Annotated in this window: 40 protein-coding genes, 1 rRNA gene and 1 other RNA gene (1 of these 42 cut by a window edge); 5 read left to right on the forward strand and 37 right to left on the reverse strand. The window is 60.5% G+C overall.

Annotation, left to right across the window (positions count from 1 at the left end; translation table 11 throughout):
* The 11 genes from ACTQ1Z_RS05485 to ACTQ1Z_RS05535 all read right to left on the reverse strand — a co-directional run.
* On the reverse strand, positions 1 to 140 hold the 5' end (the start) of the coding sequence (locus ACTQ1Z_RS05485; protein ID WP_441859421.1) for an NAD(P)H-hydrate dehydratase. Its footprint begins 1,495 nt before the window's first position; the window shows 140 of its 1,635 coding nt (coding positions 1–140); its start codon is at positions 138 to 140; its stop codon lies off the left edge, out of view.
* Positions 141 to 146: 6 nt separating this feature from the next.
* A complete protein-coding gene (gene acpS / locus ACTQ1Z_RS05490) occupies positions 147 to 638 on the reverse strand; it encodes a holo-ACP synthase (RefSeq protein ID WP_320679925.1) in 492 nt (163 codons plus the stop codon).
* Positions 639 to 863: 225 nt separating this feature from the next.
* Positions 864 to 2,711, reverse strand: coding sequence for a glutamine--fructose-6-phosphate transaminase (isomerizing) (gene glmS / locus ACTQ1Z_RS05495; RefSeq protein WP_441859425.1), 1,848 nt, complete (start codon positions 2,709 to 2,711; stop codon positions 864 to 866).
* A 364-nt stretch (positions 2,712 to 3,075) separates the two neighbouring features.
* On the reverse strand, positions 3,076 to 3,471 hold the full coding sequence (rpsI, locus tag ACTQ1Z_RS05500) for a 30S ribosomal protein S9 (protein ID WP_441859428.1): 396 nt from the start codon (positions 3,469 to 3,471) through the stop codon (positions 3,076 to 3,078).
* 3 nt (positions 3,472 to 3,474) lie between these two features.
* Positions 3,475 to 3,912, reverse strand: a complete 438-nt coding sequence (gene rplM / locus ACTQ1Z_RS05505) for a 50S ribosomal protein L13 (RefSeq protein ID WP_441859429.1) — start codon at positions 3,910 to 3,912, stop codon at positions 3,475 to 3,477.
* 214 nt (positions 3,913 to 4,126) lie between these two features.
* Positions 4,127 to 5,053 carry a patatin-like phospholipase family protein gene (locus ACTQ1Z_RS05510; protein WP_441859431.1) on the reverse strand — a complete coding sequence of 309 codons (927 nt, stop codon included), beginning with the start codon at positions 5,051 to 5,053 and terminating at the stop codon, positions 4,127 to 4,129.
* 65 nt (positions 5,054 to 5,118) lie between these two features.
* A complete protein-coding gene (locus ACTQ1Z_RS05515; protein WP_441859433.1) occupies positions 5,119 to 6,810 on the reverse strand; it encodes a recombinase family protein in 1,692 nt (563 codons plus the stop codon).
* Positions 6,811 to 6,909: 99 nt separating this feature from the next.
* Entirely contained in the window at positions 6,910 to 7,998 is a 1,089-nt protein-coding gene (locus ACTQ1Z_RS05520) for a restriction endonuclease subunit S (protein ID WP_441859435.1), read from the reverse strand.
* On the reverse strand, positions 7,985 to 9,787 hold the full coding sequence (locus tag ACTQ1Z_RS05525) for an HsdM family class I SAM-dependent methyltransferase (RefSeq protein WP_441859437.1): 1,803 nt from the start codon (positions 9,785 to 9,787) through the stop codon (positions 7,985 to 7,987). Before ACTQ1Z_RS05525 ends, ACTQ1Z_RS05520 begins: the two co-directional genes overlap by 14 nt.
* A gap of 16 nt (positions 9,788 to 9,803) precedes the next feature.
* Positions 9,804 to 10,052, reverse strand: coding sequence for a ribbon-helix-helix protein, CopG family (locus tag ACTQ1Z_RS05530; RefSeq protein WP_441859439.1), 249 nt, complete (start codon positions 10,050 to 10,052; stop codon positions 9,804 to 9,806).
* A gap of 41 nt (positions 10,053 to 10,093) precedes the next feature.
* Positions 10,094 to 10,681 (reverse strand): ParA family protein, encoded by a 588-nt coding sequence (locus tag ACTQ1Z_RS05535; RefSeq protein ID WP_441859441.1) that lies wholly within the window; start codon positions 10,679 to 10,681, stop codon positions 10,094 to 10,096.
* A gap of 364 nt (positions 10,682 to 11,045) precedes the next feature.
* Here ACTQ1Z_RS05535 and ACTQ1Z_RS05540 point away from each other — a divergent pair, with 364 nt between their 5' ends.
* Both ACTQ1Z_RS05540 and ACTQ1Z_RS05545 read left to right on the forward strand, forming a co-directional pair.
* A complete protein-coding gene (locus ACTQ1Z_RS05540) occupies positions 11,046 to 11,399 on the forward strand; it encodes a hypothetical protein (protein ID WP_441859443.1) in 354 nt (117 codons plus the stop codon).
* On the forward strand, positions 11,392 to 11,670 hold the full coding sequence (locus ACTQ1Z_RS05545; protein ID WP_441859445.1) for a hypothetical protein: 279 nt from the start codon (positions 11,392 to 11,394) through the stop codon (positions 11,668 to 11,670). Before ACTQ1Z_RS05540 ends, ACTQ1Z_RS05545 begins: the two co-directional genes overlap by 8 nt.
* A gap of 39 nt (positions 11,671 to 11,709) precedes the next feature.
* Here ACTQ1Z_RS05545 and ACTQ1Z_RS05550 read toward each other — a convergent pair whose 3' ends face one another.
* The 13 genes from ACTQ1Z_RS05550 to ACTQ1Z_RS05610 all read right to left on the reverse strand — a co-directional run bounded on the left by ACTQ1Z_RS05550 (position 11,710) and on the right by ACTQ1Z_RS05610 (position 25,109).
* Positions 11,710 to 13,236 carry a hypothetical protein gene (locus tag ACTQ1Z_RS05550; protein WP_441859447.1) on the reverse strand — a complete coding sequence of 509 codons (1,527 nt, stop codon included), beginning with the start codon at positions 13,234 to 13,236 and terminating at the stop codon, positions 11,710 to 11,712.
* A complete protein-coding gene (gene mobC, locus ACTQ1Z_RS05555) occupies positions 13,236 to 13,694 on the reverse strand; it encodes a plasmid mobilization relaxosome protein MobC (protein ID WP_271761324.1) in 459 nt (152 codons plus the stop codon). Before mobC ends, ACTQ1Z_RS05550 begins: the two co-directional genes overlap by 1 nt.
* Before the next feature lie 301 nt (positions 13,695 to 13,995).
* Positions 13,996 to 14,316 carry a hypothetical protein gene (locus ACTQ1Z_RS05560; protein ID WP_441033574.1) on the reverse strand — a complete coding sequence of 107 codons (321 nt, stop codon included), beginning with the start codon at positions 14,314 to 14,316 and terminating at the stop codon, positions 13,996 to 13,998.
* Between the two features lie 13 nt (positions 14,317 to 14,329).
* Positions 14,330 to 16,147, reverse strand: coding sequence for a phage/plasmid primase, P4 family (locus tag ACTQ1Z_RS05565; RefSeq protein WP_441859450.1), 1,818 nt, complete (start codon positions 16,145 to 16,147; stop codon positions 14,330 to 14,332).
* A 138-nt stretch (positions 16,148 to 16,285) separates the two neighbouring features.
* Complete coding sequence (locus ACTQ1Z_RS05570; RefSeq protein WP_039689461.1) at positions 16,286 to 16,507, reverse strand: helix-turn-helix transcriptional regulator; 222 nt, start codon at positions 16,505 to 16,507, stop codon at positions 16,286 to 16,288.
* Between the two features lie 1,280 nt (positions 16,508 to 17,787).
* Positions 17,788 to 18,152, reverse strand: a transfer-messenger RNA (tmRNA) gene (gene ssrA / locus ACTQ1Z_RS05575).
* A gap of 182 nt (positions 18,153 to 18,334) precedes the next feature.
* A complete protein-coding gene (locus ACTQ1Z_RS05580; protein WP_320679929.1) occupies positions 18,335 to 18,565 on the reverse strand; it encodes an acyl carrier protein in 231 nt (76 codons plus the stop codon).
* A 144-nt stretch (positions 18,566 to 18,709) separates the two neighbouring features.
* The gene (gene smpB, locus ACTQ1Z_RS05585; protein ID WP_320679956.1) at positions 18,710 to 19,180 is read right to left on the reverse strand and encodes an SsrA-binding protein SmpB; all 471 of its coding nucleotides are present in this window, start codon (positions 19,178 to 19,180) and stop codon (positions 18,710 to 18,712) included.
* A complete protein-coding gene (locus tag ACTQ1Z_RS05590) occupies positions 19,173 to 20,039 on the reverse strand; it encodes a tetratricopeptide repeat protein (RefSeq protein ID WP_441859453.1) in 867 nt (288 codons plus the stop codon). Before ACTQ1Z_RS05590 ends, smpB begins: the two co-directional genes overlap by 8 nt.
* On the reverse strand, positions 20,036 to 22,135 hold the full coding sequence (locus ACTQ1Z_RS05595) for a ribonuclease R family protein (protein ID WP_441859455.1): 2,100 nt from the start codon (positions 22,133 to 22,135) through the stop codon (positions 20,036 to 20,038). The genes ACTQ1Z_RS05590 and ACTQ1Z_RS05595 overlap by 4 nt, the downstream gene beginning before the upstream one ends.
* 8 nt (positions 22,136 to 22,143) lie before the next feature.
* Entirely contained in the window at positions 22,144 to 23,091 is a 948-nt protein-coding gene (ftsX, locus tag ACTQ1Z_RS05600) for a permease-like cell division protein FtsX (RefSeq protein WP_320679932.1), read from the reverse strand.
* Positions 23,078 to 24,202, reverse strand: coding sequence for a cell division ATP-binding protein FtsE (gene ftsE / locus ACTQ1Z_RS05605; RefSeq protein WP_320679933.1), 1,125 nt, complete (start codon positions 24,200 to 24,202; stop codon positions 23,078 to 23,080). Before ftsE ends, ftsX begins: the two co-directional genes overlap by 14 nt.
* A 226-nt stretch (positions 24,203 to 24,428) precedes the next feature.
* Complete coding sequence (locus ACTQ1Z_RS05610; protein WP_293836865.1) at positions 24,429 to 25,109, reverse strand: transaldolase family protein; 681 nt, start codon at positions 25,107 to 25,109, stop codon at positions 24,429 to 24,431.
* Between the two features lie 353 nt (positions 25,110 to 25,462).
* On the opposite strand from ACTQ1Z_RS05610, the gene ACTQ1Z_RS05615 reads away from it, so the two are divergent.
* Positions 25,463 to 26,476, forward strand: a complete 1,014-nt coding sequence (locus ACTQ1Z_RS05615; RefSeq protein ID WP_441859458.1) for a LacI family DNA-binding transcriptional regulator — start codon at positions 25,463 to 25,465, stop codon at positions 26,474 to 26,476.
* Positions 26,477 to 26,727: 251 nt separating this feature from the next.
* On the opposite strand, the gene ACTQ1Z_RS05620 is transcribed toward ACTQ1Z_RS05615, so the two are convergent.
* The 9 genes from ACTQ1Z_RS05620 to ACTQ1Z_RS05660 form a co-directional block, all read right to left on the reverse strand.
* Entirely contained in the window at positions 26,728 to 27,684 is a 957-nt protein-coding gene (locus ACTQ1Z_RS05620) for a transketolase family protein (protein ID WP_320679935.1), read from the reverse strand.
* Entirely contained in the window at positions 27,684 to 28,547 is an 864-nt protein-coding gene (locus tag ACTQ1Z_RS05625) for a transketolase (protein WP_320679936.1), read from the reverse strand. The genes ACTQ1Z_RS05620 and ACTQ1Z_RS05625 overlap by 1 nt, the downstream gene beginning before the upstream one ends.
* A 283-nt stretch (positions 28,548 to 28,830) precedes the next feature.
* Entirely contained in the window at positions 28,831 to 29,286 is a 456-nt protein-coding gene (locus ACTQ1Z_RS05630; protein ID WP_320679937.1) for a PTS sugar transporter subunit IIA, read from the reverse strand.
* A 47-nt stretch (positions 29,287 to 29,333) separates the two neighbouring features.
* Positions 29,334 to 29,978, reverse strand: coding sequence for a ketohydroxyglutarate aldolase (locus ACTQ1Z_RS05635; protein ID WP_293815325.1), 645 nt, complete (start codon positions 29,976 to 29,978; stop codon positions 29,334 to 29,336).
* 142 nt (positions 29,979 to 30,120) lie between these two features.
* Positions 30,121 to 31,017 (reverse strand): dihydrodipicolinate synthase family protein, encoded by an 897-nt coding sequence (locus tag ACTQ1Z_RS05640; RefSeq protein ID WP_441859461.1) that lies wholly within the window; start codon positions 31,015 to 31,017, stop codon positions 30,121 to 30,123.
* Between the two features lie 101 nt (positions 31,018 to 31,118).
* Positions 31,119 to 31,646 carry a hypothetical protein gene (locus ACTQ1Z_RS05645; protein WP_441859463.1) on the reverse strand — a complete coding sequence of 176 codons (528 nt, stop codon included), beginning with the start codon at positions 31,644 to 31,646 and terminating at the stop codon, positions 31,119 to 31,121.
* 81 nt (positions 31,647 to 31,727) lie between these two features.
* Entirely contained in the window at positions 31,728 to 33,041 is a 1,314-nt protein-coding gene (locus ACTQ1Z_RS05650; protein ID WP_441859465.1) for a PTS ascorbate transporter subunit IIC, read from the reverse strand.
* 152 nt (positions 33,042 to 33,193) lie between these two features.
* Positions 33,194 to 33,484, reverse strand: coding sequence for a PTS sugar transporter subunit IIB (locus tag ACTQ1Z_RS05655; RefSeq protein WP_330029175.1), 291 nt, complete (start codon positions 33,482 to 33,484; stop codon positions 33,194 to 33,196).
* A gap of 3 nt (positions 33,485 to 33,487) precedes the next feature.
* Positions 33,488 to 33,940 (reverse strand): PTS sugar transporter subunit IIA, encoded by a 453-nt coding sequence (locus tag ACTQ1Z_RS05660; protein ID WP_317285869.1) that lies wholly within the window; start codon positions 33,938 to 33,940, stop codon positions 33,488 to 33,490.
* A gap of 404 nt (positions 33,941 to 34,344) precedes the next feature.
* Here ACTQ1Z_RS05660 and ACTQ1Z_RS05665 point away from each other — a divergent pair, with 404 nt between their 5' ends.
* The gene (locus ACTQ1Z_RS05665) at positions 34,345 to 35,148 is read left to right on the forward strand and encodes a DeoR/GlpR family DNA-binding transcription regulator (RefSeq protein ID WP_293815337.1); all 804 of its coding nucleotides are present in this window, start codon (positions 34,345 to 34,347) and stop codon (positions 35,146 to 35,148) included.
* 177 nt (positions 35,149 to 35,325) lie between these two features.
* Complete coding sequence (locus ACTQ1Z_RS05670) at positions 35,326 to 35,991, forward strand: HAD family hydrolase (RefSeq protein ID WP_441859468.1); 666 nt, start codon at positions 35,326 to 35,328, stop codon at positions 35,989 to 35,991.
* 196 nt (positions 35,992 to 36,187) lie between these two features.
* On the opposite strand, the gene prfB is transcribed toward ACTQ1Z_RS05670, so the two are convergent.
* The 4 genes from prfB to rrf form a co-directional block, all read right to left on the reverse strand.
* Positions 36,188 to 37,321 (reverse strand): peptide chain release factor 2, encoded by a 1,134-nt coding sequence (prfB, locus tag ACTQ1Z_RS05675; protein ID WP_320679951.1) that lies wholly within the window; start codon positions 37,319 to 37,321, stop codon positions 36,188 to 36,190.
* Positions 37,321 to 40,146, reverse strand: a complete 2,826-nt coding sequence (secA, locus tag ACTQ1Z_RS05680) for a preprotein translocase subunit SecA (protein ID WP_441859470.1) — start codon at positions 40,144 to 40,146, stop codon at positions 37,321 to 37,323. Before secA ends, prfB begins: the two co-directional genes overlap by 1 nt.
* A 240-nt stretch (positions 40,147 to 40,386) precedes the next feature.
* The gene (locus ACTQ1Z_RS05685) at positions 40,387 to 43,308 is read right to left on the reverse strand and encodes an AfsR/SARP family transcriptional regulator (protein ID WP_441859472.1); all 2,922 of its coding nucleotides are present in this window, start codon (positions 43,306 to 43,308) and stop codon (positions 40,387 to 40,389) included.
* 515 nt (positions 43,309 to 43,823) lie between these two features.
* Positions 43,824 to 43,938: ribosomal RNA gene (rrf, locus tag ACTQ1Z_RS05690) — 5S ribosomal RNA — on the reverse strand.
* Positions 43,939 to 44,040: the final 102 nt, after the last annotated feature.

A 44,040-nucleotide genomic window follows, 5' to 3' on the forward strand; every position in this document is an offset into this window, starting at 1 on the left:
CGCGAGACGTCACCCAGGTGCATGACCTCCTGAGCCGCCGCGCCACCGGCGCGATGCATGAGCTCGGAGACGCTCACCCCCGCATTGGAGAGGCGCCTCTCGACCGCACGGATATCCTCGATATTAAGAACCGGCTGCATACCCGATCACCTTCCGTTATCGACACGCTCGAGCTCATCGATAATCGAGCGTGCCTCCTTGAACGACTCCGCCAGCTCGCGGCGGGGATCGCGTGCATCATCAACCTTGGGGGCCGTCTCCGCCGTCGTGGCGACGGCATTCGCAACTGCCATCTCACGAGTAAACGACAGCGAAATGGCAACGGACAGAACGCCGCGCTCTTGGGCGATCTCAGCCGCACGGCCTTTGAGGACCGCCTGAGGTCTGCCCGCGGCATCCCTCGAGACGCTCACGTCATCAAAGCGCACACCCTTGCCAAAGCCGCAGCCCAGTGCCTTGAGAACCGCCTCGCGGGCGGCAAAGCGGCACGCGTAGTGCGCCGCCGGACGCGTGCTGTGCTCGCAATACTCGCGCTCCTCGTCCGTGAACACGCGGAGGGCGAAACGCGGGGTACGCGACAAGATCTTCTCCATGCGCGAGATCTCGACGATATCGACGCCAACTCCTGCCAGTGCCATGAGCCTCCCAGCCTCTCGGTATCTCTTCTAGTCTAGCGCGAGAAGACCGCTTCGAGGAGGAGGCTCGCAAGGAGCGGACTAGGCTGACAACAAAAAGGGAGGGGCAGCGTGTGCCCCTCCCTCGACATAGCTAACGCGCGCAGCCGGTGTCCACGCCGCCAGACGCCAGGCCGCCGCCAGACGCCAGTCGCCACGCTGTCGGGCGCCAGTTGCCAGGTCGCCGCCCTACTCCACGGTGACGGACTTGGCGAGGTTCCTCGGCTGATCGACGTCGCAGCCACGCAGAATCGCGACTTCGCGAGCCAGGAGCTGCAGCGGCACCGTGGCCGTGATAGCACTGAAGGCGTCGCGCACCTTGGGGACCCAGATGACGTGATCGGCGATCTTGCCAATCTCCTCGTCTCCCTCGGTCGCGATCGCGATAATCATGGCGCCGCGGGCCTCGCACTCCTTGAGGTTGGAGACGGTCTTGTCATACGTCGGGCTCTTGGTGGTCACGGCAATGACCGGGAAGCCGGGATCGATCAGGGCGATGGGGCCATGCTTCATCTCGCCAGCAGCATAGGCCTCAGCGTGCAGGTAGCTGACCTCCTTGAGCTTGAGCGCGCCCTCGTAGGAAATGGCGGCACCCATGCCGCGGCCAACGAACAGCGCGGACTGCGCGTCCTTGCATGCGAGAGCCGCCTCGTGAATGGCATCGCCCTGGGTGTCAAGGATGTGCTGAATCTGCTCGGCGGTATCGCCCAGCTCGCGGAAGAGCATGCGGCACTGCTTGGTGGTGAGGCGGTACTTCACTTGGCCCAGAAGCATCGCCAGAAGCGTGAGGCTCACGACCTGGCCGATGAAGCTCTTGGTAGAGGCGACGGCAATCTCCTTGTTCGCCTTGGTGTAGATCACGCCGTCGCTCTCGCGCGCCACCGGGCTGCCAACGACGTTCGTGATGCCGAAGACCTTGGCCCCTTTGATGCGCGCGTCGCGGATGGCGGCGAGGGTGTCAGCCGTCTCGCCGGACTGAGACACGGCAACGACCAACGTGGAAGGCGTGATGATGGGATCGCGATAGCGGAACTCGCTCGCGGCCTCGACCTCGGTGGGAATACGCGCCCAGGACTCGATGAGGTTCTTGGCGATAAGGCCGGCGTGGTAGGAGGTGCCGCAGGCGATGACATAGACACGGTCGACGTCATTCAGCTCCTCGAGAGAAAGGCCGAGCTCATCGATGTCGATGCCGCCGGCGGCGCTCAGACGCCCGACAAGCGTGTCGCGAACGACGCGCGGCTGCTCGTGGATCTCCTTGAGCATGAAGTCCGGATAGCCCGCCTTCTCTGCCATATCGATGTCCCAGTCGATGTGAGTGACCTCAGGCTCAATCGCGGCGCCCGTCTCGTCGGTAAAGGAGATTCCCTCCGGAGTGAGCTTCGCGAACTGGCCATCCTCGAGAACGACGACGTCGCGAGTTGCATCGATGAGGGCAATCACGTCAGAAGCCACGTAAGAACCGGTCTCGCCACGGCCGATAACGATGGGCGAATCCTTGCGGGCGACGGCAACCACGCCAGGCTCGTCGGCGCAGACGGCGGCAAGGCCATAGGCACCCACGACATGCGTGCAGGCCTCTCGGACGGCGGCCATGAGATCGCCGGTCTTCGTGTATCCCTCCTCGATGAGGTGGGCGAATACCTCGGTGTCCGTCTCGGACTTGAAGACATGTCCACGGGAGATGAGCTCTTCGCGGAGCTCCGCAAAGTTCTCGATGATGCCGTTGTGGACGATCGCGATGCGGCCGTCGCAGCTCGTGTGGGGGTGGGCATTGGCGACAGAGGGCTTGCCGTGGGTCGCCCAACGCGTGTGGCCGATGCCGCAAGTCGACTCCTCGTCCATGTGGTCAAGCTCGGACTCAAGACCAGCGACCTTACCCACGCGACGAATCACATCAAGGCGGACCTCGGCGCCGTCGCCCACCTCAAGCGCCACGCCCGCAGAATCATAGCCGCGGTACTCGAGACGCTTCAGGCCATTAATGAGAATGTTCTTTACGGCTTCAGAGCCGGTATAGCCTACGATTCCGCACATATCGCTCTCCCTCCGTTGTGCCGCGCTCCGATTTGGCGCGATAAGGCGCACCATCGAAGACCTCGCAACGTGGTGACAAACCTACGGGGAAATAGCCTAACGGCTGATTTTCCGTCCGGAGGTTTCGTTCGCGAAAAAGTAGCACTGGAATTTAGGGGAGCTGGATAATCGCAGGTAAAATTTAATCGCTTGATATATCAACCACGGAATTTATACAGTGGCATGTCGGGAATTCGACACCAGCAAGCGATGCTTGCGCTGCAGGCGAACGCCGTGCGGAACGCCGGTCCACCTCTCGTTATAAAAGAAAAGGTCCGCCAGCCGAAAGGCTGACGGACCTGACAAGCAAATATGCCTCTGGGGCTTAGCGCTTGGAGAACTGCGGGCGCTTGCGGGCCTTCTTGAGACCCGGCTTCTTGCGCTCGACGGCACGAGCGTCGCGGGTGAGGAAGCCAGCCTTCTTCAGGCCAGCGCGGTAGTCGCCGGCCTCGAGGAGAGCGCGGGCGATGCCCAGACGAAGGGCGCCGGACTGACCGGAGATGCCGCCGCCGTCGCACAGGGCGATGACGTCGAAGTGCTCAGCGGTGTCCGTCACCTTGAAAGGAGCGCAGGCGTCGTCGACGAGCTGCTGACGGCCAAAGTAGTTAAGGGCGTCGCGGCCGTTGACGGTGACCTTGCCGGTGCCGGGAACGAGACGGACGCGGGCGACAGCCTCCTTGCGGCGGCCAGTGCCAGTGTAGACAGCAGTGTTGTCAGCCATCGGTTAGGCCCTCCAATCAATCTGAACGGGGTTCTGAGCGGCGTGCGGGTGCTCCGGGCCAGCGTAGACCTTAAGCTTGGTGAACTGCTTGCGACCAAGCGAGGACTTGGGGAGCATGCCCTTGATCGCGTGCTCGATGACGCGCTCGGGGTGCTTCTCCATGGCCTCCGTGAAGCTCTCGAACTTCATGCCGCCCAGCCAACCGCTGTAGCGCCAATAGCGCTTGCTGTCGGCCTTAACGCCGGTAAGCTGGACCTTATCAGCGTTGATGATGACGACGAAATCACCCGTGTCGGTGTGCGGGGTGTACTGCGGCTTGTTCTTGCCGCGAAGGATCATGACAGCCTTCGTGGCGAGACGGCCGAGCGTGGCACCCTCAGCATCGATGAGGACCCAATTGCGGGTGACCTCTCCGGGCTTGGCGTACTGAGTCGACTTCATTTGACTCCTCCGTGTGCTTACGTGTTGCTTTGTACTTATGCGAGGTTACGGGGCTCTGCAAAAGTAGCTTTCAAATTGTAGCGCGCGGTCGGAGAAGTTCAAGGAAAACGCACGAGTTTTCGCAAATATGTGTGGGAATTGCGACCAGGTTCATCCGCAATGTAAATCAGGGCTCAAAATCCCGTCGCATCAGCCCTCAAGACGCGTCTGACACCTACACGCCGAAGGCTCGGACCACGTCGAGTGCCTCACTTGCCTGGCGTCGGCCATCAAGGTAGAGGCGCAGCAGGCCCTCGCCGTCCGAACCCGAAGTGCTCCCGACGGTCACCGGCTCGCCCGGGGCGATAACGGCGATCTTCTCCTCGCGCTCGAGACGCCAGATGCGCTCGCGCTGCTCGTTATAGCGTCCCGCTCGCGTGCGAAGCGCCTCGAGGTAGTAGGGGAAGTCGGCATAGCGGCGATCGGCAAGTGCCTGGAGCTCGTAGCCGCCCTTCTTCTTGTAGGTGCGGTCCTGCGTAAGCACGACGACTGCCGCGCGTGCGCCGTCCTCAAGGGCCCGCTCCACGGGGACGGAATCCGTCGTGCCGCCGTCAAGATAGCGCCCACCCTCGGTCTCGACGATACGCGAGATGACGGGTAGCGACGCGGAAGCGCGAATCTTCTCGATGTCCTCCGGCAGGCTCTTGACCTCAAGGTACTTCGGCGTGCCAAAGACGACGTCCGACACGACGACCATGTAGCGGCTTCGACGCACGGCGAACGTCTCGTAATCGAACGGATCGATCTCGTCCTGGATCTTGTGATAGAGGAAGTCCGCCCCCGCGATGTCGCCCGTCGTGGCGAGCGACTTGAACCCCATGAAGCGGGAATCATCACGGAAGGCCAGCGTCTCGCGCATGTAGCGTCCCTGTTGGCGAGAGAGGTAGCTCGCGGCATTAATGGCGCCCGCGGAGACGCCCCACACGGTGTCAAAGCCATAGATGCCCTGCTCCATCAGCACGTCAAGCACTCCGGCGGTGAAGATGCCTCGCATGCCGCCTCCCTCAAGCACGAGGTCGACGCCCGTGGAGGGAGCTCCCATCGCGTTCACGCCCACTCCGGACGCGCTCTTATCTCCCCTGTTGAACAAGCTAAACGCCATGATGCCTCCTCTGATGGCGCCGCGAGCGCCCGAGTATCCGTTGGTTTTGGTTATACCCGTTCGCCTTACATAATCTCGGCCATGCATCGACAAGCTCCGCAAAACACCACCGCCGAGAAGGGCGCGTCGCGGCATGAAAAAGCCCCGCCCGCAAATCGCGGACGGGGCGCAACAGACATGGTGGAGCCGAGGGGGAAGCAGTCGAACTCGACGGCTTCCCCTTTAACAAAAGGGGATTCGTCGGTCCAATACTCATCCAGCGAGAACCAGTCCCGCCACGTGATTTCCTGCTTGTCATCCTCGGAGAACCACATGCTCACGACGAGCTTGTCATCGTAAAGATAGACTTTATCCACGAAATACTCGAAGACCTGGTCTCGAATCTCCGGGTCGTTCACGTCGGCGTGCAGGAACTTGTCGAAGTACGCCTGGATGCTGTGCCTGTCCTCGCACAGCGACACGCGGACGTTTTCCGTCCCTATGGCATCGTTCAGGGCGCTCTTCTGCTCTTCGAGCTGCGTGAGGCGTTGTGTCACCGTATCGCTGACCACGCCCTTCTCGATGACCTTCACGAGGTTCGCGAGGCTTTTCTCCACTTCCCTGCGCTTCGCCTCCAGCGCTTCGAGATACGCGGTGTCGTCGTGGCTCTTCTCGTAATACTCCGCCGCATCCAGAGCGAGCGCCGTCACGTTCTCCTCGTCGTCGACGATGTTGTGCAGGGCGAACAGCACCATGTCCTCCAAGTCCCGCTTGCGGGCCTTGTGCAGGTGGCACTCCTTCCTGCGCTGGGCGGAGCAATAGTAGTAGTAATACGTCCGTCCCGTCGCGCTCGTACCGGACACGCCCTGCATGGTGCTCCCGCACTCGCCGCAATAGAGCTTGCCCGTGAGCCAATAGCGCGGGGCCTCGGCGTCGTCCATGCCGTGCGCCCGCTGGGAACCCTTGCGCTTGTTCTCGGCGAACCGCCTTTGCGCGCGGTCGAAAGTCGCCTCGTCGACAAGGACGGGCATTCCGCCGGCGACCGTGATGTCGCCGTGGTGGTACTCGCCGATGTAGGCGCGGTTCTTGAGCATCTTGTTCAGCATGTTCACGCTGAACTTCGCGTTCCTCGGCGTGCGCAGGCCCTGCGCGTTCATCTCCTCGGCAATGGTCTTCAGCGGCTTGCCCGATGCGTATTCCTTGAACGCCCACTGCACGAACGGCGCCGTGTTCGGGTCCGGGATGTACTTCTTCGTGGACCTGTCCACGTCGTAGCCGAACAGCTTGTGGCCGTTGTACAGGGCGTGCTGCGCGTTGTAGTCCATGCCGCGCTGGATGTTCTGCGACAGCTGGCGGCTGTAATACTCCGCCATGGCCTCCATCAGCCCCTCGATGAGGACGCCTTCGGGTCCCTCCGTCGGGATGTGTTCGGCCAACAGGTGAATCTCGCATCCCGCGTCGCGGATTTTCTTCTTCGCCATCGCCAGAACGTACTTGTCGCGCCCCAGACGGTCGGTCTTCCACATGATGAGGGTATGGGGACGGATTTTTGCGACTTCCGACAGCATCTGCTGAAACCCCGGTCGTGCGTCCGTGGTGCCGGATATTGCCGCGTCCTCATACTCCTGCACGATTTTGAAGCCGTGCGCATCCGCCCATTCGTGGGCAAGCTCGCGCTGCTGGTCGATGCTCGCGTCGTTCTGCGAGTGGGACGAGAAGCGATAGTACGCTATCGCGAGGTTGTTGTCGTTCGGCGCGAATTTCTTCTTACGTGCCATAGGTTTACCACCCCCTGTAATTTCTGCTTATAGGTTTTCATGGTTCACTCCTTTGGAAATAAGCCCGCCGCCCAGATGGAACGGCGGGCTATCCGACATTTAGCTGATTGACTGCATGGCGAGCAAATCAGACTTAGTGCGTTCCATCACCGTCCGCATGTACTCGTCCATATACGCCCAATCAGGCTCGTCATCACTGGTGCACGGCAATGTCACAGTCAACAGCTTCGCTTTGTCCCATACACACTTATCGTCATAGCTAAACTTGTCCTTGATTGCCTTTTCGAGCACAGTTGCAAGAAACATCAACGTGAATGCAGAATCAATCTCAGCTTTCGGCTTCACCAGATAGGCATCCCATAACACACCTGTTCTCTGCGGTTGCGCATACACATCGCCTGTTGCGATAGCACCGTTCTGCACAATATCAATCGTCATCTCAGCGGTTTCAAAATCGGCCTCGCGCCCGTAATACATGATGCCGTTGTTGCCATGTTTGGCGTTCACAAGGGGAAGATTGAACTCCTCTGTACGTTCCTCAGAAACATCGAACGTCTTGTTGAAGTCCTCTTTCTTGACATCAAGCTGGAGCTTTTCGAACAAGTCCCCGATGATGAACTCCTGCCATCTGGATACACTCAACGCATGCTTTTCTCCATCGGCCTGTCTCAGACTCTCAAGGCTTGCCTCAGACTCTCTCATGACCGCCGACATGTACTCGTCCATGTACGCCCAATCAGGTTCACCGGACGAGTCGACGGGAAGCGGCACCTTCATGGCGGAAGCTATTTCACGCGTAAATTTGTAGCCATAGTCAAAGCCGCGAAGAACCGCCGCCTTCTTAAACGCGACCACAAAGAATAGCAGTCGATTCTCCTCCCACTTTGCCGCATATTCGCCTGTTGGATACATCCCCTGTACATGCGGATACCCAACAAAATCGTAAGGCTGATAAAAAATCGCATCTGCTGTTGTGGTGTCGCTGAATGTGACTATTCCGCCTTTCTCGGTGGCGTTTTGCGTGGAATAACCGCCGATGCCATTGTTATAGCTTGAATTAACTACAACCGGATAATCCCCATCATCCATTAATTGGGCGTTTATCATTTTGTATGCCTTTGTTGGATGAATGTCGAACAGGTCACCGACAATAAACGGCTTCCACGCACAAGTATCAATCCTTGCCATCAATGTCACCGCCTTTCCGCATAGTCAAAGTCACGGACTCGTCATCGGCGCTTACACGGCCCGAATACATCGTCGTATCCAACAGTTTCTCGCCGAACTCCTTTGCGTCGATTCCTTGCTGGAACATCAGATAGTCCATCGCCGTCTTACGAAAATCCTCCTCGAATATCTCGAACGGCTTCTGCGGCACCTGATAGGACAGGTGCTCGGCGGGGTTCACCCACTGGCACGTATCGTCGCCGGACTGCTTCTCAACCACATCGACCCAATGCGCCTCGATAGCCGCCCACTTGCCGTAGACGTCATGGCGTCCCTTGTTCTTGACCGTCGCCAGGCCGTCGGACTCCATGTAGCAAGCGAAAAACTCCTTGCCATCCTGTGCTACGCCAGCCTCGAACACAAAGATGCTCGTAGTCACGCCCACGCCGAAGAACAGGTCCTCCGGCAGCTTGATGACCTTGCGCAGGCGGTGGTTCTTCAGAATGCGCTTCATCTGCGCCTTCGATGCCTTCTCCAGCTTCTTGTCCGGCAGGATGAACGCGCACTGGGTATGCGCGGGAACGCTGTCCAGCACGTTCTCGACGATGGTCATGCAGCCATACTTGTTCTCGTATGGCGGGTTCATCAGCACCTTCGTAATCGGCTTGGACCGCATCCACTCACCTGCCTCCTCGGTACGTGCATCCATCTGCTCGAGGTTTGTCTTACCGTCCTTATGGATAAGCATGTTCGCGCACGCCAAAGCGTAAATCTCGCGGTCGAACTCGATGCCATAGAGCTGCTTGGACTTAATTTCACCGGCCTTCTTCGTCCCCATGCCGCCGGCCTCGCGAATCATGTTCGCCATAGCCTTGACCAGAAAACCGCCGGAACCGCACGTGGCGTCCAAGATGCAGTCGTCCATGTTCACTTCGAGAATCTTGTACATGAAGTCCGTGATGTGCTCGGGCGTGAATATCTGTCCTGACTCGGACTTCTTCTTGTAACGGTTGAACTCGTTGAAGAAGATGCCCATCACGTCTTCGCCGCGCCATTCGTTCGAGTTGACGCACTCGGAAATCTCGACGACCCAGCCGATAAAATCGTTGATTGCCTTCTGGTTATCGGTCGTATTCATCTTGATGTCGGAATACTCTTCCAACAAGATGTCAATCTTCGCATTCTGCTTGCGGCTGTCCTCCAGCGACTTGGAGAGCGTCGAGTGAATCGCGGTGTGGAACGTTGCATATCCCAGATTCTTCAGGCGCTTCAATCCGGCACCGTAACGCTCGGCAACCAACGCGCATGCCGTGAAAATCATGCGGTGATACAGGTTCTTGATACCGAACTCGAAGTGCAGGCAGTTGTTGATACGCGCCGTCAGCTGGTAAATGCGCTCCTTGTCGATGCTATCGACGGTATAGAGCGACAGGTAATAACCGGCATGCTGCAACTTGTCGGGCGTCTTGACTTCCTCCTCGCCCTTAAACACGCGCACGTCCTCGCCGTTGTACAGAACACCAACAACCTTCTCGTACTGCGTTTGCACAATGCGGACGTTCTTCAGCACCTCATCCACCTGTGCTTTGCCAAGGGCAATGCGTGTCGCCTTCGTCTCCAACACCAACGCCACGTCTGCCTTGTTCTTAGGCAGATACCAGCCGTCCGGCTTATCGGCCACGCCCACGAACCCCAGCTGATTGAACGTCGTGAGCTGCCCGACACCCGCACGCGCCGCATCGCTATCTACAAGCCCGAGAATGTCACGCGCCAAATCGCGTACCGCATCCTCCGTCAAATTCTTTGCCATCTATTCGTTTCCCTCCTTACCAGTCATGGTTCGCGATGTACTCGTCGGCAGCCAGACGGAAAAACGCGGACAGGCTCAACCCGTGAGCCTTCGCAATCGCCGTCAGGCGCTCCTTATCGCTTTTCGTCATGGAGACCAACGACGTGGCACGCCCCTCTGATGCATCGGCAGTAACGCTCGCCTTGGCCTCTTTCTTATCGTGTTCCTTCGCGGCGTCTGCTTCGAACTTGTCAAGCAATGCCGCCATATCTTGCTTCTTCGCCATATCCTACCTCCTCGCATAGATACTCATTATCTAAAAAGTATCTATTTAGTATCTATCTTTTTCAACTGCTTCTTCTCGAACGGCAGGCCCGCCAGAATGCTGACCTTGCGGCACATCGTGCGGACCGCCTCGGCGGCGGCACCATGCCTGTCCACGTTCACGACGGATTTCCGCATGCCCTGCGCCTGCACGATTGCCTCGGACTGCGGAACCTTGACAACGTTTTTCGCCCATGGCTTCTTCTCAAGCCACGCCATGAACGACGCGCACATGCGAAAACGGTTCGTCCCGTTCACCACGATGACCAGTGGGGCATTCGTGTTCTTCGTCACAATAGAGACCGTCCGCGTAAACGGCTCGATGTCGTTCGGCGTCGGTCGAACGGGGATGACGATGACGTCCGCACCGGAAACGAGGTCGCTCAGATTGTCCGTCAGCACGCCCGGCGTATCGACGACAGCAACCTCGGCGTCCTCGACCTTCTTCGAAGACGACGCGTCCTTATACTGACCGTCCAGAGAATAGAGCGACGCGGGCACGCCCTGTCGCACATAGCTCTCGTAAAGCTCGTTGGCTATCACCGACTTACCGGTGCCGCCTTTCTCGCAAACGACTGCGATTGTCTTCATATCAGCACCTCCATCCTATCAGAAATATATACTCGATATCTAAATTATAGCTACTGAATAAATAAATGTCAATATGTAGTAGCTATCGGAGCACGCCCTTTTGCAGACCAGAGCAGGGGCTTTGTCCGGGCTTTTGCTGGTCTCCAAACGGGCTTCACGCCCTCGCTTCGCTCCGTCCGTTCCGCCGCGTTTTCCGAATCCGTCTCATAAATGAGCGGACGCCGAAAAACCCCGATTCCAGCCCCTTGCACGTACGCCCATCAACAGCCCTTCTGAAGGTCTCTTTGTAGCCCGCGAGCGGACTGCACCCATGCAGGACGCCTGCGGCGTCGGGTGCCAATCCGAAGAGAAAGGAGGTCCGTATATGGACAGAGACCGATTTGAATCCAACAGCCCGCAGGAGGAGGCCATGTGGAGGGCGCAGGTACTCAGGCGCACCGCCCGCATCTGCTCGGCGAAGGCCAAGGAGCTAGAGCGCATGGCGAAGGTGGACGGGAACGCCCCCATGCGCGACAGCGGCACCCTGAAGGACGTGCTCAAGCGCATCGACAACGTGATGGAGTGGCGGTTCGTGAACGCTCTGGGCGAGGTCGTCCTCGACGGGGACATCCTCGCGGAGAGCATCGACTGCGAGACCCTGCGCACCATGCGCTACTGCGTGGCGGAATGCCTCAAGCGAATCGAGGAGCGGGAAGCGGAGGAGGAGGGCGATGAGTGACTACGGCATCAAGACCTACGCCGACCTCGCCGAGACGTGTGGCGGGATGGTGCTCGCGAACGAGATTGCCAGCCGCCCGCTCGAACCCGTGAGCGGGGACTGGGCACCGTGGGACGAGATTTTCCAGTGGTACATCGTGCAGGACCCGTCGTTTATCATGGAGCACACCGACGAGCCGGTGTTCCACGACGAGGAGCTTGACCTGTACGTGTGGGGAATCACGCACTTCGGGACCAGCTGGGACTACGTGCCGGCACCTGAAATCCATTGAGAAAGGGAGCAGCCTGACGCTGCTCCCTTATCTTTTCGGCTACTCGCCGAACTGCGTGTCCTTGTCCGCCGAACTCGGCGCGCTTGGGCTGGCACTTCGCGCCCTGGCATAGCGCGCCTGCATGGTCTTGGCGTGTGCCTTGGCCTCGCGCTCGTCCTCGTTGGACAGCGCCTTCTCCGCCGCCTTGAGGCGCTTCTCGGCATCCCACATGCTCTTGCGGGACTCGTACACGCGCCTCTCCGCCTCCTCGCGCTGCCTGCGGCGCTCCTCCGCGAGCGCCTCCTGAATCATCATGCGCAGCATCATGGCGGTCATGTCGGCCATCATGCGGGACACGGGGTCCTTGGCGTCGCGCCCCGCCTTGGCGAACACGTGCATGCCGGCCAGAAGCCCCGGGCACGGGTGTTGCAGGGTGTCGCGTGCCTCCTTGGAGGCATAAAACTCGCGCCTTGCGGCGTCCACGTCCTCGCGCAGCTTCGCCAGCTGCTCGTCCGGGTGGTTGCGCGCCTCCACGAGCCTCTCGTAGCGCTCGTCCATGAAGGGCTTGCCCGCCTCGCGTGAGCGGTGGATGTGCGCCTTCTGAAGGTCGGACGCCATCTCCGACACGTACGCCCGGTCGAGGCCGTACACGTCGAGAGCGGAATCCGCAGAGGGCTGTTCTGCCGGTTCGGCCGTCTCGGGCACGTCGGGAAGGACCTCCGGTGCCGGGGCGTCCTGCTCCTGTGCCTCAAGCTCGCGCTGCTTCTGCTCGAAGTACGCCTCGATGCCCTCGCGGGTCAGGTCGCCGGCGAGATTGGAGGCACGGCGCTTGCGGGTGCGGCGCTTCGGTCCCCACTCGTCCACAGCCTTGTAGGACCATCCCGTCGTGACCTCGCCGGTCTTCCCGTCGGTCTTCGTGGTCTCCTTCAGCGTCACGCCGCTCAACTCAAGATTGTGCCTGAACTCGTCCAGCGTGCCGGAGCGGTCGCGGGCATTCGCCACCCTGTCGCCGAGACGCTGGTCGAAAGAACCGGGCTGGAACGTCTCGCGCTTCTGCTCCCAGAGGGACATCTCCTTGTCCGCCCCGAGCACCGAGAAACCATTCTCACGGCTCAGCTCATCATTGACCGCCTTCACACGCGGAGCGTAGAGGCTCGTGTCCCCCTTGTTGATGACCTGACCGGTACGGGCGTCGTGGTTCGCAATGGTCGCGTGCGCATGCACGCAGCCTCCCTCGCCGTCCACGTGCATGGTGACCCAGCACATGGAGTCGGGGGCAAGCTCGTGGCACAGCGTGTACGCGTACTCCATGCCACGCTGGATGTCGTCGGCCTTGCTTGGGTCAAGCTCGTCGGTCGCCCATGAGATGCGCAGCTCGTAGCCCTCGTTGACCGCGTTCGGGTGGCGATGCCTCTGCCCCTCGCAGTAGACAATGAAGTCCCCTCTTGAGGCGGCGTCACCCATCTGCGCGGCGATGCGGTCCGTGCCGTTTTCCAGATGAGCGCGTCTGCGCTTTCCCTCGCCGAACTCGGTGTACGACATGCGCCCGCGCACGTTCGGAAGCGACTGCACATGCGTCGTTGACATCAGACATCACCTCCCGTCTCCACGTACGCCTGCAAATCCGCACGCAGTCCATCGACTTGCGCCCGGAGCTTGTCCACCGAATCGCGGAACTCGCGGAACGCTTCCGCCTCGTCCTTCGTCCTCATTTCCTCACGCGTCGCGTCGAGCATTCCCATGCCGCTCAAGCGCCGGTTGCGCGCTCGGGCAATCTGATTCATGTTGACGCCGATGCGGTTCAGCTCGACACGGACACGGTCCAGGGCCGGGACGTCCAGAACCACCTCGCGGCTGGGCGGCGCGTACCGACTCGCGTACAGCTCACCGCGAAGAAAATTGGAACGCGAGCACGTCCCGCGCTGCTCGTCCAGCAGGGAAAGCTCCGCGTCGTTCATACGCACCTGAACCACCTTGTCACGGCGGTCTTTCACGTACTTCTGGCGCGTCGCCTTCCCGCTTCTTTTTTCATACGTTTCCGCCATGCGGAACACCTCCTTTGCTGCTATCCGAAACGCCCGCCTGCGGCGGACAATCCGAAATGCCGTTTTCGGCTAATCTCACAACGTCTCTGCGCAAAGGGGAAAAGAGCAAGCATTGACTCCGTACGTACAAATTGCGATTCTCGCAATTTGCCCTACTCCGTCAGCTTGCGAGGGGGCGGCTGCGCCGTCCCCTTCGAACCCCCGACTTTTGTCCACCGAGCCTCGCCCGTCCATGTCGGACACGGGAACGACTTCCCCTGTCCGACATGGAGCCCGAATCCCTCGGTGGAACCCGGCACGGCTACCCTCGGTAGGCCGCGCCGGAAAAGCCGCCATGCGCTTCCGACGACTCTCCAGCTTCTGCGGTCTGGGCATACGCGGAATCCGCAGCGCCAGCGGCGCGCGCAACCGGCGTTCCGTGTCCGGTGCCCGGCTTCAGTCCCTTGACGAAGTCAAGGACCTCTTCCGCCGAACCCATGTCCTTCACTTCGGGGAAAACCGCCACGAGCGCGTCGGCGTAAGCCTTCGTCCTCGCGGCCTGCGCCTCGCGGCGCAGCTTCTTCGCCTGAGCCTCTAACGCACGTGCCTTCTCGGCCACGTCATCAAACCTCTTCGTTGCCATAATCTATTCCTCCTTAATCGTCGTCTTCTGTATCCGTCGCAAGGCCAAGCTGCTCCCTCACCGCCGCGTAACCGGCACCGAGGTCTGCGGGAGTCGTGCCATGGGCGGTGCAGTAATCGAGGACGACCGTGCGGAAAATCCCGCGACGCCTGCCCAAGAAGGGGACCCATCCGCCCGCGCCGCCAAAACCAGCAGCGTGCTTGCAGTAAGCCCTCAAGCCGGGACACCACTTCTCGCAACTCGTCTTGAGGACAGACCCGCTCGCATCCTTACTCTGCGTCCATTCGCCGTCGGAGCACGCAAGCTCGACGATTCGGGCCGTGAACGCCTTGCGGCTCATCTGCATCCGCATGCCCTTGTGCTCCGCGTCCAGCCATTCGTCGTAGCGCATGGACAGGTAATCATTCGGCACGAAGTCGGCCTGAATCGAATCCTTGACGTCCTCCCAGAACTCAGCCACCGTGTCATTGCCGAGAACCCACTCGTGCTTCAACTGCGCGGCCTCCTTAGGCTCGGGCAGCTCGTAATACCGGTCCCACTTCACCAGCGCCTGATAGGCCAGGTATTCGCGGAACTCGGGGGACACGACCCACTCGGAGCGGATGGTCTTGTCGTCGGCCTTGCCGACGAACTGCCCCGCGAACGGGACGTAGATGTTGCGGTCCAGCCAAGCGTCCCCCTTGTCGCGGGTCTTCGGGATGTCGTTGGCGGCGCAGACAATCAGCGCGTGGGGCGTGTAGTCGAACATGCCCTTGTTCTTGCGCTCCACGCCTATCGCGTCATGCGAAATGATTGACTTCAGGCGCGAGTTGTCCTTCAGGTACGCACCAGAGTCGGAGTCCTCGCACGTGATGAGGGAGACCCCCACGATGTTCGACACGCCGAACCGCCCGCCATCCCCGCCGCCGGCAAGCAGCGCGAGGCTTGAGGTCATGCACCCGTCGTAGCCGACGAGCGACTTGAGGCAGTCGAGGAAGGTGCTCTTCCCGTTGTGACCCGTGGTGTTGTGGAAGGTCACCATGACGCGCCAGTTGTGGTAGCTGCGCAGGGACGCCCCCGCCACCTTGACGAGCAAATCGCGCCCGCCTTCGTAGGGGGCGTAGGAGTCCAGCAGCTGCCAGAAGTCAATCTTCGAGCCATCCGGCATCGTGTGCTCGGGGACGGGCGGCTCCTTGTCGGGGAGGCGCGTGGCGCTCTTCCTGAGAGCAACGACCCCGGGGGAAAACTCGCGCAGGACGCGCTCCTCGTAATCCCAGATTCCGTTGGCCATGAAGACCAGAGACGGGTTGTCGCACTCGCACACGCGATTCTCCCGACGCGATGCCATGTCGTGCAGCTTCTGGACGAAGTTCTTCTTCCAGTTGCCGTTCACGGCGCCCACGACCTCCTGACACCACAGGTCAATCTGCCCGTCGCCAATCTCGCGGTAAATCCCCTCGTCGGGGTCGTACATAGCGAACACGCCCTCCGAGGTCGGCTTGTCCACGGTCTCCTTGACGCAGACCATGCGGATGACCTCCCGCGCGAACACCAGCTCGGCGGCCTGCACGGGGTCGATGCTCTTGAGCCTCGGCCAGCGAAAGCCCCTGCCGTAAATCTTGCCCGCCTCCGGATTAGATGGCGGCTCGGACAGGTTGACCCACGCCACAAGGGCGTTCGTCACCTTGACCACGACGTCCGAGAGAGCGGACAGGCCATCGCCCGCGCAGTCGCGCAGCACATAGCTCACCACATCACTGAGCGCCTTGTGATAGTTCTCCCCGCCGTACAGGTAGTCAGGGTTGTACGCCTCGCCCTGATTCCCCTCGTCATACGCACGCCCCCTCTTCATCTCATCCTTTGTCTGCGGGTCAGATACTTGAAAAATGGGCGGTAATGAGCTAAAATATTTATAGTTAGACGGAGCGGTTCCCTTTGCTGTGGCGGCGGGGGAGCTGCTCTTTTCTTTATCAGCCATAAACTCACCTCCTTAATTCGTCAGCTCGACGTGCTTCACGTTCGCGTTCTTCCACGCCTCGACGTCATCAATCTTGTAGCGGACCGCGTTTCCGACCTTGTAGTAACTCGGACCCTTGCCCTGATAGCGCCAGGTGCAGAGCGTCCCCGCGCTCAAACCGAGGAACGCCGCCACCTCGCGCGTCGTCATGTAAGAGGGCTTTACCTCTTTCACCTGCTTCTTTCCTTTAGCCATAACCAGCCACCTCCATGTTCAAAGTCCTTTTCGCGAAACAAAAAAGCTCCCGTGGAAACCAAAGAAGGACAGAGGCGCAAAGCCTTGCCTATCTCGGTTTCCACGGGAGCTTCGTGTTCGTTGTTTCGCCCGTGACGCACGGCCTATTCGACCGAGCGCTCGGCTCCTATTCCCGATAGCAACCCCGCATCAAGGACGGGACGGGTGCTGAGCCATTCATCTATATGCATTTCATTGTACACCATTGAGACAATTGAAGCAATATCAATTTTCCAGTAGCCGCAGCTCAGAGCCTATTTCCGCTCATAAACGAATGGAAAGGCTCGAAAAAGCAACCCTCCGCACCGCCCGGAAAGCAACGACTGCAACAAGAGGTACACGTGAGGGCTGACCACATGTGTGACCACATCAAAATGGCATCTGGTCAGCTCTTGAAATGAAAATCCCCTCTTTTATCAAGGGATTTTTTTCGTTCTGACCACATGACCAGATGACCAGATAAAATCCGACAAACTTTATTTATTTACGCGTATTACGTAGTCCTTTTCAATTTTTAAAAATAAGTCCTAAATTATGTGGTCATCTGGTCAGGAATTGCAAAAAGCCTGATGGCGCCTAGTGATTTGGCTGACCAGATGGTGACCACATCATTTTTTCTTCTGGTCATCTGGTCAGCATGTGGTCAGGCAAAACGCTCATAAACGAGGGGACGGGTGATTCTTCTGTCCTAAGCAGGTGCGCATTTCGGACGCTTCGCGTCCTCAATGCAGGCTAGTTACGCCTCGGGCTGCGCCCTCGGCTCGCCTCATCGCATATTGGGTACGCAGAAAAGCATGGAAACCATCCAATACGGTTTCGCATACCTCATGCGTACTTCCTCGGAGGCAACGGAGGCGCGAAGCGCCGTAGTTGCCGACCAGACGGGGGTGCGCACGGACGACGGAACGCGCAAACAGGCATAACCTCCCAAGCCCATGCCGCACCCCTTCTGTACGTCCACCCGCATCCGACTGCCGCCCGCAGGGCGGCCACCCTTGCATCGAGCGGATGCGAGATGCACAAGGGCGCTCAAATACCCTCAGACCGCTTCAGAGCCGTTTTAAGGCACGAAAAAAGCCCGAGGGGTACACGAGTACCCCAACGGGCTTACAACGTTTCAGAACGCAAATTACGGCGTTTCACGTCAATGCGAACGGAAAGGGGACGCCATCAGGCGTCCCCCAACCTATACACAAGCGCAAACTCGTTCTTGTAAAAGAAGAGTTCGACGCTTCCTCTTTTGGTGGAGGCGCGGAGGATCGAACTCCGGTCCAGAACAGTCCCCTGGCAGGTGTCTCCAAGCTCAGTCACCGATTAAGTCTCAGATGCGTCACACTCCGTGACCCGCGCTCTGCATCCCAGTTGGTTCAATCTTATCGAGCGGCATACCAACGACGTCCGCACGAGCATCTCCCTAAAATGACGTCTCCGCGGGAGCAGGAGAAACCCCCACTTCGACGGCCGCTAATTAATTAAGCAGCGAGGGCGTAAGAGCCCTGGAAAGAGTTGTCGTCAATTCAATTTGACGGTACCCCTGTTTAACGTGGCGAGGAGACCACGGCTTGCTGCCCACCTCAGGACCACCCTGTCGAAACCAGTCGCCCCCACGGGTGTGGACGGGGACTCGGCGCGGGCCTTGCCCGGCCGCTGGCCACCATGCGAGTTGACAAAGAACAAGTGGCGCCGGAGCGCCGAGGCAAGCGTGCCACGAACGCAGCGCCTAAGTGCCGTACGAGGCGCACCGCCACGCGCGACCTAAGAAGTCGCGTGGAGTGATTCTACCCAGAACTAGGCGAGCGCGTCCACCATCTCGACGAGGTCGCCGAAGGTCTCAGGAATCTCCTCGCCGTCGAACTCGATGCCAAACTCGTCCTCGCAGGACATGATCGCCTCGGCAATAGCCAGGCTGTCAAGTCCAAGGTCGGCAAGCTTAGTATCGGGCGTGACCTCGACATCCTCGAGGCCGTCCTGCTCCTTAACGATCTTGACGATGCGGTCAAACGTGGACTCTTCGGCCATGGTGGCCCCCTTCTCGCCTGGGCCCGCAGGCCCCTGGTTGACGCGCCTAACTATACCCATGAGCGCCGCCCGTGCACGTGGCAATCGCCAAATGGCGGGGACGCCGGCGAGCCGCCGCGCGCGGCGACGGCCACGCCCTAGGCGCTAGCGGTTGCGCTCCTTAAGTGTGCGCGCGATCTCACGGTCGACGTCGCGCTTCGCCATGTCCGCGCGCTTGTCGTAGAGCTTCTTGCCTCGAGCGAGGCCGATCACGAGCTTAACGCGATTGTGCTCATCAAAGTACATCTCGATCGGCACGAGCGCCATGCCCTTGGTACGAAGCTTGCCGTCAAGGTAGTCAATCTGCTTGCGGTGGAGCAGGAGCTTTCGCTTGCGGTCCGAATCGACGTTGAAGATCGAACCGTGGCTGAACGGGTGTATGTGCACGCCATGCAACCAGCACTCGCCGTTGCGGATGAGGCAGAACGAGTCCGTGATCTGGCACGCGCGCTCGCGCAGGCTCCTCACCTCGGTGCCCTTGAGCACGAGACCCGCCTCGAAGGTCTCCTCGATCGCGTACTCATGACGCGCCGACTTGTTGCGAGCGATGCTCTTACGCTCGCGCTTCTTAGGCATCGGCATTGTAGTCACTCCCATAACCGGCCACGTCAGTGTCACGAATCATCTCGAGGAGCGATTTCACCGCGGGAGACCCCACAAGGTCACGCGCGCGAACGGTAAGGTTCGTCGCAAGGCTGCGATCTCGCTGCGAGGCGGCCTCCGTCGCACACGAGAGCAGGCAGACCACCACGTCGATGTTCGCACCAGTAGGCAGACCCTGCTCGGCAAGAACACCCTCGGCCTGGTCATCCGTGAGGAGATCCGGGTCAGACTGGGTGCCCTTCACACGCGAGAGAAGGCCGTCGAGCACGTCATCGCGCCAGTCGAGCCTGCGGGCGCAGCGCAGGCACGCGGCCGCGGCGGCGTCGGCACCGGTATCCTGGAAGTGACGGGCGAAGTTGCAGAAGGCACGCACAAGGTGGCGCACGTCGCTCGCACGCTCGAAGACCGAGTAGGTCAGGCCCAGGTACTCGTCAAGGTCACCATTGGTGCGATAGAGCTCGGCGAGGTCAAGGCGATAGGCGCAGTCGACGGGATTCCAGCGCACTGCCTGGCGGAGGGCCTCCGTCGCGCCGGCGTAGTCGCCCTCGCTCACAAGAACGAAGGCGAGATCGGCATAGAGCCGGTCGAACGGCTCACCCACGTCGTGCAGCTCGCGCGGATCCCCCTCGATGCGGCGATAGCAGAGGCGCTCGAACGGCGTGGGGAAGCTGAACCACTGCTCGTCCTCGTTCGCGACGCAATTGCGGTCCGCGTACTCCTCCGCATCGTCAGCAAGACGTTCTAGCAGCTCGATCGCAAGTTCGCCCTCGCCGGCCGCAATCAGGCCCTCGGCGGCCTCGAGCTCTTCCGTCAGGTTAGTGCGTTCGCTCATTTCGTTTCCTTTCGCGCCGCGCCCAAAGCCCGGCAGGGAGAGCCCGCGCCGGCGTTGCCGCCTTTCGCAAGCACAAAGTCTATCTGGCCCTTCTCGGGCGTGCACCCGGAGACCGTAACGGCGACGCGCTGGCCCAAGCGCCAACTCCTGCCAGACGCCTCTCCGGTGAGGCACATCCTACCCTCATCGTAGGCGAACCATTCCTCGCCAAGAGCGCGAACGGGCAGAAGGCCTTCCGCAAACGTCTCGTCAAGACGGACGAAGAGCCCATAGCTGGCGACGCCCGTCACGACGCCCGAGTAGCTCTCGCCCACGTGAGAGGCCATAAGCTCGGCCATCTTGACCTTCTGGCTCTCTCGCGCGGCGGCGTCCGCAACCCTCTCGCGGTCAGAACAAGTGCGGCAGAGCTGGGGCATGAGGGTAGCGGCGGACTTGCGTGCACGCTTATCGAGGCCCGCGTCTCCACCGTGCCCCATAAGCGCCTTAAGCGCGCGATGCACCGTCACGTCAGGATAGCGCCTAATAGGAGAGGTGAAGTGGCAGTACGCCTTAGCCCCCAGCGCGTAGTGGCCATCATTTCTAGGAAGGTAGATGGCACGCTTCTGCGCGCGCAGGAGGAGCGCGTTCGCAGGCGCCTCGGCCGGCGTTCCCTCCGCTCGGTCAATCAGCGCCTGAATGACGAACGGGTCTCCCGAGACAAGCTTCTCGGCTTCGCCCGCGCGAAGCAACTCGAGCTCACGCAAGACGGGCACCGTCGCCATGAGCGGGTCCTGGGACGGCTGCTCATGCACGCGGAAGGCGCAAGGCAGCTCTTCCTCGCGACCCGCCAACATACCGGCCACGACCTCGTTGGCCACGAGCATGGCCTCCTCGACAAGCGAGGTGGCGCGCGTCCGCGCGCGCACGGAGACTCCCGTCGGGCGACCTTCGTCGTCGAGCTCCACCTTCGCCTCGACGCTATCGAAGTCGATCGAGCCACGCTTGCGGCGAACTTCGCGACGCTTCGCCGCGACCTCGTCAAGAGCGCGGAGCACCTCTGCCGCGGCATTCGCCGGGACGCCCTCCTCGCACGCGAGGGCACTCGCATCCGCGTGCCCCTCGAGCACGTCATCGACCTCGCCGTAGCTAAGGCGCGCCTTCGAGTGAATCGCCGAGCAACACGCGCGGGACGCACGGATCCTGCCCACGGCGTCAAGGTCGGCAAAGACGCTCATAGCAAGGCGGTCTCGGCCAGGCATGAGCGAGCAAACGTCGTCGCAGAGGCGCTCGGGGAGCATGGGAAGCACGCGATCAACGAGATAGGTCGAGCAGGTACGGGCGCGAGCCTCCAGGTCGATGGAATCGCCCCAACGCACGTAGTGCGAGACGTCGGCGATGTGGACGCCCAGACGGTAGCCGCCGCCGGCAAGCCTCTCGCAAGAAACGGCGTCATCGAAGTCGCGTGCCGTAGCCGGGTCAATCGTGACGCAAAGCAAGTCACGCAAGTCCTCGCGCCAAGGCTGTGCGGCGAGCACCTCGGCCGCGTCCTCATGAATCCCCTCTGCCTGCTTCAACGCGGATTCGCCAAAGTGCACCGCGAGGCCGTTGCTCGCGATGATACGTTCGATGGGAAGGTCAAGGCCGTCAGGCCTACCAATACGGCGCTCGAGCGTAACCACGCCAGCCTCATAACGAGCGGGATACGTGAGGATGCGCGCCTCGACCACATCGCCCTCGGCAACGCCCAGGGCCTCGGCGCTCTTATCGTCTGGCAAAACGAAGAAGTCGCGACGAATACGCTCGTCGAGCGGCACCACGGCACCCAGCGGACCCGCGACCTCGAAGGTTCCCACGAAGCGCTCGCAAGCGCGGCGGAGCACCCCCTGGACCACGGCCTGAGGGTCACCCGGGCCGCGATGCACGAGCACGACGGTAGCCTCATCGCCGTCCATTCCTTCGCGAAGGCCGCCGCGAGCCACGAGGAAGGTGCCCTCGGCAGTCTCGACCGTGGCTGATCCGGGACGCGCGACGTGGAGCGTTCCCGCTAACGCCGCATGCCGGCCCCGCGTGGGACCGGCATGCTTCGTAAACGACTTTTTATGACGCTTGTGGGCCATCTAACTCCCTAGACCTTGAGGTAACGCCTCATGGCGATCATCGAGCCAAAGAGACCGATTATGAGGCCCATAGCGACGAGCAGGCCATACGTGGAGAGCGTCGCGTGAGTCGACACCGTGAAGCTGAGGAACGAGATGCGCTCGGCAAGCATCGGCAGGCCGAAGCGGCGGATGACCTCGAGCGCAGCGATGGAGAGCACGGAGCCGAAAATGGCCTGGAGCACGCCCTCCATGAGGAACGGCCCGCGGATGAAGCCGTTCGACGCTCCCACGAGACGCTGGATTGCGATCTCGCGGCGGCGCGCGGAGATGGAGAGGCGAATCGTGTTGTTGATGAACACGAAGGCCACGAAGGTGAGCAGCACGACGAGCACGAGCGTGATGATGCGAATCCAGTTCGTGACGGTAAAGAGGCGCTCGACGGTGCCCTGGCCGTACTGGACTTGGTCAGCGGGATCAGAGGTGGTGCCGTCGTCAGACTTGGTGACGTCTGCGACCTTGGCGAAGTCGCTATCGGAGCCAAGGCGCTTTGCCACGCCCTCGACGTCCTGCGGGTCCTTGAGCTTGATGACGAGCGAAGCCGGAATGGGATTGCGGTCATCGAGCGCGGCCACGGCATCGGCGGCGTTACGCTTCGTCATGGTCTCACGATACTCGGCGAGGGCGTCGTCCTTGCTCTTATAGGTAACGGAGTCGACCTCATCCCAGCCCTCGATCTTGGTCTGGAGGGTGTCGACATCAGCGTCGGCCGCATCGTCAGAAAGGAAGGCCTGGATGGTGACCTGGTCCTCGACGGTGCCAACCATGCCATCGAGCAACACGGAGCCCATCGCGAACAGGCCGATGATGAACAGCGACAGGAAGATCGTCACGACGGCGCCAAAGGTGGTGGAGCCGTTGCGCACGAAGTGATGCCCCGCCTCGCGGAGCGAATAACCAAAGTTAGACGGCGCCATAGTAGCCGTAGCCTCCCCTCTCCTGGTCACGAACGACGTGGCCGGCCTCAAGCGCGATGACGCGCTTGCGCATGGTGTCAACCATCTGGCGGTCATGCGTCGCCATCAGGATCGTGGTGCCCGTGCGGTTGATTCGCTCGAGCAGCTTCATGATGCCCAGCGAGATCGCCGGGTCGAGGTTGCCCGTGGGCTCGTCGCAGACGAGCAGCGGCGGGCGGTTGACCATCGCGCGGGCGACGGAGACGCGCTGCTGCTCGCCGCCGGAGAGCTGGTCGGGGTAGACATCTATCTTCTCGCCCAGGCCGACGAGGCGAAGTACCTCGGGAACCTGCGCCTTGATGACGGAGCGAGGCTTGCCGATGCACTCGAGGGCGAAGGCGACGTTGTCAAAGATCGTCTTGTCAGGCAGGAGCTTGAAGTCCTGGAAGACGCAGCCGATCTGGCGGCGGAGGTACGGAACCTTCCAGTTACGCATGGAGGTGAGGTCCTGGCCGGCGACCATAACACGGCCGTGGGTGGGCTTGAGCTCGCGAGTGATGAGCTTGAGCAGCGTCGACTTACCGGAGCCGGAGTGGCCCACGAGGAAGACAAACTCGCCCGCATAGACGTCGATGTCGACATTCTCGAGCGCGGGCTTGTTGGGCTGTGCCGGATAGACCATGGAAACGCCCTGGAACGAGATGACCGGAACGCCTCCGGCATTCACCTGCGAGGTGTCCTCCTCCTTGGTGATGGGGGCGAAGGTCGTGGTGAAACCGGCCTCTGAGCTCGGGTCAAACGAGGTGCCAGCATCGGAATCGAACGAGGCGCCAGCGGTGAAGTCAGCACTGGGCATAACGTCGAGACCGTCAGCGCTAGCAAACGGGTCCGCGATCTGAGAGGCGATGGAACTCATCTTCTGGGGCGCCGGCATAACCGGCGGCTGATAGGCGGTTCCCTGGGTGGCAGGCTCGGCGGGAGCCTGATAGGCAGGCTCAACAGGGGCCTGCGGAGGGGTGGCCTGCGTCACATCAGATGCGACGTCGGGCTGCGAAACGTACGGCGTGGCGACGTCAGGCTGCTGACCGTCCATGCCGTCCTGTCCCTCGCTGCTGCGGAAGTGGTTGGCCACTTATTGCTCCTTTTTTCGCGCGATAGGAAGGCAGATACGCGCTCCATAATAGCAAAGCCGAGGTTCGCCCCACAGAGGCCACACACGATGTTTCCCCTCGGCACACGCTTTATGCAGCTTAAAGGCCCCGTCGCTCGAACTAAAGGACCCATCACTCGAACGCGCGGCACAAAAAAGCGCCCCCGAGTCACACTCGGGGGCGCAGGCAAATCGCTTTGGCCCGCCTTTAGGCGTTCTTGACCTTCTCCCAGTCAGCGTTGAAGGACGCGAGGCCCTTGTCGGTGAGCGGGTGGTGCACGCACTTCTTGAGCGCGGCGAAGGGCACGGTGGCGATGTCAGCGCCGATGAGGGCGGCTTGGGTCACGTGGTTGGGGGTACGGACGGAGGCGGTGATGATCTCCGGGCCGTCCTCCTGCTCCCAGTAGCCGTAGTCGTAGTTCTTGACGCAGGTAACGACGGTGTCGAGCTGCTCGATGCCGTCATCTCCGATGTCATCGAAGCGGCCGACGAACGGCGAGATGTAGCGAGCGCCGGCGCTGGCAGCGAGCAGGGCCTGCGGGGCGGAGAAGATCAGCGTCATGTTGACGCGGATGCCCTCGGTGGCAAGCACGTGGGTCGCAGGCAGGGACGCCTCGCAGATCGGGAGCTTGACGACGATGTTCGGGGCGATGGCGGCGAGGCGACGGCCCTCGGCGATCATCTCCTCGGTGGTCTCGGCCGTGGACTCGGCAGAGACGGGGATGTCCTTGCAAATCTCGCAGATCTTGGCCATGTGATTCTCGAAGTCCGCGAGCTTGCCGCCCGTCTTGGCGTAGAGAGTCGGGTTGGTGGTGACACCGGCAAGGATGCCCCAGCTCTCAGCCTCGCGAATCTCGTCGAGGTCGGCGGTATCGATGAAGAACTTCATGCGGATCCTCCCAATTCATCTCGCTGTTACGTCTCTTTGGTGATAGTGGGACCTGGGTCCGTCGCATCGCGAGCAGACCAGCTTGGCTCCGCCCTCCCCCTTGGCGAGCGAAACCAGCCCTCGATTCTATAGCCCCAGGGCTCCTAACCACATGTTAAATGTATGCGTATTGGGAGTCATTTGCTAGAGCGCATCGGCAAACGGCCAGGTAGAACGCTAATTATCTATTTTCGTTACGCGATTAACCAAACGCGTATACTCTTGATTTGTTCAGCGCAATGATTGTCAAGAAGTATTTGACGTTTTCCGCCAGCGTAGGCGAAGACTTCTTGACCGTTACGGAGGAGGCAGACATGGCCGCAGGAAGGGTCACGATCGTCGACGTTGCGAAACTCGCGGGAACTTCGACGGCGTCAGTCTCCTATTACCTCAACGGCAAGCTCGAGAAGCTTGGTGCCCCCACCCAGCAACGCATCGCGGCGGCAATCCGCGAAACGGGTTACGTGCCCAACGCTCAGGCCCAGGCACTCTCTGGCAAGCCAACCCACGTTATTGGCCTCGTGCTGCTCGATAACACGAACCTGTGGGCCGGCCAGATCCAGAGCGGGGTCGAGAGCGTCGCACGTGATGTGGGCTTCCAGACCGTCGTCTGCGGCACCAACTTCAGTCGCAAGAACGAGCAGTCATGCGTCGAGAAGCTGCTCTCGCTCGGCGTTGACGGCTTCATCATTCAGCCCACGTCGAACTTCAAGGCCATCCACGACCGCGTCCGCAGGGCGGGACGGCCCGTGGTCTTCTTCGACTGCGATACGTTTGACCTCTCCACCAGCTGGGTTAAGGCAAATCTTTACGATGGCGTCTACACTGCGATCCAGACCTGCATCGAGTCGGGCTACGACCGCTTTGTGAGCGTCGCCGCGCCCTCTACGCAGATGTCGCTCCGCACGCGCATAGAGCGTTCGAGCGCATTCTCAGACATCCTTTCCGCGCACAACATCGACTACACCGAGATACCCATCGACCATGACGGACCCTCGGTAACGGAGCTTTGCGAGAAGTTCAAGTACACGCTCTCCCCCGCGCATCGCACGCTCGTCTTCGTCCAGAACCAGTGGGCCCTCTCCCGCGTTTTCCAAGCCCTCGAGAACAGCCGCAACCTCATGCCAGACAGGATTGGTCTTCTGGGTCTCAACTGCACGGAGTGGACCGCCCTCACGACGCCCACGATCTCGACGATCATCGAGCCGGTGCGCCAGGAAGGCCGCCTCGCCTGCCAAATGCTGCTAGAACTCCTGGACAACGAGGACGCACGCCCCAGGCAGGAGATCCTCTCCTGCCGCACGAGGTGGATGGCCTCCACGCTCTAGCTTCACCGCGAGGATTGCCGCCGCGCGACCAGCAGCGACCGCACGTATCGCCACCGCGCGACCCGCCTCCGACTGCGAGGATTGCCACCGCGCGACCCGCCTCCGACTGCGAGGATTGCCATCGCGTGGCCCACCCCCCGACCGCAGGGGTTGCTGCCGCGCGGCCCTCCTCCGACATCGCCCGCAACAGAAAAGGGGCGCCAGGCATATGCCCGGCGCCCCTCGGCTTACCTAGTGGCTTTCGTCAGAGACTAGAGAAGGCTCTTGACGGTGGCCTCGAGATCAGCGGCGGTGAGCTTGAACTCCTTCTGGAGCCAATCAGCGGTGCCCACCTGGCCGAACTGCTCGACGATGCCGTGGCGCTTGAAGGGCACGGCAACGGCGTTCTCGGCGAGGACGGACGCGACGGCGTCGCCCAGGCCACCGATGACACCGTGGTTCTCGAAGGTCACGATGGCCTTCTTGCCCTTGGCCTCGGAGAGGATGAGCTCCTCATCGAGCGGCTTGATGCAGAACATGTCGATGACCTCGGTGGAGATGCCCTGCTTCTCGAGCTCCTCGGCGGCGTCGAGGGCGTCGGAGACGAGGCGGCCGGCGGAGATGATCAGCACGTCGGAGCCCTCGCAAAGGACGTTGCCCTTGCCAACCTCGAACGTGGAGCCCTCGGCGTAGACGTTGCGGATGGCCTTGCGGTCGCCGCGGAAGTAGTTGATGCCAGGCATGCCGGCGCAGGCCTCGACGACCCAAGCCATCTGCACGGCGTCAGCGACGTCGAAGACGCGAGCGCCTGGAATGGTGCGCATGATGGCGACATCCTCGAAGGAGGTGTGGGTGCCACCGTTGGCCGCGACGGAGAAGCCGGGGTCAGAGCCGTACATGTTAATGGTGTTGTGCGCGTAGGCGCCAGAGAGGAAGACCTGGTCGAACGCACGACGCGCGATGAACGGCGCGAAGGTGTGGACGAACGGGATGTAGCCCTCGGAAGACATGCCGGCGGCAACGCCCATCATGTTGGCCTCGGAGATGCCGCACTCGATGAAGTTGTCCGGGTTGGACTCCTTGATCTTGAGGGAGTTGCTGGCGCCGCCAAGGTCGGCCTCGAGCATCATGATCTTGTCGTTCTCAGCAATGAGCTTCTGGAGGGTGCCCATAACCACATTGCGAAGGTCAGCGCCGGTGGCGCTGCGGTCCTCAGCGAGCTTGAACATTAGGCGATCTCCTCCTCAAGCTTCTCAACCTGGGCGTTCAGGGCATCAACGGCATCCTGGGCGGTCTTCTTGAGCTCAGGCGTGTTGAACTTGGGAGCGTGGTTGCTCTCCATCTCCTCGAAGGCCTTGACGCCAGCGCCCTTGACGGTGTCGAGGACGATGCAGAGGGCCTCGCCCTTGTGCTGCTTGGCCTCGGTGATGGCGGCGTCGACGGCCACGACGTCCTGGCCGTTGACCTTCTGGGTGTAGAAGCCGAAGGACTGCATCTTGGCGACGTAGTCGAACGGGTTCATGATGTCCTTGGTCCAACCATCAAGCTGACGCTTGTTGTCGTCGATGAAGACGATGAGGTTGTCCATCTTGTAGTTGGCGATGTACTGGAAGGCCTCCCAGCACTGACCCTCGTTGAGCTCGCCGTCGCCCACGATGAGGTAGGTGTAGGAGTCAGAGCCCTTCTTGGCGAGAGCGGTGGCGATACCGGCGGCGGTGGAGCAGCCCTGGCCGAGGGAGCCCGTGGTCATGTCGACGCCCGGGGTCTTGGTGCGGTCGGGGTGGCTCGGCAGGTTGGTGCCGCCATCGTTAAGGGTGAACAGCATGTCGCGGTCGAAGAAGCCGCGCTCGGCGAGAACCGAGTACCAGGCCGGGCCGGCGTGGCCCTTGGACAGCACGAGGCGATCGCGGTCCTCCCACTTGGGGTTCTTGGGATCGTGCTTGAGCTGCTTGCCGTAGAGAACGGCCATGACCTCGACGATGGAGAGCGAGCCGCCCAGGTGGCCGTAGCCACGGTGCAGCAGCATCTCGACGACGTCGCGGCGAACCTTAGCCGCCAGCAGTTCGAGCTCCTTCTGCTCCTTCTCTTCCATGAGACTCCTTTGGTCTAATGGTTACCGACAGAATTAAACGTTGCTTTTCCAGAGGAACGTCGTGCTCAGTGTATCCCATGCGGCACCCCTCGCCATCGCTCTTTTGGAAGAAATTTCGATAAAGCTGCAGGTGAAAGGCTTAACAAAGCCATCAATTACATAGAATTGCCGCGAAAACGACGAGGGGCGCGGCCGCATGTGCAGGCCGTGCCCCTCGATGTCTCGCCATCTCGCCCGGCGGCCCCTGTCCGAGGCGCCGTCGCCATGTCGACGAAGGCCTGCCTTACCGCCACAGGCCTTCGCCAATCACGCTCGCAAGCTGCCCGGCGTCCGCAGCGGCGTCAAGAAGCTCGCGAATGCGCTCGTCCATGATCATGGCAACGGTGCGCGAGAGGAGGTCGAGGTGGGTCTCCCCCACCTCGTCCTCGGGAATCAGCAGCGCGATGACCGTGCCTGCGTCGGAATGGTCGTACGAGGGCCATGACAACGGCTCGGCAAGCGTCACGACAATGACTCCCGGGCGCTTCACGACGGAAGACTTGACGTGCGGAATCGCGAACCCGCTCACGAAGCCCGTTGCGCCCAGAGCCTCGCGCTCGAGAAAGGCCTCATACACGGCGCGGGCGTCATCGGCAAACCCGAGCTCGACCGCCTTCTCGCTCAGTCGTGCTAGAAGCTCCTCCCTTGAAGCGGCCTTTGCCCCATACAGAACCTGCGACGCGTCCATGCCAACCGTCATCTAACCATCCATCCCAGCGTTCGCCCGCCAAATACCCGAGATTCAGGCTACTCGGCGGCAGCGCGCGTCTCATCAATGATCTTGCGGACGGCAGCGGCGTTAGCGGCGATCTCCTCCTCGGAACCCTTGGTAAGCAGGCCACCCATGCCGGCGCAATCAATGCCCTTCTCGATCCACTCGTGGAGGTTATCGAGGTTAATTCCACCAGAGGCCATGAGCGGCATCCAGGGCGTCGGGGTCTTGAACAGGCCGACGAGACTCGGACCATAGACGTTGGAGATCGGGAAGCACTTGACGAAGGCGGCGCCGGTGGCCAGCGCGTGGTTGGCCTCGGTCATCGTGGTGCAGCCGGGCGCGTAGGGGATCTGATAGAGGTTGCAGATCTCGGAAACACCCTCGGAGTAGCAGTTCGCGACGATGAACTGGGCGCCGGCCATGATGGCCATGCGAGCCGTCGCGGGATCCATGACGGTGCCCGCACCGACGATCATCTCGCCGCCGAACTCCTCCTTGATGGCAGCGATGACCTCGCCGGCATTCGGCAGCGTGTAGCTGACCTCCATGGCCTTGACACCACCAGCGAGCAGACCGCGGGCGATCTCAAGGCCGCGCTCGATGGTGGGAACGCGCACGACGGCAAACGCGCACGTGTCGTAAAGGGCCTGAGTAATGGCTGCCTTCTGCATCTTCATGATTGACTCCCCTATCCTTGCCCGCGCGCCTCCCCTTCGATGACGCACGGATGACTGATGCTGTCGCGCGGTGCCTGCCCATGGATGGGCCGCGGCGCGTGGGACGGATGCGCCTGCCAGCGGGCCAGGCGCGCCCGGGACCCTACTCGTGGCTGATGCCGTAGTGATCGAGCATCGCGACGATCTTCTCGTCGACGCCGTCAGCAACCTCGTTTACCGGGAAGCGGGCAGGGCCGACGGGATAGCCGGCGAGCTCGAGCGAACGCTTGAGCGTCTGAGGCGTGGAACCGAGGTGCAGAATGTCACGAATCGGCTCGACCTCAGCCTGGAGGCGCTGGGCCTCGGCGTCGTCGCCAGCCTCGAGGGCCTTCCACAAGTTGACGACGACCTCGGTGATGAGGTTACCGGTGCCAGCAATCGCGCCCGTGGCGCCGAGAGCATGGGCGGCGGAGATCTTGCCGTCAGATCCCACAATCACGTCGACGTCGTGGCTGGAGGAAGCCTCGATGTAGCTCTTGAGGTTCTCCATGTCGCCAGAGCTGTCCTTCACACCACGGACGTTATCGATCTGAGCGACCTCGGCAACGACGGAGGCGGGGATGTTCTTGCCCGTGGACTTCGGGATGTTGTAGAGCATCACGGGAATGGAGACGCTCGCGGCGACCGTCTCGAAGTAGCCCTTGAGCTGGTCGTCGCTGATGCCCATGAAGTACGGGTTGATGACGGAGAGAGCGTCGGCGCCGATGGCCTCGGCGCGCTTGGACATCTCGACGGCATCGTGCGTGGAGCAGGCGCCAGTGCCCACGTAGACGGGAACGCGGCCAGCAACCTTCTCGATAACAAACTTGGAGAACTCAATGCGCTCGTCCGGAGTGCAGACGTGGAACTCACCATTGGAGCCAAAGGTGAAGATGCCGCTCGCGCCACCGGCGATGAGCTTCTCGACGAGCTGCTCGCCCGCCTCGTAGTTGATCGACTGATTCTCGTCACGGTTGAACGGGGTGACCATCGGCACGATGACGCCGCTAAACGTTGCCATGCTTTCTCCTTCTCACTTGGCCTGGCGCTCGCGAGAGCACTTTGCCAACTGGCCTGCGCTTGGTCTGGCATCCGGCAGAGACCGACCATGCGAATTAACTACTACTTGTGCTTCTTTACGTGATGGCGAGCCATGCACTCCTCGATTTGGCCCTCCAGGTCATCGAGCGTGTCCTTCATGAAGGGCCTCGTGATGCCCACGTACTCGTATCCCGCAGGATGGGTGACCCATTCGCCCCACAGGAGCAGCCTGAGCGAGGAACCCTGACGCACGATCGAATAACCCTTGATCTGCTTGTAGGGAACGACAACGGCCTTCGTTACGTCGGCCTTCTCGTAGATCGTGAGCTCGCTCGCGCCGAAATCGCAGACGCCGATGTGCGCGGCGTACTTGCCAAGCAAACGGCCCATGCGCTTCGAGATGAACCAAACGGCGGTGATGGCGACAACCACAACCAGCAACAGCGCGATGTTTCCCGTGACGTCTGCGAGCGCGTAGGCGCAGACCGCCGCGAACAGGGTGGCGAAGACGAGAGCAAGCAGGCCCAGCCCACACACGAGCAGGCGGGTGCGGTCTTCCTCGATTCTCAGCTCAACGTCATGTTCCTGCTGATTGTCTTTGTCGGCCATGAGATAGCTCCTAGGTCAAAGGGTGCGGCCCCGGGAGAGGCGACGCTTTGTGCCACCCCGGGGCCGCTAGAACGGCAGATCTTAGGCGAAGAAGTGACCAATCTCGTAGATGATCGAACCGACGATGTTGTAGTCAACGTTCGGGAAGGAAGCGCCAGCAATTCCAAGCTGGGCGAAGGCCGGGTAGAGCACGAGCGGGCCAGCGCACAGGAAGATGCCGACCAGGAAGGAGCCGAGGAAGGCGCCCTTCCAGCCACCGTAGGCGTAACCGCAGACGCCGCAGGTGCCGCCAGAGAAGAAGCAGATGCCAGCAGCCGGGATCATGATGGTCTCGCTGTGGAAGGCGACCATGAGGGCCATGGCGACGAGACCGCCGAGGAAGGAGCCGATGAAGCCGATGATGACGGCGTTCGGGGCAAACGGGAAGATGGCGGGGCAGTCAACGGCCGGGCGAGCGTCGGGGATGAGCTTCTCGGAGATGCCGACGAAGGCCTCGGTGATGGCGGCGATGAACTGACGGACGCCGTAGATCAGGACGGACATGCCAGCGGCGAACTGCAGGCCGGCGAGGAACGGCCAGATGAACCAGAGGTCGTTGCCGAAGTAGGACGTGAAGGCCTTGCCGGAGGCGAGCTCGTCACCGAAGTGGCCAGTCACGAGGCAGGCGATGGTCACGATGTAGAACAGAACAATCATGAACAGGGCGACGGAGAACACGAAGTCCTTGAAGAGCTTGAAGAACTCGGGGAGCTTCTTCTCCTCGGCCTGGGGAGCATCAAGCTCGCCGTCGGCGCTCTTCTTGGCGAAGAGCTTGCCCACGTAACCGGCGAAGGCATAGCCGATGCAGTTGAAGTGGCCGATAGCGATGGAGTCATCGCCAACGAGCTTGTTGACGAAGGGCTGGCAGAGCGTCGGAAGAGCGGCGCCGCAGAAGCCGAGGATGACGCCGCCGAGAATGACGGTGACCATGAACGGAGCGCCCAGCGAGATGAAGACGAGGGCGAGGACGCAGGCGAAGTACAGGAAGTGCTGGCCGGTCAGGAAGACGGCCTTGAACTTCGTGAACTTAGCGAAGACCAGGTTCATGATGAAGCCCAGAACCATGACCATGGCAACCTCGGTGCCGTAGGTCTGGAGAGCGAGCGAGGTCGCAACCTCGACCTGGGTCACAACGCCGGAGACCTGGAAGGCACGGCTGAACATGTCAGAAAAGACGGTGACCTGGGAGCTCATGGCGCTGGAACCGATGTTGAAGACCATAAAGCCAATCATGGTCTTAACGGTACCGGAGAAGACGTCCACCGCGGACTTCTTCTGCAGCAGGAGACCGACGAGGGCGATGACACCCATAATCACCGACGTGTCCCTGAGCTGCGCGAGAATGGCATCAAGCATGTTGATTTCCTCTCAGCTGATTTGGACAAAACTACCTAACGGACGGGCTCTGACCCATCCGGCTAAGCCGAAACGATTTGTGCGGGGACCCGGCGGCCGCAAGCTCTAAGCGCTTCGCTCAAGGCTCGCGCCGCCGGAATGACCTCAGACGCCTACTTGGCGTCGTGCTCCTGAACCCAAGCGGTGAGCTTCTCGGTGATCTCACCCTTGTTCACGATGTTCGTGATGCCCACGGCAGACGGGACGCGAGAGTCATGGGAGAGCTCCTCGGTGAGGTCGCTCATCGTGATGACGAGGTCACCGCTGAAGCCGTTGATGGAATCGAGGTTGCCGTGCTCGGTCTCGATGGGGAGGTTGTGCTCCTTGATGACCTGATCGCACTTGATCTTGAGCATCATCGAAGAGCCCATGCCAGCGCGGCAGCAGACGAGTGCACGATACATTTGTTACTTCCCTTCCTTAGCATGGACGAGGTCCATGACATCCTGTGGCGTGTTGGCGGAGTCAAGCTGATCGAAGAAATCCGGGTCAGCAAGAAGCTCAACGAGGGACTGCAGGGCGCTCAGGTGCGCGTCGCTGTCCTTGGCCGCGAGCGGGAAGAGGTACTTCACCGGATCGTTGGCCTCGGAGCCAAACTCGACGGGCGTCTTCAGCGTGACAATGCCGATGGCGCTCTCGAGGGCACCGCACTCTGGGCGTGCATGCGGAAGGGCGACGTGCTCGGTCAGCACGAAATAGGGACCCAGCTCCTCCTTGCCCTTAATGATGTCGGCAACGTAGCCCTCGGTCACCTTGCCGCCATCGACCATGGGCTGGGTGGCCTTGTAGATGGCATCTTTCCAGTCGGCAGCATCGACGTTGAGCTGCACCAGGCTCGGATCAAGAAGATCGCTTAGCATCCACTCGCCCTCCTTTATTGACGCGCATTTACGTCTTATGAACGTTACGTTGACGATTTTTCCACACCCATCGGTATCCGGGCGACTATTTTTTACGAACGGTATTCGTGTCGCCAAGCGACTGCGTTTTAACCGCGACCGGTAGTATTTTGGCAGTTAAACAACGCTTTTATCTCGAATTACATAGTTCGTCGTTTTGATATTTCGACAAATTGTTTATAACTTCCATTCGTATACTTAGTTCGTCTCGCACATAAAAGAATATTCGTTCTGCCGTTCGCCGATTTATGAATCTGCTTGTTGTGTTTTATGGTTGTTCTCTCGTAAACTCACCCCTGTGCCGATCAAATAAATCGGAATGTTCAACGAGCCTCTATAACGTTCATAAAAGGAGAGCTGAATCCATGCGAAGGAGCAATGCGTTCGTAGCGGCAAGACGAGACGCCATCATGGCCCTCCTCGAGCGAGACGGACAGGCAAGCGTGGCGGAGCTGGCAGAGCACTTCGAGGTGTCGCAGCTCACGATCAGGCGCGATCTTGACTGGCTCGAGAGCCGCCACGTTCTCTCGCGCCAGCATGGAAGCGCTTCCCTCCTCAATCCGCTTGGGCGCCCATCAGGATCTCAGCGCGTCAGGGCCAATCGAGCCATTGCCCGCGAGGCGGCGAAGTACGTTTGCGACGGCGACTGCATATTCATCAATGGCAGCTCGACGGCTCTCTCAATCATCGATTTCATTGAGGCACGCGATGTCACCGTCGTCACCAACAACGGCAAGGCCCTCCTTATGGGCGAGCACCCCGCTCTCTCCATCCTTCTCACCGGAGGGGAGATTAGGCCGCCTCGCGCCTCGATGACAGGAGAAATTGCCATGGATAACGTGCGGCGCATCCGTGCGAAGAAGTGCTTCCTCGGCTGTACCGCCATCTCTGTTGCCGATGGCATAACCTCAGCAACCGCCCCGGAGCCCGTCGTCAACGCGCTCATGCTCTCCCAATCAGATGAGCATTTCCTCGTGGCAGATTCTTCGAAGATCGGTCGAACCTCGAGCTTCCCATTTGGCACGGTCGATGACATCGACACCCTCATCACCGACACCGGCGCAACTCCCGAGGAGGTCTCTGCGTTTCTGGCCCATGGCGTAAGCAGGGTCATCCGTGCCGAGCCCGGTCTCGAGGTTGATGCGGACGAAATGCCGGGGCTGCTTTAAGCCTCGCGACGCTTCCCACGCGCGTACCGGACGCATCTCCACGCTAGGTGCATCTGCGCGCCGGGCGCACCGCATGCGTGCCAATCCGCCTCCGCGCCAACCAGCCTGCGCCCCAACGATTAACCCGCGCGAGCAAACCCACTTCGGGCATTTCGAATGACAAACTGAAGGAGTCCTATGGTTCAGGAGAACGATCCTCACTGCCGTCCCGTCATCATCTTCGATTTCGACGGCACACTCGCGGACACGGAGGGCTACATCGTCACCGCCGCAACACAGGCGCTTTCCGAAGCAGGATTCACACCCGAGCAGATGGGCGACGTGAGCCGTGTTGTCGGCCCTCCCTACCCCGGTGCCTTCGCAGCCATCTATGGCGTTAGCGAGGAGGAGGACCTCGCCATCACCAAGCGATACTTCGAGCTCTATGACTGGAAGAATCCCGCAAGCCACAAGCTCTACCCCGGAATGCGGGCTCTTTTGGAGGACCTCACGAAGCACGAGAAGAAGCTGGCCATTGCAAGCTCTAAGACCCGGATGAGACTTAGCTTCTGCGTTGAAGATCTTGGCCTAGATAGCCTCTTCTCTTGCGTCTTTGCCAAGGAGGATGTCGACGGAGGAGGAAAGGCCGAGCTCATCCGCATGGCCATGGAGAAGTTTGGCGCAAGCGCCGATCAATGCGTCATGATCGGCGACCGCTTCTACGACATCCAGGGCGCCCGCGCCGCGGGCACGGCAAGCGTTGGTGTCACCTTTGGCACACACAAGCGCGCCGAGCTCGAAGAGGCCGGTGCAGACGCCGTGGTGGACTCTATCGACGAACTACGCGAAGTCCTGCTGGCATAAGCTCTGGGCGGCTCCGCACTGCGGGGCTTTGCTCGCCAAACATACATACGTGCCAACGCGATACAAGAACGCGCCCTGAACATACATGCCAACGCGATACAAGAACGCGCCCTGAACCCATTTGGTTCCAGGGCGCGCTTGCTAGTCTTATGGTCTAGGACGCGTTTGCTGGTCTTTTAGTTCCGGGGCGCGCTCACTAATCTTCGTCAGTAATGCTCGCAGGCTCTTTGCCACCCACGACCCAGCGATGATACGCAACGACAAACGGGTCGAGATCGCCGTCAGACAGCACGGCATCGACATTACCCGTCTCGCAACCCGTCCGAAGGTCCTTGACCATCTGGTAGGGATAAAGCACATAGCTGCGAATCTGGTTGCCGAAGCCAATCTCCGTCTTAGGTCCGCGAAGTTCGTCGAGCGCCTCGGCACGCTTCTGAAGCTCGAGCTCATAGAGCTTCGAGCGGAGAATCTGCATGCACGTAGCCTTGTTCTGAATCTGGCTGCGCTCGTTCTGGCACGTCACGACGATACCCGTAGGCAGATGCGTGACGCGGACAGCGGAATCCGTCGTGTTGACGCCCTGACCACCGGGACCACTCGCGTGGTAGACGTCTACGCGAACCTCACCGGGATCAATCTCGACCTCGATGTCATCTGGCAGAACCGGAAGGACCTCAACGCCTGCGAAAGTGGTTTGCCGGCGCTTCTTGGCATCCGTCGGAGAGATGCGGACAAGGCGGTGCACGCCCTGCTCGGCACGCAACATGCCATAGGCGTTCTTGCCGGACACGGTGATCGTGGCGCGGTCAATGCCGATCTGCTCCGCCGCGGGAGCATCGTTGATGGTGACCTTCCAGCCACGTCGCTCACAGTAGCGCAGATACATGTGCAGCAGCATGCTACACCAATCCTGAGCCTCGAGACCGCCTTGGCCAGGCGTTATGTTGACGATGGCATCGCCACCGTCGAACTCGCCCGTAAACCAACTCGCGAGCTCGAGCTCAGAGAGGTCATGCTCGAGGGAGTCGAGGTTGGCCTCGCACTCCGCGAGCAAGTCCTCGTCCTCCATCTCCTGTCCGAGCTCCCAGGCGGCACGAGCATCCTCGAGCTTCGCATGCGCGGCGTCAATGCCTGCGACATCTTCCTTCGCGCGGGCAAGCTTCGCCATCGTCTCGCGGGCAGCGTTCGCGTCATCCCAAAAACCGGGCTCAGCGCTCTGACGCTCAAGCTCGGCCACCGTTCCGCGAGCCTCCTCCACGTGGAGATAGCCCTCGACCTCGGCTAGCCTGCTTTCCAGAGCATCGATTCTCTCGTTTGCGACCTCAGACACTAGCGGTTTCTCCCGTGGCAGTTCTTGAACTTCTTGCCGCTGCCGCAAGGACAGGGGTCATTGCGACCAATGCCCACATAGGGATCAGGGTCGTCCGCCTTGCGGTAGGTGTGCGGCTTGGCATCGGAGGCCTTCGGCGAGGGAGCCGCGACGTCACGACGCTCTGCGCGAACAGCGGGAGCCGTCCGCTTCGCTCGAGAGATAGTGGAAGTACGGGCACCGGAATCGCCATCAACCTCAGCGGGGCCAGAGTAGCGCGCGCCCTCGAGGGCAGACGGAGCCATCTGCGAGTTCTGGGCGGGCACGGTGTTGCGACGAATGTGCAGCATCGTACGGAGGAAGTCCTCATACATCGTGTCGACGAGCTGACTGAAGGCGGCGTATGCCTCCTGCTTGTACTCGACGAGAGGATCGCGCTGGCCAAAGCCACGAAGGCCGATGCCCGTCTTGAGATAGTCCATCTCCTGAAGATACGTCATCCAACGCGTGTCGATAACGCGCAGCATAACCTGAGCCGCAAGGCGCTGGGTAATCTCCTCGCCAAGGTCTTCGGTGCGCTTGGCATAGAGGCTCTCGACGTACTCGTCCATAATCTTCACGACGTCAGAGGTGTCAGCCTCGCGAGAAAGCTCGGGCAGGCCGTCCTCTCCAGTGAGCTCCTTGACCCAGGAGCGAAGACCATCGAGATCCCAATCCTCGATAGCAGTGCCCTCGGGACAGAACTCGCGAACCTCGCGTTCGACGGTCGCGCTCGTGACCTCGCTGATGTGCTCAGTCAGATCCTTGCCGTCAAGAATCTTGTTACGCTCCTCGTAGATGACCTGACGCTGCTGGTTCATGACATCATCGTAGTCGAGGACGCTCTTACGCATGGCGTAGTTGATTTCCTCGACCTTGCGCTGGGCACCTTCGATGGCCTTGGAGACCATCTTGGCCTTGAGGGGCATGTCGGGCGGCATATCATACTTCGCCATCATCGCGGCGATGCGATCCATACGATCGGCGCCGAAGAGGCGCATGAGGTCATCCTCGAGGGAGAGATAGAACTGCGTCTCGCCGGGATCGCCCTGGCGTCCGGAACGGCCACGCAGCTGGTTATCAATGCGGCGGCTCTCATGACGCTCGGTGCCGATAACCGCAAGGCCACCGGCAGCAAGGACGCGCTCGCGCTCTTCGGCACAAGACTTCTTGGCCCTCTTATTGGCATCCGCAAGCTGCTCGGGCGTGGCAGAATCCTCGGTGAGGCCCTCCTCGGCAAGAAGCTGGCTGGCGAGCTCAACGGGATTACCGCCAAGCAGGATGTCCGTGCCTCGACCCGCCATGTTGGTGGCGATGGTAACGGCGCCCTCGCGACCAGCTTGGGCAACGATCTGGGCCTCGCGCTCGTGGAACTTAGCGTTAAGGACCTCGTGCTTGATGCCGCGCTGCGTAAGCATCTTAGAGAGGCGCTCGGAGCTCTCGATGGAGACCGTGCCGACCAAGACGGGCTGGCCCTTGGCGTGGCGCTCTTCCACATCGGTTGCGACGGCCTGGAACTTATAGTCAACGTTGCGGTAGATACGGTCATCGTGATCGACGCGGATCACCGGCTTGTTGGGCGGAATCTCGGTAACGGGAAGCTTGTAGATCTCGCGGAACTCCGCGTCCTCGGTCATCGCGGTGCCCGTCATGCCAGAGAGCTTGTCGTAGAGGCGGAAATAATTCTGGAGGGTGATGGTCGCCAGCGTCTGGTTCTCTTCGCGAACAAGCACGCCTTCCTTTGCCTCAACAGCCTGGTGCAGGCCCTCGGACCAGCGCCTGCCCTCCATGATGCGACCCGTAAACTCATCAACGATCTTGACCTCGCCGTCGAGAACGGCATAGTCCTTGTCGCGATGGAACATGTACTGGGCCTTTAGCGCCTGCTGGAGGTGATTGGCAAGCTGGCCAGAGAGGTCGGAGTAGATGTCTGCGCCAAGGCGCTCCTCGATTTTGCGAAGGCCTTGCTCGGTCGCGGCGATGGTGTGCTTTGCCTCGTCCATGATGTAGTCGCCATCGGGCTCGGGCACGGGGCCACCCAACGGATCGCGCTCGGGCTCCTCGGCTCGAACGAGACCACGAACCGCGCGGGCAAAGTCCTTGTAGGTATCAGCGGACTTCGTGCCAGCGCCGGAAATGATGAGCGGCGTACGAGCCTCATCAATAAGGATGGAGTCAACCTCATCGACAATCGCATAATTGTGACCGCGCTGCACGCGCATGGAGGCGCGAGTAACCATGTTGTCGCGCAGGTAGTCAAAGCCAAACTCCGAGTTGGTGCCATACGTGACATCGGCCGCATAGGCAGGAGCCTTGTCAGCGAGAGGCATGCCGTTCTGCAGCAAGCCAACTTCAAGGCCAAGGAAGTTATAGAGCTGACCCATCCACTCGGAGTCACGGCGAGCAAGGTAGTCGTTCACCGTGACAATGTGAACGCCTTTGCCAGAAAGGGCATTGAGATAACCGGCAAGCGTAGACACGAGGGTTTTGCCCTCGCCGGTCTTCATCTCAGCAATGGTTCCCCTATGAAGCGCGATACCGCCCACAACCTGCACGTCGAAGTGGCGCATGCCAAGGACGCGATCCGAAGCTTCACGAGCGCAGGCGAACGCCTCGGGAAGGAGATCGTCCAGCGTCTCGCCCTTATCGAGGCGCTCGCGGAAAAGCACGGTCTGGCCTGAAAGCTCCTCATCATCCATCTTCGCGAACTTGTCTCCAAGCTTCGCGACCTCATCGGCAATAGCGTTGTACTCCCTCAGCTCCTTATCAGAGCCAATGGACAAGATCTTCGAAAAGAGACCGGCCATGTCGTTCCCCTATTGTCTTCCGGGTCCACGCGGGCGAGCATGCCCCCAGCATTCTTTTTAGTCAGTATTTACTTTAGCCGTTGCTCGCCCATGCGTCAGGCGAGCAATTCCGCACCACAATATGCGCACCCGTTCTCGCCGCGTGCGGGGCTGCCCCTGCGCGCCTCCCATATCAATCGGGTTTCTTCCGCCAGTTTGTGATTGGCCACGGCATTTTCGGGTCAGGACGCCCCGAGTCAGTCATCCAAGAGCCGATCTATCGACCCTTGCTCCAGAGGTAGCCCCAGCTTCCATCCTCACGTTTTCGCGGAACCACTTCGATTGCCGTTCGTCATTGAGCCTCAGCGCCGCCTCAGACCCTTTGAGCATCGCATCCACATAGCGCTGAGACAATTCCTCGTGTCGGCGCCGGTACTTCCCATCCGGATCGCTAACGGGCACGTAGGAACCTCCGCGGTAGAGCCCCTCGAGTTTGAGGCATAGGGCCACCACCTCGGTTTCCGGAAGACCACCACCCACAATTAGCCTTGCGAGACGCTCGAATTCGTCGACATCGCACCGAACCAACGTTTCGTCAAGCCAAATTCGGCCCTGACCGCTTGCTATGTAGTCAATCTCCCCCGCAACCTGGCCACAAGCCGCACGCAAGGCGCTCAACACGCTATAGAAGCTCTCCCTACCTCGAATAAGATCCATTTCGGGCCAGAGCTGAACGATTGCCTCCGCCCGAGACATCGTATGTCCCGGAGTCAGAGCGAGCATGGCAAGAAGATCACGGGCCCTCCTCCTTCTCCATGCGCCCTCCCGTATCTTGATGCCTCCCTTTCGAGCCGAAAACCCTCCCAGCACATTCACGTCGAGAACAGGGTCGCTGCCAGGATCGAGCCCCTCCGCAAACGGTACGGTGGAGTTTTGCGGCGACGCATGAAACGCGACGCTCGCATCACCTTGTCCCACGCACGACAGCTCTCCATTAGGCACCCATGATGGCGGCAGCTCGCGTAGAATGCGCTGCCCTACGGCCCCGTCATATTTTGCCAAATAGGAGACGAGCACTTTGCTGCTTAGGCTTGGGGTAGTTTCTCCCATTTCGTCGACAAGCGTTGACACGCCTTCGGCGTCTCTTCGCCCCAGAGCTTCGTGCAATCTATCCAGCAGCACTAAATCCGAACTCGCTTCCGAGGCGCCAACTTCCCACGCCGAGCCCAAGTCGCCGCTTTCCCCAAACTTCAGCAACGTTGCGCGCTCCATAATGCGGGCAACAACAATTGCCTTTTCATCTCCCGCGGTCTTTGCATATCCAAATGCCGCCGCAGCATGGACATGGGCGCGTCTGAAACTCGCCGACGCGAAATCCGATAAACACCCCGCGATGTTTGCCCACGAAGCAGCCCGCCACTCTCCTCGCGCAGCATAGCTCGACGCACAGCGATCGCTCTCAAGCGAGCCGTCAGCACTTCCGGAGAGAAGCCGTGCTGCAGAGAGGACAAGATGCGTCGAGTTCCTCATCTGGGGCGGCACGTCGCCGGCGAGCAACTCCTCCGCTCGAGCAACGGTCGCCGCGTCTCCAAGGTTTGGCGGATCCCCGACTATTTCGCGCGCTGCCTCGAAATAGATTGTGAGGACTGCCGAGAGCGCAGAGGGATCACTGGATTCAGCAGCATCATTTTTCGCAAGCAGCATCTCCCTAAACGCTTCAACAAACGACATATCGAATCCAAGGGAGAGTGCCTTTCCCATAAGAGCGAGTTTGCCCACTAGAGGATGGCCTGACGACATGGAAGAATCAAACCAACTGGGAGATAGTGAGCCACTCTTTTCGGACCGGCAGCGATGCATCGCCTCCAGCAGTTCGATTTGCTGCTCGTGAATCTTGGCGCGCTCGCCTGAAATCATGAATCCGGCAGCCGCATCAGCAACGCCAGAAAAGTCCTCCCCTACGCCGAAGAGCTCAATGATTCTGGCAGCAGCGCACATCCTTGGATCGCGACCTGAGGCAAGCACGGTCCTTACTACAGTCCCAGTAAGCCCAGCATCAATCATTTCGAGCGGATACTCGCCGACAAGGGACTTAAGGATGCGTTTGTCACTTGATGCAAGGGCGATCGCGCTCGCCCTTCTCATCTTTCCGCTGGCGGCAAGATGCTTCACTAGAGATGCAATCAATTCCTCATTGCCTTTTTCGCGTTCAATCAATGCCTTTGCTACAACGGAGTCTTCGCATGGGACAACGTCGAATCGGTCATTTCTTAGGTCGATACCAAATAGAGGACACGTCTCGGCCATTTCAGCCAGAATGTCGCCTGAAACCCTAATCCCAAGAGAAGGCAGCTTAGATACCTCGCCCTTGCCAAGAGCGAGAAGGACCAGGCGGAGTTCAAGTTCCTCCTCAATCAGGCTAGAACGCAAAGCATTAGAGAATAGGTCGGCAACGCAACGATTCCAATAAGAGCCCGAAGGAATGCGACCAGGATAAACACGCGTGACCCGAAGGTTCGAGATGAGAGAAGGAATGCCGTGAGTACAGCGCATGGCATCCTTAGCCGAGAGCCCACCCAACATGGGCTCCCAAGCAGACAGCTCCCTATCATCGACAATTAAATCGCCGGCTCTAACAACCCTACAAGACGGAAGAAATTCGAGGAGAGACTCAGAATCCTCGCGAAGAACGATTAAAACCAGGCAGTTGCCAAACACGGCAGAGCATATTGCTCGCGCGACTCTTCCAAAATATGGGTCTTCCATCCCCCAAAGGCCATCAATAACCAGAAGCTGACCGCTGGCGCCGTCAAGAGACAGGCGAGCCACGCTCTCTTTCATTCGAGCTCGCAATTTACGACAAGCCGTATCAGGAGAAACCCCGGCAAGACGGACGCAAGTAGTCTCATACCCAGACGCAGTAAGCGAATCAATGAGCTGGGAGGCGAGAACATGCTTACCCATGCCCTTTTCAGAGGAAAGAACAAGGAGGCGATCGCGCGCCAAAGATCTCAAAAGATCTGTAACCAGACGAGTTCGCTCGACAATAGACAGGGAAGAAGCTGATCGAGATGACGATTTCTTTCTCCCTCTTCCCTTACCCTCCTTCACACCAACAGTCTCTTCGCCGGAAGAGGCCGAACAGGCAACGACTTTGTAGCCGCGAGCAACGTTATCGTTCATTGGAGTCCCTCCTATAACTAATTGGGACTCGAAGACTACAACCACGAGTAAACAATAATGTCCACTGAGCCAAATTTACCCGTAAGCGGTTGTCAGACTCTCTGCATGAATAAATGCCCAGCCTCTTTTACCAGCCATTTGCCAAAAACTAACGAGAACATCTGGCGAAAAACAGAGCAATTAGTACCGGTGAACGGTGAACGGTATATCTATAGGTAAGACATAAGCAGAGGGATATACCCAAATTGGCACAGTCCGACGACAAGGGATATCAAGAGGTACTAAGCAAAAGGCGCCCCGCCATCGCATCCGATGGCGGGGCGCCCTGGTAGTGGCCTGGGAAGGCACGGGTCCGCGGAACGGGGCGGCGCCGGCTCACGTTGGCCGCAGGGGCACCCGAGAGGGACGCGCCACCGGCGGGAGGCCGGGGCCCGCGCGCCCGGCCCCCATACAGAAGGAGGGCCCCGCCACCACGCGGGTGACGGGGCCCTCCCGGCACGCAAATGCCCCTCGTTGGTCAGCGACGTCCTGCTCTCCCACGGACTGCTCCGCAGTACCATCGGCGCTAGGGGGCTTAACTTCCGGGTTCGGAATGGGACCGGGTGTACCTCCCCCGCCATGGTCGCTGACCAACGAGGGGCATTCGGTTTTCAGGGGGCGGGCCTCGCCCGGTGCCCTGGGGGCCGCACAGCGCAGCGAGTCCCCGCACAGAAGGTCGCACGACCGCGACTC

The sequence above is a fragment of the Parolsenella sp. LCP21S3_E11 genome (assembly GCF_052118165.1).
In the GTDB taxonomy this organism is placed as follows: domain Bacteria; phylum Actinomycetota; class Coriobacteriia; order Coriobacteriales; family Atopobiaceae; genus Parolsenella.

Bases quoted from the DNA above. Each gene is read 5' to 3' on its own strand.
- ACTQ1Z_RS05525 (WP_441859437.1), bottom strand. From the start codon at position 9,787: ATGGCAAAGAATTTGACGGAGGATGCGGTACGCGATTTGGCGCGTGAC.
- ACTQ1Z_RS05565 (WP_441859450.1), bottom strand. From the start codon at position 16,147: ATGAAGAGGGGGCGTGCGTATGACGAGGGGAATCAGGGCGAGGCGTAC.
- ACTQ1Z_RS05655 (WP_330029175.1), bottom strand. From the start codon at position 33,484: ATGTATCGTGCACTCGTCTGCTGCCGCGCTGGCATGGGCTCTTCGATG.
- ACTQ1Z_RS05615 (WP_441859458.1), top strand. From the start codon at position 25,463: ATGGCCGCAGGAAGGGTCACGATCGTCGACGTTGCGAAACTCGCGGGA.
- secA (WP_441859470.1), bottom strand. From the start codon at position 40,146: ATGGCCGGTCTCTTTTCGAAGATCTTGTCCATTGGCTCTGATAAGGAG.
- ACTQ1Z_RS05570 (WP_039689461.1), bottom strand. From the start codon at position 16,507: ATGGCTAAAGGAAAGAAGCAGGTGAAAGAGGTAAAGCCCTCTTACATG.
- ACTQ1Z_RS05645 (WP_441859463.1), bottom strand. From the start codon at position 31,646: ATGGCCGACAAAGACAATCAGCAGGAACATGACGTTGAGCTGAGAATC.
- ACTQ1Z_RS05540 (WP_441859443.1), top strand. From the start codon at position 11,046: ATGGACAGAGACCGATTTGAATCCAACAGCCCGCAGGAGGAGGCCATG.
- glmS (WP_441859425.1), bottom strand. From the start codon at position 2,711: ATGTGCGGAATCGTAGGCTATACCGGCTCTGAAGCCGTAAAGAACATT.
- ACTQ1Z_RS05610 (WP_293836865.1), bottom strand. From the start codon at position 25,109: ATGAAGTTCTTCATCGATACCGCCGACCTCGACGAGATTCGCGAGGCT.
- ACTQ1Z_RS05625 (WP_320679936.1), bottom strand. From the start codon at position 28,547: ATGGAAGAGAAGGAGCAGAAGGAGCTCGAACTGCTGGCGGCTAAGGTT.
- acpS (WP_320679925.1), bottom strand. From the start codon at position 638: ATGGCACTGGCAGGAGTTGGCGTCGATATCGTCGAGATCTCGCGCATG.
- ftsX (WP_320679932.1), bottom strand. From the start codon at position 23,091: ATGGCGCCGTCTAACTTTGGTTATTCGCTCCGCGAGGCGGGGCATCAC.
- ACTQ1Z_RS05545 (WP_441859445.1), top strand. From the start codon at position 11,392: ATGAGTGACTACGGCATCAAGACCTACGCCGACCTCGCCGAGACGTGT.
- ACTQ1Z_RS05550 (WP_441859447.1), bottom strand. From the start codon at position 13,236: ATGTCAACGACGCATGTGCAGTCGCTTCCGAACGTGCGCGGGCGCATG.
- ACTQ1Z_RS05535 (WP_441859441.1), bottom strand. From the start codon at position 10,681: ATGAAGACAATCGCAGTCGTTTGCGAGAAAGGCGGCACCGGTAAGTCG.
- rplM (WP_441859429.1), bottom strand. From the start codon at position 3,912: ATGAAGTCGACTCAGTACGCCAAGCCCGGAGAGGTCACCCGCAATTGG.
- ACTQ1Z_RS05530 (WP_441859439.1), bottom strand. From the start codon at position 10,052: ATGGCGAAGAAGCAAGATATGGCGGCATTGCTTGACAAGTTCGAAGCA.
- smpB (WP_320679956.1), bottom strand. From the start codon at position 19,180: ATGCCTAAGAAGCGCGAGCGTAAGAGCATCGCTCGCAACAAGTCGGCG.
- rpsI (WP_441859428.1), bottom strand. From the start codon at position 3,471: ATGGCTGACAACACTGCTGTCTACACTGGCACTGGCCGCCGCAAGGAG.
- ACTQ1Z_RS05560 (WP_441033574.1), bottom strand. From the start codon at position 14,316: ATGGCAACGAAGAGGTTTGATGACGTGGCCGAGAAGGCACGTGCGTTA.
- ACTQ1Z_RS05630 (WP_320679937.1), bottom strand. From the start codon at position 29,286: ATGACGGTTGGCATGGACGCGTCGCAGGTTCTGTATGGGGCAAAGGCC.
- ACTQ1Z_RS05660 (WP_317285869.1), bottom strand. From the start codon at position 33,940: ATGCTAAGCGATCTTCTTGATCCGAGCCTGGTGCAGCTCAACGTCGAT.
- ACTQ1Z_RS05650 (WP_441859465.1), bottom strand. From the start codon at position 33,041: ATGCTTGATGCCATTCTCGCGCAGCTCAGGGACACGTCGGTGATTATG.
- mobC (WP_271761324.1), bottom strand. From the start codon at position 13,694: ATGGCGGAAACGTATGAAAAAAGAAGCGGGAAGGCGACGCGCCAGAAG.
- ACTQ1Z_RS05510 (WP_441859431.1), bottom strand. From the start codon at position 5,053: ATGGCGTTTAGCTTGTTCAACAGGGGAGATAAGAGCGCGTCCGGAGTG.
- ACTQ1Z_RS05665 (WP_293815337.1), top strand. From the start codon at position 34,345: ATGCGAAGGAGCAATGCGTTCGTAGCGGCAAGACGAGACGCCATCATG.
- ACTQ1Z_RS05520 (WP_441859435.1), bottom strand. From the start codon at position 7,998: ATGGCAAGGATTGATACTTGTGCGTGGAAGCCGTTTATTGTCGGTGAC.
- ACTQ1Z_RS05580 (WP_320679929.1), bottom strand. From the start codon at position 18,565: ATGGCCGAAGAGTCCACGTTTGACCGCATCGTCAAGATCGTTAAGGAG.
- ACTQ1Z_RS05640 (WP_441859461.1), bottom strand. From the start codon at position 31,017: ATGGCAACGTTTAGCGGCGTCATCGTGCCGATGGTCACCCCGTTCAAC.
- ACTQ1Z_RS05620 (WP_320679935.1), bottom strand. From the start codon at position 27,684: ATGTTCAAGCTCGCTGAGGACCGCAGCGCCACCGGCGCTGACCTTCGC.
- ACTQ1Z_RS05515 (WP_441859433.1), bottom strand. From the start codon at position 6,810: ATGGCACGTAAGAAGAAATTCGCGCCGAACGACAACAACCTCGCGATA.
- ACTQ1Z_RS05635 (WP_293815325.1), bottom strand. From the start codon at position 29,978: ATGAAGATGCAGAAGGCAGCCATTACTCAGGCCCTTTACGACACGTGC.
- ACTQ1Z_RS05670 (WP_441859468.1), top strand. From the start codon at position 35,326: ATGGTTCAGGAGAACGATCCTCACTGCCGTCCCGTCATCATCTTCGAT.
- ACTQ1Z_RS05595 (WP_441859455.1), bottom strand. From the start codon at position 22,135: ATGGCCCACAAGCGTCATAAAAAGTCGTTTACGAAGCATGCCGGTCCC.
- ACTQ1Z_RS05685 (WP_441859472.1), bottom strand. From the start codon at position 43,308: ATGAACGATAACGTTGCTCGCGGCTACAAAGTCGTTGCCTGTTCGGCC.
- ACTQ1Z_RS05590 (WP_441859453.1), bottom strand. From the start codon at position 20,039: ATGAGCGAACGCACTAACCTGACGGAAGAGCTCGAGGCCGCCGAGGGC.